The 57,671-nt window shown below is 45.5% G+C and carries 45 protein-coding genes and 1 riboswitch (2 of these 46 running past the window's edge); of the genes, 18 read left to right on the forward strand and 27 right to left on the reverse strand.

The features are described 5' to 3' along the window. From GVO63_RS03775 to phoB, 8 genes are all read right to left on the reverse strand, one after another. On the reverse strand, nucleotides 1-804 hold the 5' portion of the coding sequence (locus GVO63_RS03775) for a MotA/TolQ/ExbB proton channel family protein (protein ID WP_159490368.1). The gene continues 561 nt to the left of window position 1, outside the view; the window shows 804 of its 1,365 coding nt (coding positions 1-804); its start codon is at nucleotides 802-804; its stop codon lies beyond the left edge, outside the window. 13 nt (nucleotides 805-817) lie between these two features. Continuing rightward, nucleotides 818-1,576, reverse strand: coding sequence for a DUF3450 domain-containing protein (locus GVO63_RS03780; protein WP_159490366.1), 759 nt, complete (start codon nucleotides 1,574-1,576; stop codon nucleotides 818-820). Nucleotides 1,577-1,783: 207 nt separating this feature from the next. Continuing rightward, nucleotides 1,784-4,480 carry a TonB-dependent receptor gene (locus tag GVO63_RS03785; protein ID WP_159578173.1) on the reverse strand — a complete coding sequence of 899 codons (2,697 nt, stop codon included), beginning with the start codon at nucleotides 4,478-4,480 and terminating at the stop codon, nucleotides 1,784-1,786. A gap of 96 nt (nucleotides 4,481-4,576) precedes the next feature. Continuing rightward, a complete protein-coding gene (locus GVO63_RS03790; protein ID WP_159578174.1) occupies nucleotides 4,577-8,653 on the reverse strand; it encodes a hypothetical protein in 4,077 nt (1,358 codons plus the stop codon). Nucleotides 8,654-8,859: 206 nt separating this feature from the next. Further along, on the reverse strand, nucleotides 8,860-9,651 hold the full coding sequence (locus tag GVO63_RS03795; RefSeq protein WP_159578204.1) for a 2OG-Fe(II) oxygenase: 792 nt from the start codon (nucleotides 9,649-9,651) through the stop codon (nucleotides 8,860-8,862). Between the two features lie 62 nt (nucleotides 9,652-9,713). Beyond that, nucleotides 9,714-10,736 (reverse strand): PstS family phosphate ABC transporter substrate-binding protein, encoded by a 1,023-nt coding sequence (locus GVO63_RS03800; RefSeq protein WP_159578175.1) that lies wholly within the window; start codon nucleotides 10,734-10,736, stop codon nucleotides 9,714-9,716. A gap of 22 nt (nucleotides 10,737-10,758) precedes the next feature. Further along, complete coding sequence (gene phoR, locus GVO63_RS03805; RefSeq protein ID WP_159490358.1) at nucleotides 10,759-12,060, reverse strand: phosphate regulon sensor histidine kinase PhoR; 1,302 nt, start codon at nucleotides 12,058-12,060, stop codon at nucleotides 10,759-10,761. A 99-nt stretch (nucleotides 12,061-12,159) separates the two neighbouring features. After that, nucleotides 12,160-12,849 (reverse strand): phosphate regulon transcriptional regulator PhoB, encoded by a 690-nt coding sequence (phoB, locus tag GVO63_RS03810; RefSeq protein ID WP_014997327.1) that lies wholly within the window; start codon nucleotides 12,847-12,849, stop codon nucleotides 12,160-12,162. 266 nt (nucleotides 12,850-13,115) lie between these two features. Between phoB and GVO63_RS03815 the strand changes: the two genes are divergently transcribed. Together GVO63_RS03815 and rdgC are read left to right on the forward strand one after the other, a co-directional pair. Next, nucleotides 13,116-14,840, forward strand: a complete 1,725-nt coding sequence (locus GVO63_RS03815; protein ID WP_159578176.1) for a HAMP domain-containing sensor histidine kinase — start codon at nucleotides 13,116-13,118, stop codon at nucleotides 14,838-14,840. 141 nt (nucleotides 14,841-14,981) lie between these two features. Further along, nucleotides 14,982-15,893, forward strand: a complete 912-nt coding sequence (rdgC, locus tag GVO63_RS03820) for a recombination-associated protein RdgC (protein WP_159490354.1) — start codon at nucleotides 14,982-14,984, stop codon at nucleotides 15,891-15,893. Between the two features lie 152 nt (nucleotides 15,894-16,045). On the opposite strand, the gene GVO63_RS03825 is transcribed toward rdgC, so the two are convergent. Continuing rightward, complete coding sequence (locus tag GVO63_RS03825) at nucleotides 16,046-16,609, reverse strand: helix-turn-helix domain-containing protein (protein WP_159578177.1); 564 nt, start codon at nucleotides 16,607-16,609, stop codon at nucleotides 16,046-16,048. A gap of 203 nt (nucleotides 16,610-16,812) precedes the next feature. Between GVO63_RS03825 and GVO63_RS03830 the strand changes: the two genes are divergently transcribed. Further along, complete coding sequence (locus GVO63_RS03830; RefSeq protein WP_159578178.1) at nucleotides 16,813-18,024, forward strand: benzoate/H(+) symporter BenE family transporter; 1,212 nt, start codon at nucleotides 16,813-16,815, stop codon at nucleotides 18,022-18,024. A 170-nt stretch (nucleotides 18,025-18,194) separates the two neighbouring features. Here the strand turns inward: GVO63_RS03830 and GVO63_RS03835 are convergent, their stop codons facing one another. Beyond that, nucleotides 18,195-19,031, reverse strand: coding sequence for an HDOD domain-containing protein (locus GVO63_RS03835; protein ID WP_159578179.1), 837 nt, complete (start codon nucleotides 19,029-19,031; stop codon nucleotides 18,195-18,197). 406 nt (nucleotides 19,032-19,437) lie between these two features. On the opposite strand from GVO63_RS03835, the gene GVO63_RS03840 reads away from it, so the two are divergent. Further along, nucleotides 19,438-21,126 carry a Zn-dependent hydrolase gene (locus GVO63_RS03840; RefSeq protein ID WP_159578180.1) on the forward strand — a complete coding sequence of 563 codons (1,689 nt, stop codon included), beginning with the start codon at nucleotides 19,438-19,440 and terminating at the stop codon, nucleotides 21,124-21,126. Nucleotides 21,127-21,215: 89 nt separating this feature from the next. Here GVO63_RS03840 and GVO63_RS03845 read toward each other — a convergent pair whose 3' ends face one another. From GVO63_RS03845 to folB, 4 genes are all read right to left on the reverse strand, one after another. After that, nucleotides 21,216-21,587, reverse strand: a complete 372-nt coding sequence (locus GVO63_RS03845; protein ID WP_159578181.1) for a histidine triad nucleotide-binding protein — start codon at nucleotides 21,585-21,587, stop codon at nucleotides 21,216-21,218. A gap of 141 nt (nucleotides 21,588-21,728) precedes the next feature. Next, the gene (locus GVO63_RS03850) at nucleotides 21,729-22,529 is read right to left on the reverse strand and encodes an undecaprenyl-diphosphate phosphatase (RefSeq protein ID WP_159490342.1); all 801 of its coding nucleotides are present in this window, start codon (nucleotides 22,527-22,529) and stop codon (nucleotides 21,729-21,731) included. 8 nt (nucleotides 22,530-22,537) lie between these two features. Further along, the gene (gene folK, locus GVO63_RS03855; RefSeq protein WP_159578182.1) at nucleotides 22,538-23,032 is read right to left on the reverse strand and encodes a 2-amino-4-hydroxy-6-hydroxymethyldihydropteridine diphosphokinase; all 495 of its coding nucleotides are present in this window, start codon (nucleotides 23,030-23,032) and stop codon (nucleotides 22,538-22,540) included. Then, entirely contained in the window at nucleotides 23,032-23,385 is a 354-nt protein-coding gene (gene folB / locus GVO63_RS03860; RefSeq protein WP_159578183.1) for a dihydroneopterin aldolase, read from the reverse strand. The genes folK and folB overlap by 1 nt, the downstream gene beginning before the upstream one ends. Before the next feature lie 316 nt (nucleotides 23,386-23,701). On the opposite strand from folB, the gene plsY reads away from it, so the two are divergent. Further along, nucleotides 23,702-24,304, forward strand: a complete 603-nt coding sequence (gene plsY / locus GVO63_RS03865; RefSeq protein WP_159490338.1) for a glycerol-3-phosphate 1-O-acyltransferase PlsY — start codon at nucleotides 23,702-23,704, stop codon at nucleotides 24,302-24,304. Here plsY and GVO63_RS03870 read toward each other — a convergent pair. Beyond that, complete coding sequence (locus GVO63_RS03870) at nucleotides 24,294-25,610, reverse strand: ectonucleotide pyrophosphatase/phosphodiesterase (RefSeq protein ID WP_159578184.1); 1,317 nt, start codon at nucleotides 25,608-25,610, stop codon at nucleotides 24,294-24,296. The two genes, plsY and GVO63_RS03870, sit on opposite strands and share 11 nt — an antisense overlap. 196 nt (nucleotides 25,611-25,806) lie before the next feature. Next, nucleotides 25,807-26,850, reverse strand: a complete 1,044-nt coding sequence (gene tsaD, locus GVO63_RS03875) for a tRNA (adenosine(37)-N6)-threonylcarbamoyltransferase complex transferase subunit TsaD (RefSeq protein WP_159490334.1) — start codon at nucleotides 26,848-26,850, stop codon at nucleotides 25,807-25,809. A gap of 498 nt (nucleotides 26,851-27,348) precedes the next feature. Between tsaD and rpsU the strand changes: the two genes are divergently transcribed. The 4 genes from rpsU to rpoD all read left to right on the forward strand — a co-directional run bounded on the left by rpsU (nucleotide 27,349) and on the right by rpoD (nucleotide 32,477). Next, nucleotides 27,349-27,564, forward strand: a complete 216-nt coding sequence (gene rpsU / locus GVO63_RS03880; RefSeq protein WP_012517258.1) for a 30S ribosomal protein S21 — start codon at nucleotides 27,349-27,351, stop codon at nucleotides 27,562-27,564. 246 nt (nucleotides 27,565-27,810) lie between these two features. Next, on the forward strand, nucleotides 27,811-28,257 hold the full coding sequence (locus GVO63_RS03885) for a GatB/YqeY domain-containing protein (RefSeq protein WP_120960891.1): 447 nt from the start codon (nucleotides 27,811-27,813) through the stop codon (nucleotides 28,255-28,257). 173 nt (nucleotides 28,258-28,430) lie between these two features. Then, nucleotides 28,431-30,209, forward strand: a complete 1,779-nt coding sequence (gene dnaG, locus GVO63_RS03890) for a DNA primase (protein WP_159490332.1) — start codon at nucleotides 28,431-28,433, stop codon at nucleotides 30,207-30,209. A gap of 432 nt (nucleotides 30,210-30,641) precedes the next feature. After that, complete coding sequence (rpoD, locus tag GVO63_RS03895; RefSeq protein ID WP_159578185.1) at nucleotides 30,642-32,477, forward strand: RNA polymerase sigma factor RpoD; 1,836 nt, start codon at nucleotides 30,642-30,644, stop codon at nucleotides 32,475-32,477. A 148-nt stretch (nucleotides 32,478-32,625) separates the two neighbouring features. Here rpoD and GVO63_RS03900 read toward each other — a convergent pair whose 3' ends face one another. The 5 genes from GVO63_RS03900 to GVO63_RS03920 all read right to left on the reverse strand — a co-directional run bounded on the left by GVO63_RS03900 (nucleotide 32,626) and on the right by GVO63_RS03920 (nucleotide 40,672). Then, nucleotides 32,626-34,245 (reverse strand): methyl-accepting chemotaxis protein, encoded by a 1,620-nt coding sequence (locus GVO63_RS03900; RefSeq protein WP_159578186.1) that lies wholly within the window; start codon nucleotides 34,243-34,245, stop codon nucleotides 32,626-32,628. Between the two features lie 145 nt (nucleotides 34,246-34,390). Next, nucleotides 34,391-35,572, reverse strand: coding sequence for a topoisomerase IV (locus GVO63_RS03905; RefSeq protein ID WP_159578187.1), 1,182 nt, complete (start codon nucleotides 35,570-35,572; stop codon nucleotides 34,391-34,393). Nucleotides 35,573-35,605: 33 nt separating this feature from the next. Continuing rightward, nucleotides 35,606-36,010, reverse strand: coding sequence for a phosphate ABC transporter substrate-binding protein (locus GVO63_RS03910; RefSeq protein ID WP_159578188.1), 405 nt, complete (start codon nucleotides 36,008-36,010; stop codon nucleotides 35,606-35,608). Nucleotides 36,011-36,501: 491 nt separating this feature from the next. Further along, entirely contained in the window at nucleotides 36,502-39,609 is a 3,108-nt protein-coding gene (locus GVO63_RS03915; RefSeq protein WP_159578189.1) for an efflux RND transporter permease subunit, read from the reverse strand. Between the two features lie 13 nt (nucleotides 39,610-39,622). After that, a complete protein-coding gene (locus tag GVO63_RS03920) occupies nucleotides 39,623-40,672 on the reverse strand; it encodes an efflux RND transporter periplasmic adaptor subunit (RefSeq protein WP_159578190.1) in 1,050 nt (349 codons plus the stop codon). A gap of 314 nt (nucleotides 40,673-40,986) precedes the next feature. Here GVO63_RS03920 and GVO63_RS03925 point away from each other — a divergent pair, with 314 nt between their 5' ends. The 3 genes from GVO63_RS03925 to GVO63_RS03935 all read left to right on the forward strand — a co-directional run bounded on the left by GVO63_RS03925 (nucleotide 40,987) and on the right by GVO63_RS03935 (nucleotide 43,590). Beyond that, complete coding sequence (locus tag GVO63_RS03925) at nucleotides 40,987-41,451, forward strand: NUDIX hydrolase (protein ID WP_236552049.1); 465 nt, start codon at nucleotides 40,987-40,989, stop codon at nucleotides 41,449-41,451. A 65-nt stretch (nucleotides 41,452-41,516) separates the two neighbouring features. Beyond that, nucleotides 41,517-42,284, forward strand: a complete 768-nt coding sequence (locus tag GVO63_RS03930) for a class II aldolase/adducin family protein (RefSeq protein ID WP_159490316.1) — start codon at nucleotides 41,517-41,519, stop codon at nucleotides 42,282-42,284. Between the two features lie 121 nt (nucleotides 42,285-42,405). Then, nucleotides 42,406-43,590 carry a mandelate racemase/muconate lactonizing enzyme family protein gene (locus GVO63_RS03935; protein WP_014975676.1) on the forward strand — a complete coding sequence of 395 codons (1,185 nt, stop codon included), beginning with the start codon at nucleotides 42,406-42,408 and terminating at the stop codon, nucleotides 43,588-43,590. A gap of 72 nt (nucleotides 43,591-43,662) precedes the next feature. Here GVO63_RS03935 and GVO63_RS03940 read toward each other — a convergent pair whose 3' ends face one another. Further along, nucleotides 43,663-44,538 (reverse strand): amidohydrolase, encoded by an 876-nt coding sequence (locus GVO63_RS03940; RefSeq protein WP_159578192.1) that lies wholly within the window; start codon nucleotides 44,536-44,538, stop codon nucleotides 43,663-43,665. 85 nt (nucleotides 44,539-44,623) lie between these two features. Further along, a complete protein-coding gene (locus tag GVO63_RS03945; protein ID WP_236552050.1) occupies nucleotides 44,624-45,445 on the reverse strand; it encodes an SDR family NAD(P)-dependent oxidoreductase in 822 nt (273 codons plus the stop codon). 243 nt (nucleotides 45,446-45,688) lie between these two features. Here GVO63_RS03945 and GVO63_RS03950 point away from each other — a divergent pair, with 243 nt between their 5' ends. After that, nucleotides 45,689-47,449: an acyl-CoA dehydrogenase family protein gene (locus tag GVO63_RS03950; RefSeq protein ID WP_159578193.1), complete on the forward strand. Its 1,761-nt coding sequence runs from the start codon at nucleotides 45,689-45,691 to the stop codon at nucleotides 47,447-47,449. A 114-nt stretch (nucleotides 47,450-47,563) separates the two neighbouring features. Here GVO63_RS03950 and GVO63_RS03955 read toward each other — a convergent pair whose 3' ends face one another. Together GVO63_RS03955 and GVO63_RS03960 are read right to left on the reverse strand one after the other, a co-directional pair. Continuing rightward, on the reverse strand, nucleotides 47,564-48,106 hold the full coding sequence (locus GVO63_RS03955) for a DUF3016 domain-containing protein (protein ID WP_159578194.1): 543 nt from the start codon (nucleotides 48,104-48,106) through the stop codon (nucleotides 47,564-47,566). A 100-nt stretch (nucleotides 48,107-48,206) separates the two neighbouring features. Next, nucleotides 48,207-48,578: a hypothetical protein gene (locus tag GVO63_RS03960; RefSeq protein ID WP_159578195.1), complete on the reverse strand. Its 372-nt coding sequence runs from the start codon at nucleotides 48,576-48,578 to the stop codon at nucleotides 48,207-48,209. A gap of 404 nt (nucleotides 48,579-48,982) precedes the next feature. On the opposite strand from GVO63_RS03960, the gene ccoG reads away from it, so the two are divergent. From ccoG to GVO63_RS03985, 5 genes are all read left to right on the forward strand, one after another. Beyond that, the gene (ccoG, locus tag GVO63_RS03965) at nucleotides 48,983-50,413 is read left to right on the forward strand and encodes a cytochrome c oxidase accessory protein CcoG (protein WP_159578196.1); all 1,431 of its coding nucleotides are present in this window, start codon (nucleotides 48,983-48,985) and stop codon (nucleotides 50,411-50,413) included. Then, nucleotides 50,410-51,393, forward strand: coding sequence for a serine/threonine protein kinase (locus tag GVO63_RS03970; protein ID WP_159578197.1), 984 nt, complete (start codon nucleotides 50,410-50,412; stop codon nucleotides 51,391-51,393). Before ccoG ends, GVO63_RS03970 begins: the two co-directional genes overlap by 4 nt. Nucleotides 51,394-51,588: 195 nt before the next feature. Further along, nucleotides 51,589-51,853, forward strand: a riboswitch (cobalamin riboswitch). 87 nt (nucleotides 51,854-51,940) lie between these two features. Beyond that, the gene (locus tag GVO63_RS03975) at nucleotides 51,941-53,866 is read left to right on the forward strand and encodes a TonB-dependent siderophore receptor (protein ID WP_159578198.1); all 1,926 of its coding nucleotides are present in this window, start codon (nucleotides 51,941-51,943) and stop codon (nucleotides 53,864-53,866) included. 332 nt (nucleotides 53,867-54,198) lie between these two features. After that, a complete protein-coding gene (locus tag GVO63_RS03980; RefSeq protein WP_159490300.1) occupies nucleotides 54,199-54,831 on the forward strand; it encodes a thiol:disulfide interchange protein DsbA/DsbL in 633 nt (210 codons plus the stop codon). A gap of 86 nt (nucleotides 54,832-54,917) precedes the next feature. After that, nucleotides 54,918-55,508 carry an HD family hydrolase gene (locus tag GVO63_RS03985; protein ID WP_159578199.1) on the forward strand — a complete coding sequence of 197 codons (591 nt, stop codon included), beginning with the start codon at nucleotides 54,918-54,920 and terminating at the stop codon, nucleotides 55,506-55,508. Between the two features lie 70 nt (nucleotides 55,509-55,578). On the opposite strand, the gene GVO63_RS03990 is transcribed toward GVO63_RS03985, so the two are convergent. Both GVO63_RS03990 and GVO63_RS03995 read right to left on the reverse strand, forming a co-directional pair. Then, entirely contained in the window at nucleotides 55,579-56,799 is a 1,221-nt protein-coding gene (locus GVO63_RS03990) for an alginate export family protein (protein ID WP_159578200.1), read from the reverse strand. Between the two features lie 130 nt (nucleotides 56,800-56,929). Continuing rightward, nucleotides 56,930-57,671 carry the 3' portion of an ABC transporter ATP-binding protein gene (locus GVO63_RS03995; protein WP_159490294.1) on the reverse strand. Its footprint extends 134 nt past the window's final position, so only the last 742 of its 876 coding nucleotides appear in the window; the start codon falls outside the window, past its right edge; its stop codon occupies nucleotides 56,930-56,932.

Consider the following 57,671-nt stretch of genomic DNA (forward strand, 5'->3'; position numbering starts at 1 on the left):
GTTAGGCGCTTGAACAAGAAGACCTAGGATTGAACCACCCGTTGGGTCGATACCAAACTGAACTAATTCACCGCTTGATGCTTGTAGTTCAGCAGCAGAGTTCATGTAACGGTCAGCAGGCTGACGTACAAGTTCAGACACTGTGCCTGTTACGCCGTTGTACTCTAGGTATTTACCATCAGCAACAAGTGCAAAAGGACCTACGCGAACAACAGACTTATTCACTTTTTCACCGCCCGCTTCAACAACATCTGTCTTGAACGTAGTTACTTTGCCGGCTTCAGTCATTTCACGCTGCATTTCAAACCACACGCGCTCAATTTCTTCAATTGACGCTAGCTTTGAACTTGAACCCATGTCTTGTGCCATCTTATCAAGGAAGTCAGCACGGCCAGGGATTTGTGCAGAAACCACTGAGTTATAGAATTTGTTTTTAGTGTCGCCAGCGATTTGCTGAAGCACACCGAATAGCTCTTTAAGTGAACCAAGACGTGTGTCTAGTGCACCGTTTAAGTCAGCCAGTTTGAATTCGTTTTCTTCAAACTGAGTTTCAAGCTGCTCTGATTGTGCAAGCATTTGGTCGCGCTTTTCGCGCGTTTCGCGAAGAATGCGATCTTGCTCTGCACGTTGCGCTTGGAAATCACGCTCGCGCTGTTTGTTTTGCTGAGACTGTGCGAACTGACCTTCTTCTAGTTGCTTAAGAAGTGCGTCTAAGTCCATGGCACGGTCGCTTTGTGCGAAAGCACCAACGCTGATGCTCAGGGCTGCTAGACCAACAGCGATACGTTTTACTGTGTTAAACATTCTCATCAACCTCTTAGTCTGTAATTGCCACTGGCAGCATTAGCAAGTCTGGTGCAAGTTGCTTCTTCGCCATGCGCAGACCTTTTGTGATTTGTGTACGGTAGCTGCTATCAAGCTCTTCCCACTGACGGGTTTGCTTGTTCCAAACACCCTGCATGCTTGCATCACGTGTTTGATAAATTAGCGCTGTACGACCAAGGCGTAGGAATTCAACGTCACGCTCTTGACCGTTAATTGAATGAATACCGCTGTACGCTTCCATAGTGCGGCCGTAGTCCATCTCTACTTGGTACGCTTCCATTACGCGACGGAATTTTTCAGACGCAGCAACATCAGCTCTGTCCATCATGGCGCGAAGGTCAGCGACGCGATTAGCTCGCTCTTCAGGAAGGAAAGGTACGTCTAGCGCGACGAACTGCTCCAAGCCGTCAATCATTCGCATCATAAGTGGCGTGATTTGACGTTCAACAACAGAGACTTCATCGATAGCAGCATTTAGGTCTACCATCTCCTGTTCTTGGTTATTGATTTGCTTACGAAGCTGAGTGTTATAAACCTCAAGGCCTTCGATTTCTTTCATCAATGTTTTGAACTGTTGAAGTTTGCTGTCGATTTGATCGGTAATACCGTTAATCTTTTCTTGCGATTTCGCCGCTGACTCGTTTATTTTCGCTGCCTCATCGACAACGGGTTTTAAGACTTCATCGTCTTGTGCAAGCACGGGTGTCGCTGCTAGCGCACCTGCTACAAGCAAGGCATTGATAAGCTTCATACATTCAAACCTTTAAAGTTAAAAGAAATCGGTTTTGTCCGACTATAAATTTCTGCGCGTAGGATAGGAGTTTTCTGTGACAGTTTTATTACGAAACTGTCATAAATCGAAGACTATTGTCACAAATAGAAAAGCCCGGCAGAAAAACCGGGCTTTGGACGACTCTCGCAGTTCCCTTTTTAGGGAAGATAAACGATGTGCACTTTCTTAGAAGTTATAAGTAATTGAAGCGTTTATACCTGTACCAACAGTTAGCTTACGCAGTGTAAGACCTTCTTGCTCGATTTCTTTTTCGTCGTTGAGAAGGTTTTGTACACGGAATTTAATCGTCGTGTTGAAATCCGGGTAGTAGGTATAAACCGCGTCCAACGAGTGGAAAGGCTTTTCAATACCATCTTCAAAACCACGCACACCCGGTGCAATAATGCGCTCGCCAAATGAGTTATAAACCAATGACGCAGAGTGCTCACCGTTATCAGAATCCCAACCTAACTGAAAGTTAGCTACCCACTCTGAGTGACCGACTAAACGACGTTTGTCGTTAGTAATGGTCGCCGTGATAGTACCGCCGTAAGCTTCACGCGCTTGCTGAGAGAACAGTGATTCTTGATCGCCACTGCCAATGGTAACTTCTGAGTCAGAAAGCGTCATGTTTCCTGAGAAGAAGAAGTTACTGAAGTTATCGCCAATAAAACCTAGGTCGTGTAGGAATTCGAACTCAATACCATACAACTCGCCCTCTTGTCCGTTAGCCGTTAATAGCTGAGGTACACCCTCACCGCCGTCAAACTGAACCATCTCTATAGGATTTTCCATATCTTTATAGAAAAGTGCGATAGACAAGTTGTTACCCTGTGACATATACCACTCCCAGCGGAAGTCGATATTGGTCAGTTCTGTTTCAACCAATGAAGGCGAACCACGTACCAAGAATTCAGTTAACGGATCGATAAAGAACGTTGAGCTGATATCACGTAAATCAGGACGGATTAGCGTTTGGCTAATGTTAAAGCGATACTGCATCTCTTCACTTGGGATATACGTAAAAGCCAATGAAGGTAACACTTCAGATTCATTGTAAATACTATCAATGATGGCATCAGTGTCATCGGCAAACCTATCCGAGTGCTCGATAAATGGAATCGATACTTGTTGGAAGTCTTCATAACGTGCACCACCACTTACGCGGAACTTCTGGTTAAAGAATGCATCAACCATGAAATAGCCTGCGGTCAGCTTGGTTGCCGCTAAATACTTATCACCTGCACCTGTATTGTCCTGAAACACAGAACGTCCTGTTGAGCTGGTGTAAAAGTCGTCATTGTAGATATTTTCTTGTGAGAAAATTTCGTTTAGACGGCTACCGGCTTTAAAGTCAGAAGAAATACCGAAGTGGCGTATTGCTAAGTCAATATTGTTACCGTCACGGGTTTTATCGTAGTAATCCATACCCGCTTTAAGTTCAACGTCGTAACCATCGCCAAAGAACGCGGTAGACACGTTGAAACCATAGGTATCAGACTCATCATAAAGCACCTGATACTGACGGTTAAGGTTAGTTCCTGGGGTATCATCAAGGCGCTCAAGCTCTAGCGCACCTGACTCATCGTAAAACTGCTGGAATGTCACTTCCATGATGTCTGGTGCTTCACGAGACGCCCGGCTTGTACCTACGTACCAGTCAAAGAATACACCGTCTAACAAGTTAAGGAAGTTGTGCGTGCCTTTAAGCTGTGAAGAAACCATTTCACGCTCTTCGAAAATGATATCCATGCGGCGGAATTCTTCCACGCCAGGGTTAGATTCACTTTCGTCGAAGTAGTATCCATCGCGAACGCGGTCACGCATATCGTGAAGGATCATGTTCACAAGCTCAACTTTGTGGTTGCTATTGTATTCAAAACCAACGTTGAACATTCCGCTCCAACGCACGTTTTGCTCTGTTGAAATCATGTCTCGGAACTTGGTAAAGCGCGGGTTTTCTTGACCGCCACCAATATCGTTTCCAAGCATCTCTTCGGCAACTGTCCATTGATTGCTATATGAGACTGTTGCAAGAAAACCAAGTACGGAGTCATTGTCAAATACGTAGTTATTACCAATGGTCGTACCTAGGCTAAAATTTGGATCCACAGACTTTTCGTCCGGGCCAATATCCCAGTTAAACGAGCTTAGGATATCCTGCGTTTCAGCCAGTGTTCTCGTGCGGTCGCCTTCAAACCCTGCAGAACCATTTGCAGCAAGACCCGAGCTGATTATATCGGGCAGTGCACGGGTGCCGTCATCACGTCCTGTCCAATCGTCTCCACCACCAGAGTAGAAAACGCCGTCGTCGCTGTTTTGCGTGTTCCAACCGCCACCAGCACTTACGTTGAATACAAATTCAGACGGAATTGATTTAGTGCGAATGTTTACGTTACCACCACCAAAATGCCCAGGCATATTGGGTGAGTAAGATTTCTGAACGTTAAGGCTCTCAATAATGCTTGAAGGGAATAAATCAAGCGGTACAACCGAGCGCGTAGGATCCGGGCTTGGTACCGTCATGCCGTTGAGCTGTGTACTTGAGTAACGCTCACCCAAACCACGAACGTAGATAAATTTACCGTCAACAAGCGTAAGACCCGTTACACGTCGAAGTGCAGCAGCGGCGTCGCCGTCACCGGTACGTGAAATTTGTTCGGCGCCGAGAATATCAGCAACGAAGGCCTGATTCTGACGCTCTTGTAATACTGCTGTGGCAGTACCTTTAAGTCGCGTGCCCGTAGCAACGACCTCTTCGATAGCTTCGTCTTCTGATTGCTGTGCTACTGCTGATAACGGTAACGCACTTGCGCCAAGAATGGACGCGATAGCCAGCGAAAGTCCACCGACTTTAAATGCTGACGTTTGATTGTTTTTCATTGTGTAACTCCTAAGAAACTGTAATCAGGTAGCTGCGCTTACACAAAAGCTAAGGCGTAAAAACGCCTTAGCTTTACTGTGTTTCGCATTCTTTAATTAGTCTTGAAGACCAACCGTTACCCAACCCAGTGTCCAGTCAGACTCACCGTCGAATGCACCTTGGAAGTCTGTACTATCAAAGAAAGCGTCCAAAGTAGAAGCGTCGAAGCCTGAACCTAATAAAACTGAATTGCTTGCAGGTACGAAACCTGTTGAATCAAAGCCAAGTGCTGCCGTGTCAGCAAGTACACTGTTGCCGTCTTGACCTTCAAACCATGCTTGTGTGCTGTCTGTACCTATTGTATCTGAACCGAAAGCACTCGTAGATGAACATGCTACTGTTGAGTGTGTCACAGTGAGTGAACCTGCTGCGGCATTAGCAATTGACTCGTCACCATTCACTCGTAGGCAGTTGCTGTAGTTTGCACCACCGGTAACCACTAGGTTTTTAATTGTACCTGCAGTACCGTTACGAAGACGTACACCATTTGTACTGTCTGCGCCTAAAATTGTCACGTTAGATACGGTTGGTGTAGTCAGTGGTGTCCACGCAGGGTTATCTTCGTTGTTGTCTGCTTCAAACGCGTTGTCGCCGCCCGCTGCGTCTTGCTTGATAACTACGTACTGTGCCTTACCTGTCCAACCGAACGACCAGTCTAGAGAATCGTCACCGATAGCCGTCAGCACTAAGTGGCTTACGTTTACTGTACCGCCGAAGAACTCAACGCCATCATCTAGGTTTTGATGAACTTGAACGAAGTCAACTTCAGTGCCACGGCCAACACCGGCAAATGAGATACCGTTTAGCTCATCGCCTGCCGCAAGTGCTTTACCTGCGTGCTTAACGATTACATAGCGAAGTGTACCTGAGTTATCATCTTCGTCTGCACCACCGTAAAGGCCTGCATCACCTTCAGCTGCAACACCACAGTTAGCAAGCTCTGCTTCAGACGTGTCAGCGTCGTCGCCTGTGTTACATAGGTTTGTTGGTGCGTTACCTAGAATAACCAGACCACCCCATTGGCCTATCGCTGTCTCGCCGCCAGTCATATCTTCAGAAGATGTGAAGGTAATTGGCAATGTTGCTGTACCAGCAGCTTCAATTTTAGAGCCGCGACGAACAACTAGGAAATCATCACCGTCTTCGCCGAATACTGTCGTACCGCGCTGAATGTAAAGCGTCGCGCTGTCAGCATTGTCGTTACCTACTGCAGTACGACCTTTAATTAGCCAGTGAGCATCATTAGTTAACGATACATCAGAAGTAAATACAGTGTCCGCTGTTAACTGATACACTGGCTTATCAGTAATATCAGGGAAGCTAGCAGAAACGTCCGTCGCTAAGCCTTGCTCTAGTGCCGTTGTAACGCCCGCCGGAATGCTATCATTTACAGCAACAGTCCAACCATCCATCCAGTTGTTGTCGCCGTCAAATGCACCGATATAGTCAGTTGCTGCGAAGAAATCATTTTCTTCTGATACATCAACGCCCGCACCAAGAAGTGGTGAGCCAGAGCGAGGTGTAAAGCCATCGTTAGAAAGCATTAGCGCGTCAGCAGTAAGTACACTGTTGCCCGTTTGACCTTCAAACCATGCTTGAGTAGTGCCGCTACCAATAGTGTCTGAACCAAAGTTATTGCCTGCTTCACAAGCAACCACTGAATGTTCTACAGAAAGCTCGCCAGATACCGCGTTGGCAATTGACTCGTCGCCGTTAACACGTAGGCAGTTAGAGTAACCTTCACCAGCAGTAACAACCAGATTGCGAATGTTACCCGCAGTACCGTTGCGTAGGCGTACGCCGTTAGTTGTGTCAGCGCCAACGATAGTCACGTTAGAAATAGTAGGCTTAGTAAGTGGAAGCCACGCTGGGTTGTCTTCGTTGTTATCTGCTTCAATAGCATTGTCGCCACCCGCAGCTGATTGTTGGATATAAACGTTTTGCGCGTTACCTGTCCAACCGAAAGACCAATCTAGCGAGTCATCACCGATATCAGTAAGTACAACGTTACGTACGCTGACTGTACCACCGAAGAACTCGATACCGTCATCAAGGTTTTGGTGAACTTGGATGTACTCAACTTTAGTACCTGAACCGATACCAGCAAATGAAATACCGTTTAACTCGTCACCTGCTGCTAGTGCACGGCCAGCGTGTTTAACTACAACATAGCGTAGTGAACCAGTATTGTCTTCAGGGTTGTTGCCGCCGTAAAGACCTGCATCACCTTCTGCCGCTACACCACATGCAGCAAGTTCAGCGTCAGATGTTTGTGCATCATCACCGGTATTACATAAGTTAGTTGGTGCATTACCAAGAAGCACGATACCGCCCCATTGGCCGATACCCGTTTCGTCACCAATAAGGTCTTGAACAGAGGTAAACGTGATAGGTGCGCTTGCTGTACCGTTAGCTTCAATTTTAGAACCACGACGTACTACTAGGAAGTCATCACCTTGCTCACCAAATACAGTTGTACCTTGCTCGATGAATAGTGTTGCGCTGTCTTCGTTATCGTTACCTACTGCAGTACGGCCTTTAATTAGCCAGTAAGCATCGTTGGTAAGCGTAACGTCAGAGGTAAATGTGGTGTCTGCAGTAATTTCATAAACCGGCTTGTCTAGGTTAAAGTCAGCCGATACGTCTGTTGCTAAACCTTGTGCAAACGCGTTTGGAACGTCAGTTGGGAAACCGCCGTTTACGCCTACCGTCCAACCGACCGTCCAGTCTGTGCCGTTAGGGTTGAATGCACCGATGTACTGACCGCCGCCAAGTGCAACAGGAGAAGAAGCTGTGGGGAAGTAACCGTTATCTTCAAGCATTAATGCAGAAGCAGCTAAAACGCTGTTGCCATCTTGACCTTCAAACCATGCTTGAGTCGTACCACCGTTAATGGTGTCCGAACCAAAGTTGTTCGCAGGCGTTTCACACGCAACAATTGAATCAGTGATAGAAAGCTCGCCAGACTCAGCGTTTGCAATCGCCTCGTCACCGTTTACACGTAGACAGTTGTTAGCCAGGGTAGAACCGGTGATAAGTACATTTGAAAGTACACCTGCCGTACCGTTGCGAAGACGTACGCCGTTAGTGCCGTCTGCACTTACGATAGTTACGTTAGAGATAGTTGGCTTAGTCAGCGGCAACCAAGACGGGTTGTCTTCGTTGTTGTCAGCCTCGATTGCGTTATCGCCACCGTCAGCTGACTGCTGGATGTAAACGTTCGTTGCGCTACCAGTCCAACCGAAAGACCAATCTAGAGAATCATCACCGATGTCAGTAAGTACAACGTTGCTCACGTTAACTGTACCACCGAAGAACTCAATACCGTCATCAAGGTTTTGGTGAACTTGGATGTGATTAACTGTAGTGCCTGAACCGATACCTGCGAAAGAAATACCGTTTAACTCGTCACCTGACGCTAGTGCTTTACCCGCATGCTTAACAACTACGTACTCTAGTGTACCTGAGTTATCTTCAGGGTTGTTGCCACCGTAAAGACCTGCATCGCCTTCAGCAGAGACGCCGCAGTTTGCTAGTTCTTCATCCGACGTATCTGCATCATCACCCGTATTACAAAGGTTAGTTGGTGCGTTACCTAGTAGAACTACACCGCCCCACTGACCGATAGAAGTTTCTTCACCCGTAACGTCCTGTACTGATGTCATTACGATAGGTGCTGAAGACGTACCCGATGCGTCAATTTGAGAGCCACGACGAACAACCAAGAAGTCATCGCCGTCCTCGCCGATTACTGTGGTACCTTCTTGAATAGTTAATACCGCTGCATCAGCGTTATCGTTACCAACTGCGGTACGACCTTTGATGATCCAGTGAGCATCGTTCGTTAAGGTCATATCTTGAGTGATCGTTAAATCAGTATTTAAACGATAGACAGGCTTGTCTGTAATCGTTCCTGAGAATTCGCTTGATACGTCGGTGGCAAAGCCTAGGGAGAAAGGCGTATCCACATCAGGAGTAGTCGGAGTAGTAGGTGTCGTTGGTGTAGTCGGAGTTGTTGGAGTAGTTGGTGCTACTACCTCGTCACCTTCATTAATATTGATGTCACCGCCACAGCCTGCGAGGACAAGCGCAGTCGTGATAGCACTTACCTTAAATATGTTACGAATTTCCATTAAATTCTCCAGATTTTTGTAATACGGATTCTGAGGTTTGCTAGAGAGTAAAGGAGATCAGTGACATTTTTGTTACAAAGTAAAAAACTTATCGAATTTATTTGAACTTTTTCAGCTTTGAACTACTGCCATTACAAAGCCATTACTTTTCATATAGATAAACCTATATTGGTTAAAAATAAAACGAGCAAAGACGTCAAATGCATTTAATTTTTTGTTCTAAACCATTTGGTTATGACAGTTTTGTGACCGCGAGTGACAGGTTCTGCGAAGTGGATGCTATTGAGATTAGGGTCGCCAGAGGGCAGTAAGTTGTTCCAAAAAAGCGCTTTTCCCTTTTTCGGGGATATCGCAATATTTAGCTTGGTAAATCGGGTGTGGCCGCCTTCACATTCATCATTCAGGTAAATCATGCATGTCCATGTTCGCTGACCGCGCGATTGACAATGCGCTTTGTATTGCGGGCTTCCTGGAGGAAAAAAGTCGTAATGCGGTTTGTAATACTCCCCGACATTGTAGTGCTGAGCCTGAATGACTTCCCCCTCCCCCACGCCTAAGCTGAGTGTTGAAACTATGCGGCTATCAACCGCCTTAACTAACCCGTTGTTGAGAAAAGCTAATTCACAGGTTGTAGACGTTCTAATGTCGTCTGCGCTTGGCGCCCCTGCCAATTTTGAGGGAGCGAGTTTATCTTTGGTCAGTGCAACCAGTTCGTCGCACTCTTGGCAGCTCAAAAAGTTGTCGTACGCATACAGCTGAATGTTGTTTTCATCAGCAACTGGCTTTGCCTTTTCCAATCGAGTGATAGCACTTTTTGCTAGCTTCTCGTAGAAACTTGAAGAGGGTGAAAACAGGTAGTCAGCGGGCAAATTGGCGCCGAGCACTTTTTTAATCGTGGCGGGAGAAAAACCGTTCTCCACTAAGGTTGTCACGATAGTCGGCACTGCCGTCCCTGATAGCAGGCATTTGACGACCCATTGTTTCCACACTGGCGGCATATACGACACTTTCTTACCCTTGACGTTTGACGGCTAATGAAGCGGTTTCTTACTTTACTTATCTATTCCAGTAATCGGCGTTGGCGTATCAATACGTCTTCACGGATGGGAAAATACCCGTCTCTTACCACCTGCTCCTGCCCTTCCTGTGACAAGATGTAGCGCAAGAACTCCCGTTCCAGCGTAGGTAATGGCTCACCGGGCTTTTTATTTATCACTAAATAAAGAAAACGGGCAAACGGATACGTTTCGTTGCGCACCGTGTCAATAGAAAGAGGGATTAAGCTGTCTAGTGACTCACCTAAAGGCAAAGCGCGAACCCCTGCTGTTTTATAACCATAAGCGGCATAGCCAATCGCGCCTGTCCCACTGGCCACAGACAACACAACAGATGCAGAGCCAGGTTGTTCGTTTACCGTATTTTTAAAGTCACCATCGCACAGCGCCATCACTTTAAATAAGCCATAAGTACCCGATACTGAATTTCGGCCATACAGTCTTATAGGAGAGCGATAGCCTATATCGTTAACGCCGAGCTGAGACCAATTGGTAATGGCTGTATTGCTGCCACAAAACTGGGTTTCAGAAAACACTGCGTCAACTTGCTCAAGGGTCATACCCGGCAACGGATTGCGTCTATCCACAAAAATAGCGATGGCATCCATTGCCACTTTTAATACCGTAGGTGGGTAACCGTGGGTTCGCGTGAAGTCCCGTATTTCACTGGGCTTTAACTCTCGGCTCATCGGGCCTATGGTTGCCGTGCCTTCAATAAGTGCAGGGGGGGCGGTAGATGAACCTGACGCCTGTATTTGAAAGCCGACCTGAGGATAAAGGGTTTTGAATTCCTGTGACCAAAAGGTCATTAAGTTTGCCAGCGTGTCAGAGCCAACTGACGTAATTTTTCCTGCTACACCCGGCTTGCGCTCGTAGGCCGGCACGGGGTAAGTGGTAGAATTAGATGGTAAGTTTTGTTCATATTGAGGGCTAGCGAGTGCGACAAGCGGTAACAACAAGCTTATTACTAAAAGTAACTTTGAAAGACACGGGGTTGGCCCCTCTACCTTGTCATGCTTTTTGCTCACCGACGTTTCTCGCCTCTTTGCATTAAAGTTGCTCTGCAATCAATTCATTATCCAGCACAAACGAAAAATGACTTCCCTCGCCTAATGTACTGGTTATATCTAAACGGGAATTATGATGACTTAATACATGTTTTACAATGGAAAGACCTAAGCCTGAACCGCCGGTCTTGCGTGAACGAGCTTTATCCACGCGATAAAAGCGCTCGGTTAGTCGGTTTAGATGATTTGGCTCAATACCATCACCGTTATCAACCACAGAAAATTTAGCGCCGTTCAGTTTACGTCGCCAATACACGTTAATTTCACCGCCAGCTGGTGTGTAGTGCACCGCATTAAACACCAAGTTTGAGCAAGCACTGCGCAGCTCGGTCTCTACACCAAAAACATAGAGTTCTTTGTCGATGTGGAAGTTTATTGTGTGGTTTTTCTCTTTATTAAGGGCCTGCGCCTCTCTCTCTATTTGCGCAAGGACCACAGGAATATTCACAACATTTTCGTAGATGCGCTCCGAACTCGCTTCAATGCGCGACAACACCAGCAAGTCTTCTATCAAATTTTGCATGCGGTGGGTTTGCGATGTCATTTCTTTCATCGCTTTTTGCATAAAAGGATCGGAGTCTTCATCGATAGGAAGAATTTCAAGATACCCGTTAATGACCGTTAGCGGCGTGCGTAGTTCATGAGACACGTTTGCCACAAAGTCTTTACGCATTTCTTCAAGTTGAGACACTCGGGTAATATCACGAGCTATCAGTAACAGATGCTCATCGCCATAAGGCATAATCCGATATTCGAAGGTTTTATTAGGGTTCGTGGGCGACGGTACTTCAATGGGATATTTATAGTTACCGGCATGAAAATACTGAATGAATTCAGGGTGGCGCAACAGGTTATCGATTCTACGCCCAGAGTCTTGAGGCCATTTAAGCCCTAAATCCAACCGCGCAAGGCGGTTACACCAAATAATACAAGCCTTTGCATCGACCACGACTGCTGCATCTGGCAAGGCTTCAGAGCCCTCTCTAAAGCGCTTTACCAATTCGCCAAGCTCTTTACGCTTATTGCGGTTACGACGCTGAAGATAATAAATACCCTCATAAATATGTTCCCATACGCCGCGCACAGTGGGTGGAGACATTTTACGACTGTGCCATAACCAACGATTTAGCTTGTAGAGATGCCAATAGTTAAACAGTAAAAGTAGCGTTGCACCAATGGCCACGGCGAATAACATATCATCCAAATACCACCCGACCAGCGCAAAAACCACAAGGAATAGCACTAAGCGCAATGTACTTCTCAACCAAGAGAACGGGTAATACATGAAATAACTCGCGTTGTTAAGGTAAAAATAAGCGCACGCCTAAGTTGGCGCAGAGATGTAAAGGGAATAACGTCGTGCTACTCCCTTTACTATTAATTATTACAGCTTGGTAGAAAAACGGTAGCCCGCGCCACGCACTGTTTGGATCATAGCATCATGTCCGTGGCGAGAGATAGCCTTACGCAAACGTCGAATATGTACGTCTACGGTTCGGTCTTCTACGTAAACGTTGGTTCCCCAAACATTGTCTAATAGTAGCTCTCGGCTGTAGACACGCTCTGGATGGGTCATAAAGAAGTGCAACAACTTGAATTCAGTCGGGCCCATGTCTAACGGTTCATCATTCGCCATAACGCGATGTGATACCGGCTCAAGCTTAAGGCCATTAAATTCGATAGGCTCTTCACTTGATGTCGGCGTTACTCGTCGCATAACCGCTTTGATTCTTGCCACAAGCTCTTTCGGAGAGAAAGGTTTAGTGACGTAGTCATCAGCACCTGCATCTAGTCCTCGAATTTTGTCTTCTTCTTCGCCGCGGGCTGTAAGCATAATGACGGGAATGTCACGAGTGAACTCGTGCTGTTTTAAACTTTTAGCTAGCTGTACACCGCTTCCGCCCGGTAACATCCAATCCAATAGGATCAAGTCCGGGTAAGGTTCGCAAATTTTTTCTTGCGCGATGTCGAAATCTTCGGCTTCAATAATGTTAAAACCTGATTGCTCAAGCACAAACTTAAGCATTTCACGGATAGGCGCTTCGTCCTCAACCACCAACACTGTACGAGACATCGTAATATTCCTGCTCATTTTTAAACGCCGTTATTATTAATGTGGTCTGTGACAGTTTTATTAAAACGATTACATTTATGTGTCAAGTTTAATACGGTTATAAAACATGCTTTGGCCAAAGTTTAAACATAGAATCTTGTTTATTCATACAATTACGCATATTCTTGAATGGTCATAATTACCGATATACAGGTAATGTAACATGACGGTTTCGCCATTGGGGTGGGCATCATAATAAGTCTGAAGTAACAGGGGTATGTTTTTCTATGGCTGCGGTCAAGACAGGGTTATCAAGGAAACTCCTAGCGAGAGTATTGTCGGTGTACTTTGCTCTTACGCTGCTTGTTACACTAGGCCAAATCTTCACAGAATACCTAAGTACAAAAAACCACGTAGAGAGCGAACTACAAACGCTAAAAAATACGTTTTCCTCTAGTCTCACTCGCGCGCTGTGGGAACTCAACCATGACCAAGTTCGCGCTATCTCAGAAGGCTTAATGTCGCTTCCTATTGTTGAAGGCCTTCAGGTTCGGGGAGAAAACGGAAATTATATTGCAGAATATGGTATCAGAGTACAACGGTCACCTAATCCTATCGATAGAGAAATCATCGAAGACCATTCAAGCGGCATATTCAGCTACAGCTTCCCCCTCGTTTTCAAATTTTCTGGAAGGGAATCAACGGTAGGCGACGTTACGTTATATTCCAGTTTTGATACTATTTTCAGTCGAATTGAAGTCGGCGTGTTTTTTCTAATTGGAAACGCCATAGTAAAAACCACATTTCTAGTATTTCTGTTCATGACAGCGTTTCGAACCATGCTTTCTGAGCCGCTGCAAGCTATTACAGAGCAAATGGGGAACTTCGACCCCCAGCACCCAGAAGAGAGCAAACTCAGTATTAAGTTAGAAGATGACAATGAGTTACTTCAGCTTAAAGAATCGTACAACGGTGTGATAGACGATCTTATTACTTCAAATAGCAAGTTAAACCAAGCGCAAAACGAGTTAACCCTTGCGAACAAAAAGCTGGATGATCAAAACCTGATATTGGAACAAGAGGTCGCGAAGAAAACTGCATCGCTATCTCAAATCATGCTTGACCTTGAACAACAAAAAGATGAGCTGATAGCCCATCAGCGTGAGCTTCGCCAAGAAAACGAAAACCGCCAATACATTGAAGCAGAGCTTCGACAGCGCAATCAAGAGTTGGCGAGTTCAATGAATACGCTCAAACAAGCACAAGAGCAGTTATTAGAGTCAGAGCGCATGGCATCACTTGGTGGTCTGGTTGCTGGCATTGCGCATGACGTGAACACGCCGTTAGGTGTGAGTGTAACCGCAGCCAGTTTTCTTCAAGAGCGGCTTAATAATTTAAAGACTGATTTTGAAGACAAAAGCCTGACCAGTAAGAACATGGCAAGCTTTATTGACGAAGCAGAACAAACAGCCCTGCTTTTACTGAATAATTTAGAGCGCGCTTCTGACCTTATCGCTAGCTTCAAGCAGGTCGCGGTGGACCAAACGAGCGAGACTGAACGAGAAATTGTATTGAATGACTATATCAATGAAATCATTCAATCGTTAAAACCGAGCTTCAAACAAAAAGAATATCAAATCAACGTTTCCTGCCCTGCCGACTTAGTGGTGACTTGTCCGCCAGGCGCTATCGCGCAAATCGTAACTAATATGATTGTCAATTCTATAACCCATGGTTTTGAAGGGCGTATCACAGGCACAATAACCTTAGAGGTCAAAGAAGAAGGAAATATGGTAAGCCTCTATTATAGCGATAATGGCAAAGGGCTTAGTGAAGAAGAACTCAGTAAACTTTTTGATGCTTTCTACACCACTAAGCGCGGTAAAGGTGGGAGTGGTTTAGGGACGCACATCATGTATAACCTCGTAACCCAGTCGCTCAATGGGCAGATAGAAGCGCAAAGCGCGATAGATAAAGGCTTAGAATACTTTATTCGCTTTCCTAAAAATTAATAGCAACCCGTTGTTTTATTCTCTTTAAATCAGCGCCTACTCTTCGCACTTTAATTGTTGCCACTGCCTTTTAATCAATTGCGCAGTGGGCCCTACATTGGTACGCTTGCGCCCTATTTTTATTAAGAGAATGCTTACACTATGTGGTTTAAAAATGTAAAAGCCTATCAAATTACACAGCCGCTATCGCTAGACGAGGGTGATTTAGAGCGCGCGCTAAACGAGCATGCTTTCCGCCCATGTGGCAGCCAAGACTTAGCAACCATGGGATTCGCCTCTCCCTTTTCTCAGGCCGGCAAGCAAGGCACCATGTTTCATGTCGTTCAACAGCGTTTTTGGATAACGTTAAAGAAACAAGAAAAGCTTCTTCCCGCTGCTGTGGTCAATGCCGAGCTTGATGAAATGGCGGCTAAAATTGAAATGGAAACGGGCTCACCGGTAGGTAAGAAAGCCAAAGCCGACCTTAAACAAGAAATTCAAACTCGATTACTCCCTCAGGCCTTTACAAAAAATACCTATACTCACGGTTTTATTTCACTTGCTGACAATTTAGTGGTGATTGACGCATCATCTGACGGCAAAGCCGAGGCCTTCTTAGCCATGGTAAGAAAAGCCATTGGTTCACTGCCTGTTGTGCCATTTACACGCAGAAGCCTTCAAAGCGAACTTACCCACTGGGTAACGGAATCAACGCCAGAAGGCGTAGGACTGCTTGAAGAAGCAGAACTAAAATCAACCGACGATACAGGCAGCGTTATCCGCTGTAAAAACCAACCGCTAGATAGCGAAGAAATCAGTATTCACTTAGATGCAGGTAAGCTGGTTCAAAAAGTTGCGTTCGAATATGCAGAAACGTTGACTGCTGTTATCTGTGAAGATGGCGCCATCAAGCGTATTAAATTCACTGACCGCATCAAAGAAGAAACCGACGATGTGCCAAAAGATCAAGTAGAGGCACGTCTAGACGCAGAGTTTGCGCTTATGTCAGCCGAAATTTGTACACTACTTAACTTTCTTCGTGGTGCACTTAATCTTAACGACGATAGTTTGTAAGCGAACGAAAAGTAGATATCAGGTAATAGCCTAGCGTTATCTCAAAGCCTAATTACCAAGGGGTGATTAGGCTTTTCGTCATTAGCACCAACGCACTACTTTTTTACTGGCAACCTTCTGGAAATTTTTGCATAAAAGGCTGTCAGACCGTTTTAGGTGGGATAGTGAATCACCACAATAAAACGGGTTTCCCCTACTTCGTCTCGATACCCGTGGGGCTGATCTGCACGCAGTACACATTGCTCTTGCGCCTGATAGGTTTGCCACTGACCGTCTTGCAATACACTTAACGTGCCTTGCGTTACATGGATATGCTCAGTCACGCCTATTAGGTGTGGCGAAGAGTGCTGTTCATGAAAGTCTGTTAAGCAAAGCTCAAACATTTCAAACTGCGTCGTTTGATTAAATGGAAATAGGGTTCTAATTGTTACGTTGGTATCGTTAGTGAACTTGTTATCGGCGTGGTGAGACGTAGGTTGAATGTCGTCATCGGATAAAAAAGATGAAAACGAGCATTCTAAGCCTGTGGCTATTTTCCACAGCGTCGCTATGGTAGGGCTCGACTCACCCCGCTCTATTTGCCCCAGCATAGCTTTTGATACCCCAGTCAGTGTTGCTGTTTTATCAAGGGAAAGCCCCCGCGCTTTACGAACAGACTTCAGATGTTTTGCAATACTTTTTGAAAAAGCAGAAGGCTGCGCATTCGCTTTTGTCATTGGTTCAGAGCCCTTTTATTTTTTCAAAGATGCGACCAAAACGCTTGTGCGCTATAACGCACGAGTGTTATCTTAGACAGTATGCGTTATAACGCACATTAGGCAAGGATAGCATAGGTTACCGATAAACATTCGATAAACGTAGTCAGCGTGTTGTTATCGCTTAATTAGTTTCAAACCGACGTTCAAGCACGGGTATTTTCATGAGTAAATGGAAGTTAAGCCATATCAGCGCAGGGTTAACCGCCGTCACGGTAGGTTACAGCAGCTCTGTTGTCATCATCATTGATGTGGCGCGCAAAGCCGGCGCCAGCGACGATATGGTAGTAAGCTGGTTGTTCGCACTTGGGCTAGGTATGGGCATTACCTGCATTCTGTTTTCGTGGCTTTCCAAACTGCCCGTTGTTACCGCATGGTCTACGCCCGGAGCGGCTTTTTTGTTAACGAGTATTGGGGACTACCGTTTAAGTGAAGCCATTGGAGCATTTATAGTATGCGCTTTACTTTCTCTCATAACAGCGCAAAGCCGCAGTTTACTTAGGCAAATTAGTCGGATCCCTCCGGCAATCTCATCGGCGCTATTGGCCGGGATTCTCTTACCCATATGCCTTGCTATATTTAGTGATGTTAATGAAGCGCCGTATTTAGTCGCGTTTTTTATTGCGGCTTATCTAGTGGGAAGCAGGTTATTTCCCCGCTACCTTATGCTGTTACTACTGGTAATGTCGGTTGGCATTAGTTTAGTGATAGGCAGTTCAAACGAGTTTGTCTCTTTGCCAAACGATTCATCAATGATGGCTACTGATGTAGTACTAGATGCGTCATCAGTTTTTGCACTTCCAGCGCCTATTTGGGTTACGCCCACTTTTTCTCTAAGTGCCGCCGTGGGCCTAGCATTTCCCCTTTTTCTTATCACAACGCTTTCGCAAAACTTACCTGGCATAGCTATTCATCACGCCCATGGCTATACACCCGATCACAAGCCTATTTTATCTGGGATTGCCATTGTACAAGCCGTTTTAGCACCGTTTGGTGGTTTTACCTTTAATTTAGCGGCAATTACGGCAGCCTTGTGCATGGGAGAGCAAGCAGACAGTGATAAATCACAACGCTATCGTGCTGCAATAGCCGCGGGCCTAGCTTATTTGCTTATGGGATTCATGGCATCAGTGGTCGTTGCGCTGTTTGTCAGCATGCCGAGCATCATAATTCACCTTCTTGCTGGGCTCGCACTGTTAGCCACGCTACAGGGAGCTGTAGTGCGCGCTATGGAGGTTGAATCCCACAGAGCCCCTGCTTTGCTCACTATGCTGTGTACGGCGTCAGGGTTTAGTCTGTTTTCCATGACCTCTGCGGTATGGGGGTTGGGATTAGGTTTGTTGCTGCTTTACATTCAGAAAAAACCAGCGCCTTAGGGCAGTCATAGGCACTGGCCAAAACGTTAAGTCGTCGAAAGACAAGATGTGGGTAATTGTCTATGCGGACTGGTATAAGAGAGCAATTCATAAAAAAAGCCGGTATAAATATACCGGCTTTGTGTTAATTATCTAAACAACGATTAACAGTGATTTTATTCCAGCTTATGTTAGAGGAATATTTGCTTGGCAGCGCTCGTCAGTTCTTCAAACTCATCTGAATGTAGCTCGCCCATGTCTTCAACGACGCCGCGCTGAATGGCTAAATTCAAAATAGCGTCCTTTTGACTACCCGCAGAGCCTGATACAGCAGCTCCGACGCGAACAAAGTCGATATAACCTAACTCGTCAGGAATGTAGCTCAAGTCTTTCCAATTTTTGGCAATATTAACGAAGTTTTCACCAAAGCCCCATTTTTCCATAATATTGGCACCGATTCTGCCAGCTAATTTGTCAATGGCTACTTCGAGAAATGAGGGGTTTGCAAAGACTTCTGGGTGACGTTCGGCCTCTGTCAGAATAGGAAGCACCCCTATATTGTGCACAAGCGCGGCCAATGTCATTGTATCTAGGCTCATTTCACGCTTTTTCGTACGCGTGATGTAAAGCTGCAACACTGCCATGGCAGTTGCGACGATATTGACGGTACTTGCCCACTCTTTTTGGAGATAGCGCGCCACTACATCATTTTTAGAAACGAACAACTGTTCCATCGCAAGCGCAGTGGAGATGTTTTTAATCTGACGAAGCCCAATTCGCGTTACCGCCTGGCCAACGGAGTTCACTTTTACACTGCGCCCCATATAAGCACTGTTTGCAATTTTAATCATTCTTGCACTAAGTGATGGGTCTTGACCAATAACATCCCCCATCGCATTGAGGTTTATATCCGGGTCGTCGGCTGCTTTACGAATTTTAAGTGCAATAGCAGGAAGTGTAGGAAGGACAAGCGTATCATTATTTATTTTTTCAACCAAAATGGTTGAGAGCGCGTTCTGTGTAGACATATTTCTACCCTTAGAAAGTTCCAAATAGCCGTATAAAGACAATAAGTTACATTACTGATCAATCAATAACAGCAACATTGCGCGGCGATACCGATTAATTGTTGAACGTTGCATTCCCTGCGTCTACTCGTGAAAACCAAAATGTGACACGCGAAAATACAAGCTGTTATCGTTTTTAAGATATTTCTAACACCATACTATAGTAGCTTTACGGTTTCGACCATCTAAAAATAGAAAGGGGAAAAGCGAAATACCCACTAATATCGAAAACCTCAATAAAGTATAGTTAACGTGTAGCAGACCACGATAAAGAATGCTCAATTATATTTTCATACTTTTGTATTAAATCAAAAGCATAGCTATAGTGAACAACCTACATAATGACAGAAAACACGGTAACCGTATTATGAAAAAAACACTTTCACGCTACTCTCCTGTTGCAGCTGCAATAGCCGGGTTATTCCTACTCACCGCATGCAGCAAAAATACCGATACACCACAAACAACCAAACAAGGTACGGAAGCTCAGCAGTCGCTATTGATTGACGAGGCTCGTCTATCGATCTATCACGGTGTCGACCTAACCAGCGACCTCTCTCACCTTAGTGATAATCAACATCAAATGCTTTCGCTGTTAATTGATGCATCGAAAATCATGGACGACTTATTTTGGAAACAAGCGTTTTTTGAAGATAAAGATGCCTTTCTTTCGTCTATCAGTGACGAGAAGGTACGTCATTTTGCCGCCATCAACTACGGCCCATGGGACCGGTTGAACGGTGACACGCCTTTTATTAGCGGATACGACGATAAAGCGTTGGGCGCCGAATTTTATCCCCATGATATGGATAAAGCCGAGTTCGCGACAGCTAACTTTGATGACAAACAAGGTCTCTACTCGTTGGTAAAACGCGACGAAGCAGGCAACCTTTATTCAGTCCCTTACTCAGACGCCTTTAAAAGCGAATTGATGAAAGCATCTGACCTACTTAAGAAAGCATCTGAACTAGCTGAAGACGAAAGCTTCAAACAATACTTGCAGCTTCGTTCTGAAGCCCTGCTATCAAACGATTACCTCGCCTCTGACATGGCATGGATGGACATGAAAACTAACCCCGTTGAGTTAGTGATCGGCCCCATTGAAAGCTATGAAGACCAGCTATTCGGTTATCGTGCAGCATTTGAAGCCTACGTGCTTATTAAAGATTTAGCGTGGAGTGAAAAGCTTGCTAAATATGCGGCCTTCTTGCCTGAATTGCAGCAAGGTCTACCGGTTGCGGATGCGTACAAAGCCGAGATGCCCGGTTCTGACGCTGATCTTAACGCTTATGACGTCATTTACTACGCTGGGCACTCTAACGCTGGCAGTAAAACCATTGCGATAAACTTGCCAAACGACGAACGTGTCCAGCTAGAAAAAGGCACACGTCGCCTTCAGCTTAAAAACGCCATGCGCGCTAAATTTGATACTATTTTAGTGCCAATTGCAGATACGCTTATTGTACCTGAGCAGCGCAGTCATATTACCTTCGACGCCTTTTTCGCAAACACCATGTTTCACGAAGTGGCCCATGGCCTTGGCATTAAAAACACCTTAGATGGTTCAGGTACTGTGCGCGGCGCACTTAAAGAGCACGCGTCTGCCCTTGAAGAAGGTAAAGCAGACATTCTGGGTTTGTATATGGTGCAAAGTCTGCTTGAAAAAGGTGAAATTACTGAAGGTTCTTTAGAAGATTATTATGTCACCTTCATGGCAGGCATTTTTCGTTCAGTTCGTTTTGGTGCCAGCTCTGCTCACGGTAAAGCAAACATGATTCGCTTTAACTTCTTTGCCCAGCAAGGCGCGTTTGAAAAGACAGAAGACGGTCAATATCGCGTTAACATGGAAAAGATGGGCGCTGCAGTCGAGGCACTGTCTGAGCTTATTCTGACGTTACAAGGTGACGGTGACTACGATAGTGTGGCTAAGCTGGTCGAAACCATGGGTGTGATCAAGCCTGATCTCGCGTCAGATTTAGCACGTTTAGAAGCCGCAAGTATCCCTGTTGATATTCACTTCAACCAAGGTAAAAAAATACTAGGGCTTTCTGATTAAGCGAGGCGATGCCAATAGCCTATTTGAGCAGGATATAGGCCACGCTTGAATTTCAAGCGTGGCCTTGTATAAAAATCATGAAACGCGGGTTACTCGACGTGCTTTTTCATGTCTTCAGTATAGGGTGGCCAGCCTAGAGGTTTACTGGCTAACACGTGTAAATGAATGTGATAAACAGTTTGTCCACCGTATTCGTTACAGTTCATAACAGTTCGATACCCTTGGTCAGCAAATCCCTGCTCCTTAGCTATTTTCGCTGCCACATATGATAAGTGGCCTACAACAACACGATCTTCCTCGGCGATATCATTCACCGTTGCAATTTGCTTTTTCGGAATAACAAGAAAATGAGTAGGCGCTTGCGGATTAATATCTTTAAACGCCAGCGCTAAATCGTCCTCATATAAAATATCCGCTGGAATTTCTTTATTGATAATTTTATCGAAAATAGTTTCTGCCATATCTCGCTTCCTTAATGCACTTTAAATTATCGCGCGCTTCAGGCACGCGTGTCACCGTTCAAATGAATGTATACCAGCGATAACCGATAACGTACCGCACTTATCCTAGCCCCTTTGTAGCGAGCTCACTGCTAATCACCACTAAGCGAAAACGAACCACAATAAAACTGCGCCTAACGCTAAACGATAGATAACAAATGGCAGCATGCCAATGCGGGATATCCAACTTAAGAACAGATAAATACATAAATAAGCGCTGACAAATGAAAACGCCGCCCCATAAAGTAGGGCATACCAATCGACGGCTTCGTTGGCGTTAAGCAAATCCAGCGTTGCCAGTAGCCCAGCGCCTAAAATAACCGGGATAGAGAGTAAAAAGGAAAAGCGCGCACAGGCCTCCCGTTTTAGCCCTAACATTAAGCCGGCGGTCATGGTAATACCTGAACGCGATGTACCGGGAATTAACGCCAACACCTGTGCTAGGCCAACGTAGACAGCTTGCTTCAAGGTTAACCCTTCAAGCTCTTGCTCTCGCTTAGCCGTCGCATCGGCGTACCATAGCAGCAAGCCAAAGATGATGGTAGTACCCGCAATTACCAGCGCCGTGCGTGCGTTTTCTTCAATCCAGCCTTTCATCAAAAAGCCAATAATCACCGCGGGAATAGTCGCTACAATCACGTACCACGCTAATTTACTGTCAGTAGACTGTTGTTTGCTAAACCCTTGGGTTACCCATGCCACGGTCATCTGCCCTATTTCTTGACGAAAATAGATCATAACCGCAAGAAGACTTCCCACATGCACGGCAACGTCAAAAGCCAAACCTTGACTCACCCACCCAAAAAGTTCAGCGGGTAGCAGCAAATGCCCGGAGCTACTTATCGGGAGAAACTCAGTCACCCCCTGGATAATTGCTAAAATAATAATTTCAAAAAGTGTCATTCCTTTGCTTAACTCCAAGTAAAGTCAATCGGCCATAGTTGCTGTTTTTGTTTATCAAATTTTTGCCACATGTTGGCGTAGGTTTCTTGCGTTTCAGGATGGATGTCGTCGGGAACAAGTTCCGCTAACGGCCAAAGAACAAACGCGTTGTAGCAAATCTCTTCGCGAGGCAAAACCACGGGGGTTGTGGTTATCTTACTATCATAGGTAAGCAAATCGAGATCAAGGGTTCGGGCGCAGAATTTTTTGTCGGTATGCACCCTGCCGTTCTCTTTCTCAATTGCCTTGAGTATTGCGCACACTTCTTCAATACTTTTTGACGTCGTCGCCCGGGCAACAGCATTATAAAAAGGGTTGCCATTGAAGCCCACCGCTTCGCTCTCGTAAACCGAGGAGACCGAAACATCTGAAAAGTGTTCCCTTAGCGCCACTAAAGATTGCTTGGTGTAATGCTCGCGCTCAATATTAGAGCCAATACTAATTAAAATGGTGTGTTGGGACATTAATTGCGCTCTTTACGCATTTCAACGGCAACGGTTTGCGCATTGGGAAGGATATTAGGCTTCACAATTTTAAGGGTTATTGACGCGACGGAGAAGTTATCAAGTATTGTGTCCATGACTTTGTTCCCTAAGGCTTCAAGCAGCTCAAATGTGCTTTCTTTACCCACATCTACAATACATTCGGCCACCTTGGCATAGTCTACCGTGTCGGCTACATCGTCACTAAGCATCGCCGCGCTTAAGTCTACATCAAGTGTTACATCTAAGAGCAGCTGAGTCGTTCTTACTCGCTCCCAATCATAAACACCAATCAGGGTGTCTACTTCAAGCCCTGTTATATAAATTTTTCCCATGGAATTTTTCATCTTGTACTGTTGTTAACCAGTTTATAGCCGTTTTTACTGGTCTTACTACTGCGCTTTCACCCACATATTGTTGTTAAACGGTGGTATATCGCGTTTGGATGGAGTAGCTTTACGCTTGCGTGGCACAACTATACCGCTGTATGACAACTGTGAGCAACCAAGGTTTTATAATTTTAATAAGACTGCGTAGCGTAATGATCCTCAGCGCACACAAATGTTCGAAAAACATAGCATTTAAAGAGGTTCTCCTCATGGAGTTAACTGCCACATGCCTGAACACATTTTTACAAATTAGAATGACCAAATGATCTCGTTAACCCTATTAATGATTGCTGTCGCCTACCTCTTCGGCTCACTTTCAAGTGCCGTTGTCATAAGCCGATTATTTGGCCTGCCGGACCCGAGAACGGCGGGTTCTAAAAACCCCGGCGCAACAAATGTCTACCGACTAGGTGGACGTGTTCCGGCGTTACTGGTTCTTGTTATGGACATTTTAAAAGGCACTATCCCCGTCTATGGAAGCTATTTTTTAGGCATAGAGCCTATCACATTAGGCTTAATCGCAATATGTGCCTGCTTAGGACATATTTTTCCGCTCTACTTTGGTTTCAAAGGTGGCAAGGCAGTCGCAACCGCATTCGGCGCAATGCTGCCCATAGGGCTTGATTTAGCAGGCCTGCTGATTCTCAGTTGGGTCATTGTGGTTTTTCTTACTGGCTATTCTTCACTAGGTGCGCTTATCGCGGTGTCTCTGGCGCCGCTATTCACATATTTAATCAAGCCGTTGTACACCATTCCAGTGGCAATGCTGTCGCTACTTATCATTTTGCGCCATAAAGACAATATCGCCCGCCTTTTAGCGGGCAATGAAAGTAAAGTGTGGGATAAAGGAAAAGTTAAAGAGTAAGCGCATGTTCCAGCACTTCTATCTTACCGTCTATAGACGTAACAGGCATGATACCCAGTATTTTTGCAAGCGCCGGATACACTTCTAAGTTACTAAACGCAGGTAAGGTCACATTCCTTTTAAACGCAGGCCCCACTGCGACAAACGTCGCTCCCATATCGGGTAATGTATTAATATAGCCATGGCCACCTTTGCTGACGTGTTTGCTGTTAGCATTTTTAAACCGTGCTGGCGGCGCCATTTCAATAAGAATATCGCCCGTTCTGTTTCCCACTTCCATATGACGCTCACTGCGCTGCTTGCGATTCAACACAGTGTAACGGTTTTCAGCAATGTTATTTAGGCGAGCAATCTCGTTGGCAATGTCGTTATCAGACACATTTTTTCTGGCATATAAATGAATTTGCGCCCCTTCATTTTCAATAATGAAGCTTTCCGGTATAGCCAAAGATTCTACCTCAATCGTCTGACTTTCATCGATAGCCGTCATACCATGATCTGAAACCACCACCAAATTCACTTGTATTTCTAGTGCTTTAATTCGTTCATAAAGCTGACCGATAAGAGCATCAACTTCCTGTACGGCATACTTGGTTTTTTTAGATAACGGCCCTTCGTCGTGCCCCACAGTGTCGGTTAGAGAGAAATATCCCGCAATGAAACGAGGGCGCGACGCATCAGGTAGCTCTAGCCAATCTATGATTTGGTCGACGCGCTGCTGGTAATCGGCATATTTTGAATAGTGATAGAAGTAACTCGGTGACGCGCCTGATATACGTGCGTCAGATTCTGGCCAAAAAAAGGTTGCTGCCTTCATGCCGTGGTATTCGACTAAGTTCCACAAAGGCGTTGCCTTTATCCACGTACTGTCCATTTTGCCATAACCTAATTTGTACTGCGCGTAACCTTCCTTGGTTGGGCGTGACTTATCGTAAAAGCGATTGTTGACGATACCGTGGTGTTTCGGAAGTAGTCCGGTGATTAATGAAATATGGTTGGGAAAGGTATTCGACGGATATACAGGCGTCATGGACGACGCTCTTACCCCTTGCTTTGCAATGGCACTTAGGTGTTTGGCGTTATGTAACTCAATATAGTCGTGGCGGAATCCATCAAGAGAAATCAGCACAACGTACTGTTCTTGCTGTTTCTGATCTGCCTTATCTAATGGTTGCTTTGAGAGCGCGTTGTTAGAAGCAAATGCATGATTTGTGGTGAGCACTGAAAGTAAAAGCGAAATAAATAACAACAACGCCAGATACACTTGCGATACAGAATATTTTTTTCCGTCTGTTTCTAAACCCATGCGGCTTTACGTCCTTATTCAATGTTCATTTTAGTAAAACAAAAGGCAATGGAATGTGCACCCATTGCCTTTTCATTCTATTTTGACAAAAGCATGTTGATCTTTGCTCAATATCGCTCTGATTCACACACTGAAAAGCGCTATCGCTGTGACGAGTTTCAGTTAGCCACGTTCGCTTTTATCATTCTCTCGCGTTCTAAATCGCAGATAGTGTATCAAGAGGCCAGCGCGGTTTGGCCTGCGAGGACAAGGCCAAGGTTTCCCCGGCTTTCAAGCGCTGCATTCCAGCGTAGGCAATCATGGCGCCATTATCGGTACAATACGCTAGGCTGGGATAAAACACCTCACCTTTTAGCTGTTGCATAAGTGCTTTCATCTCACTACGTAGCATGGTGTTCGCACTTACACCGCCGGCTATAACTAAGCGCTTCATCCCCGTTTGTTTTAACGCCCGCTTACATTTGATAATAAGCGTATCGACGACAGCCTCTTGGAATGCGTAAGCAATATTGGCTTTAATTTGTTCAGCTTTATCTGGGGTCAAGTCAGGGTTTCCGGTTAGATTTGCATCGCGAATGGTATTCGCTGCAAACGTTTTTAACCCGCTGAAACTAAAATCAAGCCCTGGCCTGTCAGTCATAGGTCGAGGAAATTTGTAGTGACCTGCTTCGCCTTTCTCTGCCAACTTAGCCAAAAGCGGCCCCCCTGGATAATCAAGACCAAGCAGTTTAGCTGTTTTATCAAAGGCTTCGCCGGCCGCGTCGTCAATAGACTCACCAAGTACTTCGTATTGACCAATGCCCTCTACTTTAACCAGCATTGAATGGCCGCCAGAGACTAAAAGGGCGACGAAAGGAAAAGCAGGTGCGTTTTCTTCAAGCATAGGGGCTAGCAAGTGCCCTTCCATATGATGCACACCTACTGCGGGTACGTTCCACGCATAAGCGAGCGACCGACCCACCGATGAACCTACCAACAATGCCCCCACTAAGCCAGGTCCCTGAGTAAATGCAACACCGTCTATTTCAGAAGGCGCGGTGTTCGCATCTTCCATGGCCTTTTCAATTAAAGGAATGATTTTTCTCACGTGGTCTCGTGAGGCAAGCTCAGGGACTACGCCACCATAATCAGCATGGAGTTTCACTTGGCTGTAAAGCTCATGTGACAGCAAACCCTTTTCATCGTCGTAAACCGCGATGCCGGTTTCGTCACAAGATGTCTCAATTCCTAAAATACGCATGGGGAGTAAGCCTTTTTACTTCTAACTTCAATGCTTTGCTGTGGAAACGCAAATAAATTCATACTATTAACACACAGTACTACTCGAGCAATACCAAAAACAAAGTAAATAATACTGGCGATCTGTAGCGATCATCTTTATGATCCGCCCGCGATCATAACACTACCCTCTTCAGAACATCCGGTTTCACGCTTTTGACCTCTCTTTAGTCAAAAAAGAAATCACCGAGACACGTTCTGATAAGGGCGCTTAAGTGGGCCGAGTTAAGGAACACGGTGCTTAACAAGCGCAGAGTTTACCTTTAATCCTGCATTCATGGAATGCCAGTTATCAGGTAAATGGACGGTAAATGCACAATATTGGCTATTTTTTAGCAATTCATCCTTTACTTTCTCTGTAGATATGATTAGAATTTCGCACCATTTTTAACCCGGGTGGCCTTTTTAGCGCACAATTTTACCCGGATTTACACAGTAAAAGTTTTGAGGTGAGTGTTTAATGCCTATCGTTAAAGTTAGAGAAAACGAGCCGTTTGATGTGGCGCTGCGTCGTTTTAAGCGTTCTTGTGAAAAAGCAGGTGTTCTTTCTGAAGTTCGTCGTCGTGAATTCTTCGAAAAGCCAACTTGGGAACGCAAGCGCAAGAAAGCTGCCGCTAAAAAGCGTCATCTTAAGAAGCTAGCTCGTGAAAACGCACGTCGCGTAAAACTCTACTAATATAGGGTTAGCCAACGAGTCTGAAAGGTGTTGCAATTGCAGCACCTTTCGCGTTTCTGGGCCTTTATTTTTTAATATAGTCCTTCATTCCTATTCAAAGCGTTATGTTATTTCAAGTCTGGGAGTTCAATTCTGGGGTTTTAATTTCGGGATACCAGTTCTGGGGTGTAAGGAATAGTGATCTATGCTGTAAATTTTTGCAGCGCCTGATAAGCTAAATCTATTCATAAAAAAACAGGAAGCATCATGGCACTAATTGATGATTTAAAAGCAGCGCAGAAAGATGCGATGCGCGCAAAAGAAAAGGTACGTCTTGGTACTATTCGTATGGCGATGGCCGCCATCAAGCAAAAAGAAATTGATGAACAAATTACGCTTGATGACAGCCAAATTTTAGCGGTACTGACTAAGATGGTTAAGCAGCGCCAAGACGCAGCTGCTCAATACGACGCAGCAAATCGCGACGACCTAGCCAGTAAAGAACGCGAAGAAATTACCTACATTGAAGACTTTCTTCCGCAACCTTTGAGTGACGATGAGTTAAATGCCCTTATTGATGAAACCATGGCGGCCACAGGGGCGTCGGGTATGCAGGATATGGGTAAAGTTATGGGCGCTTTAAAACCGAAGGTTCAAGGCCGAACTGACATGGGCGCACTGAGTGCGAAAATTAAGGCGCGCTTGAACGCTTAAGCGTAAAATTGAAACTTTAGTGATTTAGCCCGAAGGTGTGCATTGCCACGCCTTCGTTATTCTCATTCTTAGACTTCCCTGTTAAAGTAGCTAACTATCTTATTCATTTGTAACTTGTCGTCTTGGGCGTCGTTGCATGTTATGCATTACTGGTCCTTTTTAAAAATACCCTCATGGCTGGAAAAATACCTCGCGATTTTATAGATGATCTTCTGTCACGTACTGATGTGGTAGACGTGGTCGATAGCCGAGTAAAGCTTAAAAAAGCCGGCAAAAATTACCAAGCGTGCTGTCCTTTTCACAACGAAAAATCCCCGTCTTTCACCGTTAGTCAAGATAAACAGTTTTATCACTGTTTTGGCTGTGGTGCGCATGGCAATGCTATCTCGTTTATCATGGAATTCGACCGTCTTGAGTTTGTTGAGGCGATAGAGGAGCTGGCGCGTTATCACGGGCTTGAAGTGCCCCGTGAAAAAGGCAGTCGACCCGCTATGAGCGAAGAGAAAAAGCAGCAGCAACAAGACGATTACGCGGTCATGGAACAAGTTGCGCGATTTTTCCAGCATCAGTTGCGACAAAACGGCAACAGCAAAAAGGCTATCGAATATTTAAAGAACCGTGGTCTGAGCGGCGATATCGTTAAGCAGTGGGAAATTGGCTATGCTCCAGACAGTTGGGACGCCTTGCTTAATACCTTCGGCAAAGATCCCCAACGCATTAAGCAACTCGTTGACTTGAAACTTGTTAACCGCAATGATCAAGGTCGTACCTACGACTTTTTTCGCGATCGCATTATGTTTCCAATTCGAGACAAACGTGGTCGCGTGGTTGGCTTTGGTGGACGGGTATTAGATGATGGCGGTCCCAAATATCTAAACTCTCCAGAAACCCGAATTTTTCATAAGGGTAGCGAGCTATTTGGCTTCTATTCCGCCCGTCAAAATAATCGCAACCTAGATACCGTCGTTATCGTTGAAGGCTATATGGATGTAGTGGCACTAAGCCAGTTTGACATTAATATTGCCACAGCCGCATTGGGCACTGCGACGACGCCTGAACACATTCAAATGCTGGTTCGCGCCACTTCGCATATTGTGTGCTGTTACGATGGCGATCGCGCCGGCAGAGAAGCTGCTTGGCGTGCACTAGAAAACGCATTGCCTGCGTTAAAAGATGGTGTACGTCTTTCGTTTCTATTTTTGCCTGATGGCGAAGACCCTGACACGATGGTTCGCCAAATTGGCAAAGACGCGTTTATGAACATGCTTGATGAAGCGAAGCCACTTTCCCGCTTTTTCTTTGAAAGCTTGTTAAAAACCCACAACGTTGGCTCGCCCGAAGGCAAGATTGCGCTCAAAAAAGCGGCGATGCCGCTCATTGAAAGCACGTTAGGCGAGGATCAAAAGCAAATGCTTTTAGAAGAGCTCGCCAAACATACTGGTGAGTTTGATCGTTTTAAACTTCAGCAAGATATTACAAAGGCAAATCAAGGGGCCAAACAAGCGTATTCTCCGAACAGAAACCAAGTGAATAAACCTAAGCTTTCGCCGCTTCGCATGCTTATCCGACTACTGATAGATAAACCTGCGCTCGCTTCTCTATGTGAAGACGTGCAAATTGATATTTTCGCCGGCAGTAATGCGGCAGGTATGGATTTGTTACGCGATATACATCGGTATTGTTTAGCACATCCTCAGGCTAAAACTGCACAGCTTGTTGAAAACTTCCGCGACCATCCCCATTCTTCTACTATCGCGAAATTATTGTTACAAGAACATTTAGTTAAAGACGAGGATGCTGAGCGAGTATTTAACGACAGCTTTGCTCGCTTACTTGACGGTCATTTTGATGCCCGAATTGAAACCTTAATTTCACGCTCGCGGGTTCAGCCGCTTACCCAAGCGGAAAAACAGGAATTGAACCTGCTTATGAGGGAAAGACAGAAAAGTTAGCCGCGAGTCTTTATACATAGATTTTTGACCCGCTGGCCAACCTGACCTAACGTAGCACGTGCTTTTTAACACAACCTGTTCCAAAGGGCGGCTGTGTTAAAATTACTGGCTAAAAAATCGGCCATCAATCTGGTAAAACCACCGCATATTCTGCTATACTGGCTAATTCGCTGCAAACCTCTTTATATGAGCTAAACGCTTAAGGAGTGAACAAAAAAGCAGCAATACAAGTAGCAAAGATACAGCCGAACATAAACGGGCAAAACCAAACCCGAGCAGATGTGCATCGCAAAAGTAATGGTATAGACCAGCGTGGCATCGAGCATTAACGGCCTTGATACAAATGCAGTACTACAGCAGATCAGGGAACATACCTCTATGTATGTTGTCTTTTCTATTGCAAACTAATTGAATGTGAGAAGTGTAGGTTATATGGCGCAAAGCAAGCAGTCTCAGATTAAACTCCTGATTGCAAAAGGTAAAGAGCAAGGTTACTTAACCTTTGCAGAAGTTAACGACCACCTGCCGCAAGATATTGTCGATTCTGATCAAATCGAAGACATAATCCGCATGATTAACGACATGGGAATTCAAGTATCTGAATCAGCTCCTGATGCAGATGAACTTCTCATGCAAGAAGCAAATGCTGACGAAGATGCTGCAGAAGCAGCTGCGCAAGCACTTGCTACTGTAGAAAGTGAAATTGGCCGCACAACTGACCCCGTTCGCATGTACATGCGTGAAATGGGCACCGTTGAGCTTCTTACTCGTGAAGGCGAAATCGAAATCGCAAAACGAATCGAGGACGGCATCAACCAGGTGCAGTGCTCGGTTGCAGAGTATCCAGAAGCAATCACATACTTGTTGGATCAGTGGGATTTATACGAAGCAGAAGAAATTCGTCTGAGCGATATTATTTCTGGCTTCGTTGACCCTAATGACGATCAAGATCTTGCGCCAACAGCAACGCACGTTGGTTCTGAGTTATCTGAAGAAGAATTAGATGATGAAGACGGCGATGACGATGAAGACGATGAAGAAGAGGAAGACGATAGCGGTGTTGATCCAGAGCTAGCCCGCGAGCGCTTCACTGAGCTTCGCGAACAGTATGTTAAGACCCGTGAAGTTATTGAGAAAAAAGGCCGTTCTCACGCTGATGCGCGTAAGCAAATTAATGCACTAAGCGACGTATTCAAAGAATTCCGTCTGGTTCCTAAGCAGTTCGATCGCATGGTTAAAAACATGCGCGAAATGATGGATAAAGTACGTATACAAGAACGTTTAGTGATGAAGTTCTGCGTTGTTAACGCCAAGATGCCTAAAAAAGACTTCATCAAAGCATTTGCTGGCAATGAAACATCAACAGCTTGGTTACATGAGGCAATCAAGTCAGGTGCACCGTACGCATCAGACCTTGTTGTTAACCAAGAAGAGATCGAGCGCTGCATCAGCAAGATGAATCAAGTCGAGCAAGAAACCGGCTTGGTTATCGCAGACATCAAAGATATTAACCGTCGTATGTCAATCGGTGAAGCGAAAGCACGCCGTGCGAAGAAAGAAATGGTTGAAGCTAACCTACGTCTTGTTATCTCAATTGCTAAGAAGTACACCAACCGTGGTCTTCAATTCCTTGACCTTATTCAAGAAGGTAACATTGGTCTAATGAAGGCGGTGGATAAGTTCGAATACCGTCGTGGTTATAAGTTCTCGACTTATGCAACGTGGTGGATTCGTCAGGCAATTACTCGCTCAATTGCAGACCAGGCGCGTACTATCCGTATCCCGGTTCACATGATTGAGACGATCAACAAGCTTAACCGTATCTCTCGTCAAATGCTTCAGGAAATGGGTCGTGAGCCTACACCTGAAGAGTTGTCAGAGCGCATGTTAATGCCTGAAGACAAAATTCGTAAGGTACTTAAAATCGCTAAAGAGCCAATTTCGATGGAAACGCCCATCGGTGATGATGAAGATTCACATCTTGGCGACTTTATCGAGGACAGCACCATTATTCAGCCCCTCGATTCAGCGACAGGCGGAAGCTTGAAAGGCGCGACACAAGAGGTACTTGCAGGACTTACAGCGAGAGAAGCTAAAGTACTGCGTATGCGTTTCGGTATTGATATGAACACCGACCATACCCTTGAAGAGGTGGGTAAGCAGTTTGACGTAACCCGTGAGCGTATTCGTCAGATTGAAGCCAAAGCACTTCGTAAGCTTCGCCACCCTAGTCGTTCTGAGCAGCTACGTAGCTTCTTGGACGAGTAGTCTAGCGGTAACAGCACAAATAAAAATCCCCAGCTTGTCTGGGGATTTTTTTATGCGGTATCGTGAAACCCATCTGTAAAAAAGCCCCTGACGGGGCTTTTTAATAGCATAATTTACCAGCCTTAAGCGGCGTCGTACGTCTTTGCGCTTACACCCTAAACTGCTTAGCAATAGACTCAAGGTGTTGTGCAAGGTCTGCAAGTTCGTTACACATCGAGCCGAGCTCACCCGAGCGGCTAGCCGTTTGCTCGGTACGCTGATGAATTTCATCAACGTGGCGAACAATGTCTACCGCCACCGTGCGCTGATCTTCCGTATTATGTGCTATTTGCTCGTTCATCTTGTTGATGCGGCCAATTGTGCTTGTTATTGTTTCCAAGCTGCTGCCTGCTTTGTTAGCGGTCTCTACACTACTCGACGCTTGCTCGGTACCACGCGCCATTACTTCTACCGCAGAATGGGCCGCGCTTTGTAATTGCTCTATGGTGCTTTGAATCTCTTCTGTAGATTGTTGAGTGCGCGATGCTAACGTCCGCACTTCATCAGCAACCACGGCAAAGCCTCTTCCCTGCTCACCTGCTCTCGCGGCTTCAATAGCAGCGTTCAAGGCAAGTAAGTTAGTTTGCTCAGCAATACCTTTAATAACATCAAGTACAGAACCCACCTTGTTTGAATCAGACTCAAGTCGGGCAATCACATCAGCGGTTTCACGCACGTTATCGGCTAGCTGCTGAATGCTAGTCACTGTCTGCTGTACGATTTGACGCCCCTCGCTTGCCGCGTTGGTTGCCTCATTTGCGTCATTTGCTGCCTGTGCGGCACTGTGCGCAACGCCATCTACCGACCCGCTCATCGTGTCCACTGCCCGTTTGGCATTCGTGGCCGAGCGCTGTTGAACATCGATGGTACGCTGGGTTTCTTCGGTAACACCACGTAGATTTTGTGCGAGATTAGATAGCGGTAAACTTGCTTCAACAACATCACGAACCACACCCTGAAGCTTGTCCATGAATTGATTAAACCAATAAACTAAATCACCAATTTCGTCTTCGCTTTTGGTTTCAATACGAACCGTAAGATCGCCATTTTCTTGAGCTATATCTTTTAGCGAGCGAACAACATCATCAATACTCTGCTTTATACCTCGAACAATCGGCACCGCTGTTCCAAACAGTAATATCGTTACAACAATAGCTAAAATAACACCTGTGCTGATTAATGATGTATTGGCACTGTCTGTATTTTTAAAAGCCTCTTCAAACGCTGCCTGCTGTGCATCTCTAAATCGAGACATAGATGCAATCACACCGTCATAAGATTTGTTCATCTTTGACGAAAGCTCACCGAGGCGACTGAAGTCAGCTGTACCATTTACCATGGATTTAGACACATCAAAAGCCACACTAAAGTAATCATCAAACCCAGATGAAATTTGAGAAATATCGCTGCGGAAATCAGGGCTAATAGACGCTATCTGTTTGAGTCCATTTTTAGCCTCGTCGGCGAGGTCTTGCGCCATAACAAGAGTGTCTTGGTCGCCTGTAGTAACAGCACTTGAGAGAGTGTCACGTACTTTTTGCATGTCGACCAAGGTGGATGCAGATAGTTGCAAGGCAGGAAATTGAACTTTCTGAACTTTTTCCAGCGTGGCGCCATTATTGAGCGCTGTATAAACAGTGATAAGCAAGTAAATGATAAAACTTAGCGCCGCGATTCCTGGAATAAGGAAAATCTTAGTCGCAATGGGCATTTTTTTTAGAAAGTTCATTCGCTGTTCCACTGTTTTTTATAATTTGCTCAACAATTTTTCAGGTTTACCTGAAAAAACACCTCGTTCTAATTTATCTACATAATAGCGAAAATCTTTAATTTTAATTATGGCCTCACACCCTTGCGTGAGGCCATGCAGAGTACTAGAACGTGTAGTTTACACCGACTTTAAGAAGTGTAGCATCGTTCAGATCATTTAGGTCGTCCGAATACCAGGTAACATCGGTTTTCAATGCAAAACCTGGCTCAACATCGTAACGCAGGCCTACGGTAACTGCCGATACATCAAGTTTCTGCTGAGCAGCAATACCTGCTGCCCCCTGATAAATCGCAGACCAAGTCGCATCAGTTACCGCATCTCCTGAAGAAATTGAAGAAGGTAATGCTGCTATTAGCCCCAACTGATCACCATTATCTGCTTCTTCAACTTCGTAAGTAATGTGTGGAGTAAACTTACCAAAGCGCATTCCCGCTGTTACATACCACGCTTTGTTATCGGCAATAACAGAGCCATCTACTTCGGTTTGCGTAAATTCTGCGCCTACAAACCAGTCGTATTTATCAATATCAACGGCAACTTCAAAGAACGTCCCCGTATCATCGTTAACGCTTAGACCTTCAGCGGCATCAGAGGCAGATGGAACGAATGCGCCGAACTGACCCAGACCGCCAATAAAATTATCGAAGTCAGCGTTTGCAGCACTCGTTTTACCACGTGCTAACAACGTACGCGCACTAAACCAATCGCGCGTTGCTTCGAATGAAACAGCAACAACACCCTGTAGCTCTAGCGCCGCAGGTGTGCCCGAAATAGTTGTGTCGGCTTCAACACGTCCGACGGTAAATTGTGCACCGTATTCCCAGTCGCCCGAGTAGTTCATGTAGTCGACACGAATACCATCGATATTATTAAAATCAATACCGTAAACAGCATCAGGTGGTGTTAACCAGTGGTAAGAATAACCGATATCAAGTGACGCTGAATATTTGAAGAGCGGCATACGCAAGCGACCAGCACTGATATTGACATTGTTGTTCAATACATAAGTCATGTACGCCCATTCGAAGTCTGCATCGTAATCATCTCGACCACGACCAACTAACTGTGCCGTTGCAGATAATTTATCGCTAACTTCTCCGCGGACTTGAAGACCGAATACACTGGCTGGGTCAAAGCTGAAGTCGCTGTCGTAATCGTACACTGACTCATCGTCATCAAGCGTCATACCAGCAATCAAGTTTGCGAAGCCATTGATTTGAATGTCAGCCATAGCTGGCGCAGCTAATAGACCAGCCACAGATAATAAAGCAAGTTTGGTTTTCATGCGTGTTCCTTAATTCTTTACGTAAACGGTAGGTTAGAAGGTTGCAACAACGCGCACGCTGTCGTTCACTGCGCTGGCATCGACATAGCCGATTGCGCTAGCGTTACCCGCTACCGCAGAGACAACCTCTGCGTCGCTACCTAATGCTTTTGGTGGTTGACCTTTACCTGTAAACACAAGCTTTGACCAAAACGCAGTAAGCTGAGCTGCAGTTTTATTCAACACTTTGCCATTAAATTCGTCAGTCGCTGCTTGTCCTTCGGCAAGCGCGATGGGCTCTGCTTGTGCACCGCCAGGAAAAGCTTTCGCTTTGTTTAAGAAAATTCGGCTTATACTGTCTTTGTCAAGTGAGTCACCATTGCTGGGATGTACAATAACCGCTACGTCGGCAACTGCAACGTTACAGCAAAGTCCTGCTGCTATTATCCATTTCTTCATGATGTGTCCTCTTAAGGGTGTTGAGTTATATGCTCACCGTCTCTTACTCTCTTGAACTGCGATGGTTCGAGTATTGTTTATGCGGCTGGGCAGTGATGAGTCTTTTTACTCATACAAATACAACGTGGTAAGTATTAGTCACAAACGCCGTAATCGCCAATTTGAGCATTAAAAATTTAATGCCTATAAATGAGTCACTTATATAAGCATCTAAAATTGCGGCGAAGTGTAGTGGAAGAAAAAAGTTAAGCAACTATACCTACGTCTAATTAACATAATTGATACTAATCACCATAAATAAGACGTGATTATAACGGCATTCTTTTGGCATTAATCATTTAATTTTCAAAACCTTACAAAAGCAACAAGCCTTTAACAAAGTAATGAAAAGCCATGTTATCGTATAGAATGAGATACCTTTAAAAGCATGCCGTGCTAAGGAATAAGCAGGATCCAAGATGAAAAATGCAGGGCAAACGCCCTGCACATGATTATGACTCGCCTTTTTTATAAGGAATTTCTTTTTCTAGCCGCGCAATTTCTTTAGTCCGTTTGAGAGGCGAACCCGTGTTACGAGCAAGCCAGCTATATGCAGTTGGCACAACATAAAGTGTCATAAAGGCTGAAACCAGGACACCTGAGAAGATGACCATTCCAATCACCATCCGACTTTCAGCGCCGGGGCCTGAAGCAAGCACTAAAGGAAGGGAGCTAAATACGGTGGTAAACCCCGTCATGACGATAGGCCGTAAACGCTGAGCCGCGGCTCGTTTTAATGCGTACTCAAATTCCATGCCCGCATCTCGCAGCTGATTAGCAAATTCAACAATGAGTATGCCATTTTTGGCCGCGAGCCCAATGAGCATAACAAGACCAATTTGACTGTAAATATTGATTGTCATTGAGCTGAAAAACAGCCCGATATAAGCGCCTACCAGCGCTAAGGGCACAGTGAGCATGATAACAAGTGGATGTACCCAGCTTTCAAACTGTGCCGCTAAAATAAGATAAGTGACGGCAAGAGCAAGCATGAATACATAAACAAAGGAGTTTCCAGCTTCTTGATAAAGCTGCGACTCGCCTTTGTAATCAATCGAGACGTTATCAGGAAGTTCCGTTTCTACAATATTTTCCAAGTAGGCTAGCGCTTCACCCAACGTATAGTCATCCGCTAAGTTGGCAGAAATCGTTACCGCTCGCATTCTATTATAGCGGTTCAGTTGCGCTGACGTTGCCTGCTCTTCAAACGTAAGAAGATTGTCCATTGGAATAAGTTCACCGGTTCTCGCAGAACGTACATAGAGGTTTTCGATGCTATTGGGACTTCTGAAGTCCTCTTCTATGCCTTCCAAAATGACATCATACTCCTCGCCTCTATCGAGGAACGTAGAGACACGGCGCTGACCCAACATCACTTCTAATGTGCCCCCTATGTCGCTAATAGAGACGCCAAGATCCGCTGCTCTGTCACGATTAATATTGACTAAAAGTTGAGGAGAGGTCTCTTTGTAGTCAGAATCAATACGAATGAGACCTGGGTTTTTGGCGGCTTTTTCAAGCACAATATCTCGCCATTCAACTAGGTTTTCATAGGTATCCCCCTGCAATACAAACTGCACAGGGCGACCCAATCCGCCCCCGGATATTCCGCTGCGCATAATGGAGAAGGCACGCACATCAGGAACAGAATTAAGTTTTGCGCTAATTTCATCCATAAGGGAAAACGTACTAAAGTCGCGCTCGTCCCAATCAGCAGAACCGACGATTGCGATGCCCGCATTACCACCAAATCCAGGGGTACGTAATAGCAAACGATTTATTTTCCCGTTTTCACGATAGGGCATTAAGATGCTTTCAATTTTCGCAAGGTTTCTCGCATTACTTTCAAAGCTCGCCCCTTCCTGCGCGTTCATCAAAATAAAGAAATTGCCTCTATCCTCTTTAGGGACAAACTCGCTGGGCACTTTCTCAGACAACTGAACAAGCGCGACTACCGCAATAACAAGCATTAGTACCATTGGAATGGGTTGGTGAAGGGTTTTTCCCAGCGTATTAAAATAGCCATTTTCAAGTTGTGAAAATCGCTTATCCATCCAGCTTCCAAACCCAGATGAGCGTGTGCGCTTTTTGAGAATTTTAGACGCCATCATTGGCGAGAGGGTAAGTGCTGTAAAACTTGAAAACGCAACGGCGGCGGCAATAGCCAATGCAAACTCTGTGAACAGCCTTCCAATATTACCCTCAAGAAATACCAAAGGTACGAACACCGAAATAAGAACAAGCGTTGTAGCAATAACAGCAAAACCGACTTCTTTTGCACCGCGATAAGCCGCCAATATCGGAGGCTCGCCCATTTCAATGCGACGGTAGATGTTTTCAAGTACCACAATGGCGTCGTCAACCACTAAACCAATAGCGAGTACCATCGCAAGCAGAGTCAGTAAGTTGATGGAGAAACCCAGCGCATACATCACAATGAACGCACCAATAATTGAAACAGGCACAGTCACGGCAGGAATCAAGGTAGCGCGAATATTTCCCAGAAACAGGTAGATAACAATGACAACCATTAACATGGCAATGCCCAGTGTTTCGTACACCTCATCGATAGACGCTTCGATAAATACCGATGAGTCGTAACTTGGAACAATGAAAATGTTGTCGGGAAGCGTGGCTTCTATTTTTTCTATTTGTGCTTTTGCTGCCCTCGCTACGTCAAGAGTATTGGCTTTGGACTGTTTTATAATACCCAGTCCAATCATATTGACGCCGTCGCCACGAAACTCGGTCTCGTCATCCTCTGCGGTCAATTCTACGTGAGCGATTTCCCCTAAGCGAACAAGGTAACCATTATCCCCTACAGCCACAGTAAGCGCAGCAAAATCGTCAGGCGAAAGAAAAGTTCTAGCCACTCGAACTTCAAAGTCCCTGTCGCTACTTTCCACTTCACCGGCGGGTAATTCGACGTTTTCTGAACGAATGACTTGCTCAACATCGCTCACCGTAATGCCTCTTGCTGCCATGGCATTGCGGTCTAAAAACACTTTCATGGCATAGCGTTTACCACCGCCTAACTGTACACGCGCTACGCCATCTACAATTGATAACCTGTCGACCAACACACGCTCGGCGTAATCCGTTAGCTCCATTGTATTGAGATTCGTGCTTCGCAAGTTGTACCAAACGACCGCACTTTCATCTGAGTTTGCCTTTGATACTTCAGGTGGATCGGCCTGATCAGGCAGATTATTTAACGCGCGGCTTACACGTTCGCGCACATCATTTGCTGCAGCGTCTATATCCCGAGATAATTTAAATTCAATCGTAATGTCAGAGCGACCGTTTCGAGAGGTAGAGGTAACATTTTTAATACCTTCAATGCCTGAGATCCTATCCTCTAAAAGCTGGGTGATGCGAGTTTCAACAATATTTGCTGATGCACCTGTGTAGGTTGTGCTCACGGACACTATTGGTGGATCAATATCTGGGTATTCGCGCAAGCTCAGCATCGTAAATGCAACAATACCAAAGATAATCAACAGAAGATTAATTACGGTAGCAAAAACCGGGCGCTTAACGGAAACGTCTGATAGTAACATGGCACTAAGCTCCCTAGCGGTTAAGTACGTTGACCGGAGATTGGTCTCGCACGCGAAGTGTTCCCTCGGTGATGACTTCATCCCCTTCGCTTAAACCACTGACTATTTGAACCAAACCAGGACGGCGCTCACCGATTTCAACTTCCGTTTGATGGGCTACATTGTCTTTAATAACGTAAACGAACTGTTTGTCTTGTACCGGTACCAATGCTTTTTCGGGTAGCACTAGCGTATTTAAGACCCGTTTTTCAACCACGACGGTCAGCAACATCCCCGGCCGTAAGCGCTTGTCTTTATTGTCTAATGTCGCTCTTACTCGGATAGAGCGGCTAATTGGGTCAAGACGAGTATCGATATTTGTAATTGTTCCGTTGAACGTTTTATCTGGGTAGGCCACTGAAGACGCGGTAAGTGTCTGCCCTTTCGCAACGCTCGCCAGGTGATTCTCAGCGATATTAAAGTCAACCTTGATGACGCTGATATCATCCAGTGATGTAATGGTATCGCCAGGCTGAACCAGTGAGCCTATGCTGATTTCTCGATTACCTAAAAGCCCACTGAAAGGCGCACGAATTTGCATGTCATCAAGCTGGGCTAACGCAATGTCTAACTGCGCCTCAAGGGCTTTTACACGCGCCTGTTGCTCATCGAGAAGCTGTTCGGAAGTGGCGTTTGACTGGCGTAAGTCGGCAATCCGTGTAAATTGGCGCTTGGCCTCGTCTATATTTGCCCGTAATTCTTCGACTCGCGCGCGCTCTTCTGTGTCATTGAGCTGTATAAGCACCTCGCCTTTTTTCACCTCATCGCCATCTTCAAAATTGATAACTTTTACCGTGTCGGTAACTTGAGCAGTGATATTGACTGATTCGTTGGCAATCGCAGTCCCAAGAGACTCTATCGTGATAGGAAACGCTTGCGAGGAAATAAGCGCGCTATTAACCGGCGTTGCTCGCGGACCGCTCTGATTAACGCTTTGTTCTTCTGAAATATTTAAGTACACCACAACACCAGCGAACAACACCACACCGATAAGTAGTGGCGATAAAGAAAATCGTGAAGACATAACCTTTCCTATAGGTAAAAGCGTCCCATCGAACAGACTATTGATCATTAATTTCGGTCAATGGGTACTCAAGCACACAAAAATCGCTTACACGTGCAGTAAGCGCCGCTTTACGTTAATTCGTGTACCGCGTTATTGTTGTTTTATTTTATTTTTTGCGTAGAGTTTGTGGCTTTATTGACGTTGATATTTCAACAACCTTTAACAAACATTACCGTATTCTACCCAAATCAATGTGCAACTTTTTTCACTTATCAGCTTTATTCGCTGTTTTAACGCTTTTCTCCTGCTCTGGATCAGTACCTAGCGCACCGGTGTGTCGTGTTTCTGATGAACTTTCAGCCAAATTGGACGTTTTACTACAAAATAATCCATCCGTGTCCACCGCCGCTGCGTGTTTAATCAAAGTAAATGGGAAAGTGCTACTGATAAAACACCGCTTATCGAATAAGCTTGATTTTCCTGGTGGCGGGCAAGGAGATAATGAAACGCTGGCCTGCACAGCGCACAGGGAAACCTGGGAAGAGACCGGTTTTAATGTAGAGGTATCGCAATACTTAACAACGACAAAAAGTGGCTTAGCCTTATTCGGCTGCGCGCTTGAAGCGGGCATAGATCAACTCCCTGACGCCTTTGATGCACCACCTTGGGCGAAGGTAGAAGTAAAAAGGCTCGTTAAGGTCGATCCTTTTTCTATTGATGAAAAATCAATGCGTTTTGCCGACGAGCTTATTCCGTTACGCGATGGCTATACCCAATTCGTTATAAACCCGAACTGACAAAGCATTGTTCATTATTGAAGGTATTGATAAATTGATGACACTTTTGACAAAGGAGAATTGGCTTGTTTTCACTGCCGACCTTGAGCCTTAAAGGCAAAGTATCTGACCAGGAGTGGAATACGCGTGTGGATTTGGCCGCTTGCTATCGCCTAGTGGCTGACATGCGATGGGGAGACCTCATATACACACATATTTCTGCAAAAGTCCCAGGAACAGACCATTATTTAGTGAATGCATTTGGCCTTGGGTTTGATGAAGTCACAGCCTCTAATTTGGTCAAAGTAGACCTTGAAGGAAATATTTTAGATGACACGCCGTACGGTATAAACCCGGCCGGTTTTACAATTCACAGCGCGATACATGAAGTGCGACACGATGCGCAGTGTGTGATCCACCTTCATACGCTGGCTACAATTTCAGTAGCTTCTGTAAAAGGTGGACTCAAGCCATGGAGTCAGTATTCCATGTTCTCTTTACCTTCATTGTCTTATCACGACTATGAAGGTTTAGCGGTTGATGAGAACGAGAAAAAACGGCTACAGGACGACCTTGGCGATACTAATCACATGCTTTTACCCAATCACGGGGGGCTAACGCTCGGTCCAACCGTTGGTGATGCCTTTATGCGCTTTTACGATTTACAGCGAGCCTGCGAAATTCAACTTGCCTTGATGCAGTCTAATGAGGAAGTCATAGAGATACCTCAAACTATTATCGACGGTATTTATGCACAGGCAAAGATCGTACATAGCGGTGAAACCGGTGGACAAAAAGCGTGGCCTGCGATGTTAAGAAAAGCGTATAGGTTAGACCCAAGCTTCTGCGAATAAAATAAACCGATTCGCCTCTCAACGCGATAATGACCTTGTAGCGCGTTAGACTGGAGTGAGACAGTAGAAAAGCATCATCCGTCGTGCGCCCTCTAATTTTAAACAGGAATTGTTTAACACTATGAAAGTTACCAAAGTAGAAATATTTGATATTGAATGCCCTAAGCGCCCTCAGTGGAACCCTGTTTTTGTGCGTGTCTATACCGATGAGGGCATCACAGGGGTGGGAGAAGCCGGTCTCGCATACGACTGGGGTCATAGCGCCGCCGCTCACATGATTAAAGAAATTGCTGAAGCTATGCTAATTGGCTTTAATCCTTTCCATACCGAGCTACTCTGGTCGAGAATGTTACGCGAAGGCTTCTGGGGTCTTGGCGGCGGCCCAGTTATCTATGCGGCAATGAGCGCTATCGACACAGCGCTTTGGGACATTAAGGGCAAAGCACTTGGTCTGCCAGTTTACGAGTTACTCGGCGGTAAAACCAATGGCAAACTTCGCAGCTATGCCAGTCAGCTTCAGTTTGACTGGGATAAAGAAGTCACTAAGCTTAATGACCCAGCTGATTATGCCCGAGCAACCGAAAAAGCCCTTAAAGATGGTTATGACGCGGTAAAAGTTGATCCCATCGTTTATGACAAAGACGGGAATACCCACTTTGACAGAACCAAGCTATTTACTAAACCAGAGCTGAAACTTTTCAAAGCCCGCCTTCAGGCCATTAGAGACACGATGGGTGAAGATGGTGATATTATCTTTGAATGCCATAGCTTATTAGGGGCATCCACTGCTATTCAACTCGGTGATATTGTGGAAGAAATCGGCTGTTTATATTATGAAGAACCGGTAAATTATCTCAATTCAAAATTGCACGACAAGGTCGCTAAAAACGTAAATGTGCCCATTGCTGGCGGCGAGCGTTTGTATCACCGTTGGGATGTTCGCCCCTACCTTGAAGACCAATCGATTGATGTGCTTCAACCTGACGTGGGTCTTTGTGGTGGCTTCACGGAAGCGAAAAAGGTGTGTGACTATGCTGACATTTACGATGTACGCATTCAGGCTCACGTTTGCGGCGGCCCAGTTGCTACAGCGGCAAGCCTACATTTAGAAACGGCCATTCCAAACTTCTTGATTCACGAACATCATACGTACGCAATTAAAGACTGGAACCGTGAACTTTGTATTCAAGACCCTCAGCCTGTAAACGGCTTTATTGAAGCGCCTGACACGCCGGGAATTGGTATTGATCTAAACGATGAAGTGGTTTATCGCTCGCCGCACATGACGGTGACTGCACTTAAATAATGTAGAAGCTTAACGGGTTTATTGTAAGACAATAAACCCGAGGCGAGCTCCGCGCCCTATTCCACGCTCGCTTTATGCGATGTCGTACCATCGCTTAGCATTGACAGACAGCAGCGCCGCTTTTTGAGTTTCAGAAAGCGACGTTGTCATAGCAACGAACCCCCGCCAGAGCACAGCATACGGCATTCGCCACTTGCACAGTGGGAAGTTGCTGGCAAACATCATTCGATCGGCGCCAACGGTGTGCAATAAGCGTTCAAAAATAGCAGACGCACGCTGCCACTGCCAACAGCGTTCTTGCATCTCTAAACCCGAAAACTTAAACGCAACTTGCTCTGTTTCACTCAGATAACGGATATTCTGCTGCCATGTTTTAAACCCAAGGCTATTTGCATCCATCGGCGCTATTGCGGCATGATTGATCGCCACTTTTAACGAAGGCGTTTGTTCTAACACGTTAAGCAGCGCGCGAACGGCATTGCTATCTGCAAGGTTCAACTGCGCATCAAAAGAAAAGTCTTGCGACGCCATATGACGAAGCCCCCATTTAACCTTAGGGGTACGTAAAAGCGCTTCAGCTTCGTCATCTAATATATGACGAAGCCCACGTACTGAGTTGTACTTATTTAGCTTATCGATATGACTGCCGACTTTATTTCCCGTTAAATCGATGCACCCAACCGAACGAAATGGCAGCGTACAATGTCGCTCCAAGAAAGCGATTTCACGCCACGGCCTTTCGTTATCGTAACCCGCTTCAATGTGAACAAAACCTTCTAGTTGTCCTAATGAAGCGCAGTAGAGCGTGTGCTCTGTGGTGTGTTTTGCAATCGCTTTTTTGTCCGGCCAAAAAGGGGCATTGGCAGGTTTTAGCCAATTGTAGTCACCTTCATCTAAGGCAAAAAAGTGTATATGAGGGTCTATCCAAGAGACTGAATGCTCGCTCATTTTTTTATCAAACCTTATTTTATGCGATTGCTGATAGCCCATTCAGCGTGACTTTTTTATTGAGCCCTTTCTATATGCGCTCTTTCTACTGTGTTGTATAGCCCCCATCCACCGCATACAGGCTGCCCGTGATGAACGACGCTTTGCTGCTGCATAGAAAATAAGTCAGTTCGGCTACGTCTTCTGGCTGGCCCAAGCGGCCAATAGGTTGCGCGGCGGCTTCTTCTGCGACGACCTCGTCCTTATTAGCGCCAGAGCGCGCGACATAATTGTCGATAGCGTTGTGGAAAAGTGGCGTTTCAATGGTACCAGGGCACACAGCGTTTACACGAATATTGTAACTCGCGTAATCAAGTGCAGTGGTTTTAGCCACAGATGCTAGCGCGCCTTTACTCAGACCATACGCGAAAGAGTTTCGTTTACCCACAAAAGACTGATCTGACCCCATCACAACAATAGCACCACTGCCTTGTGCTTTCATGGTAGGCAAACAAGATTTTATGGCACCGTATGCCCCTTTAATATTGAGGTTAATGACTTTATCAAGCAACACTTCGTCAGTCTCTTCAATGGTGGCTGAAACATGTATTCCTGCGTTACAAACCAGCGCATCGATACGGCCATACATAGCAAGCACTTCGCGAATTGATAATTCAATATTACTGACTACACTGACATCACAAGGCTTCCAAAGGGAATTTAATAATGGTTGCTCGAAGTCTCTGATGTCTAAATTAACTACGTCGTAGCCGTTTTGACTAAACACTTTGCACACCGCATAGCCAATGCCAAGACTGCCCCCAGTGACGATACACACCGGACGTTTTTCACGCTCACCTGTTTTTTTAGCGCCGTGAGTTGGTTGAGAACTATCCAAATCTTCTAATGCCATATTGTTGCGAACCACATTTAATCTTGCTTTGATTTCTATGACGTCAAGCATGCCAGTGAGCACAAGAAAAGCAAGTAAACTGAACCATCTTGATTCGTGATTGTGTATTGCTTTTACCAAAAGCAATACACAATCGCCTAAAGCGCATGTTTATCACTCAAATTTATTATTAACTTTCCTTTATCGGGCTATTACGACTAGGCTTTTTGTGACTATAATAGGCAAAATTAAAACACCTGTTTGAAAAAGGAGTCATCCATGCCTCTGTACCATGCCCCTACAACTGATTTTCAGTTTTTACTCAAAGACTGGCTTGGACTCGATGCTCATTACGAAAAGCTTGGGATCAGCGACTTTGATTGCGAACTCGCCAACGAAATTATCGCTCAAGGTGCTAAGTTTGCATTAGACGTTGTTGCTCCTCTTAACCGCGAAGGCGACGAAGAGGGTTGTAAATTAGAAAACGGCAAAGTGACAACCCCTAAAGGCTTTGCTGATGCCTACCAAGAGTATGTCGCTAATGGCTGGAACGCTATGTTGGGTTCTGCGGAATACGATGGTCAAGACCTACCTTACACCATGGCTGTGCCGGTGCACGAAATGCTTAATGCGGCAAACTTAAGCTGGCGTTTAACGACCATGCTTACGGAGAGTGCAACCCTTGCAGTAACCAAGCACGCCAGTAAAGACCTGAAAGATATCTATCTTGCTAAGCTTATCAGCGGAGAGTGGACAGGCACGATGAACCTGACTGAACCACACGCTGGAACAGACTTAAGTTTGCTTAGCACAAAAGCCGAGCCACAAAGCGACGGCAGCTATAAAGTCACTGGCAACAAGATATTTATTACCGCAGGCGATCACGATTGGAGTTCGAACGTTATTCACCTTGTGCTAGCGCGCTTACCTGACGCTCCAAAAGGTGTAAAAGGAATTAGTTTGTTCTTGGTACCTAAGTTTTTACCTGATGCAAACCATGAACCTGGTGAAGCAAACAGCCTGTCTGTGGGAAGCATTGAGCATAAAATGGGGATCAAGGCGAGCCCAACGTGCGTGATGAATTTCGATGGTGCGACTGGCTATCTAGTCGGCGAAGAGAACCAGGGCTTAGCTTGCATGTTTACGATGATGAATGATGCACGCTTCCAAGTGGGTTTACAAGGTTTAGGCGCCGCAGAGGCCTCCTATCAAGGTGCCCTGACTTATGCCCGTGAGCGCGTTCAGTCTCGCGCGCCGCAAGGCATTCAAAACCCAGAAGGAAAAGCCGACCCTATCGTATTCCAGCCCGATGTCGCACGCATGCTACTCACTCAGAAATCATTGATTGAAGGCTGCCGCGCCTTGTCACTTTTCTACGCCAAATTTATGGACGTTGAAAAACACGCCGAAGGCCAAGAAAAAGAAGACGCTGAAAAAATACTTCAGTTCCTAACGCCAATTTGTAAAGCGTTTATGACTGACATGGGACTTGAAACCACAAGCCTTGGCGTTCAGGTGTTCGGTGGCCATGGTTTCATTCGCGAATGGGGCATGGAGCAGTTAATGCGCGATGTACGTATTGCTATGCTGTACGAAGGCACTAACGGCATTCAGGCTCTAGATCTTATAGGACGTAAACTGACCCGTGATGGCGGCCAAATGATGGAAGCAACCTATCAAGCATTTAATGCCTTGGTAGACGACATCCAAGACAGTGAATCAAAACAGTTAGCTCAGGGAATTTTAGATGACTGGCGCGCCTCTTCGGCTGATTGCCTAGGTATGGATGCAACCACTGCGGCGTCTGCAGCCTGTGATTATCTTGCTTACAGCGCATACTCACTCATTGGGGTGCTTTGGTACAGCATGGCCGATAAAGCACAGCAGTGCGAAAACGCCGTGCTTGCAGCATCGAAAATGAAAACACGGGACTTCTACATGGAACGCATACTTGTTCGTCGCGATGCACACAAAGCCGCATATAAGGCAGGTCCAGAAAGCACCCTTGCCATTTCTGGCAATGAGTTCGACTATCTGTAAAACGATGCGGTAACGGATTTTTGGCCCACAGTGGATAGGCCTCACAAACAAAAAAGGTCACATTTTGAATGTGACCTTTTTATTTTAAGACTGTGCATCTTTGTTTCATTTATATCATTGCGTAGCGGCGACTTCGGTAGTGAAAGTCTCTGAAAACCATTCGTCTAGCATCGCCTTTTCATACGTTAGCGCATCTGTGCGATTGCGACGAATATTCGACTCCATGAAATCCATGTCTTTCAGTTTCACCTCTTCGCCGCTGACGACCACTTGGCCTTCTGCGTTTGAGAGCGTGAAGCTGAACGTCATACGCGGGATATCAACTCGCTGTATGAGACGAACATCATTTCCAGCCCCTGCCCCAAAGCCAACAAACTGACTTGGCCACACTTGCCCAGCCAAGTCGACATTCGTTACGGTCATGGAGAGCACCTGCGATTCAGGCAACGCTTCTGCGAGTTTTACAATGTGCTTTTCTAGCTCTTCGAGTGTGCGCTCTCGAAAGCGTTTGCGTGACTCATTGGTGGGCCTAATATCACTGTAAGATTCTGGTTCTTCCCATGTGATGTTAACCTCTGCTGCTTGTGTGGGAGCTAAAACAGCAAGTAGTCCGACTGCGACGCAGCTCAAACAGGAAAAAGTACGTAGTTTATTCACTTTTGTGCTCCTAAAGTCAGTCTTTAAAACCGTAATTTAGCAAGCTTAACGAAATAGTTTAGTCATTAACGATTCGAGCGGACTCATGTGCTTGCAAAGACTAGTCTCGTTCTGCGACCTGCATAACTGGCGACTGTTTGATGATTAGGCAAAGTTGAGCGCGTTTAGTTCCCGCAAAATTAGGGTTGATGTCATCTTTTTCACAGTAGTCACTGTAAAACCGTTTAACGCTTGCTGTATCAGCGGTTATTTGCTGAATGTAACTTTGCTGATAAGGCTTGAGAGGGCTAAGTTGCTCGTCAATTTTTTCTCGTAGATTCGCCAACTCTTTACGCTCGGCAACGGTGGTAATAGAAATGAGCCAGTCAGATACTGTATTTTGGATATCTGCAAAAAGATACTGAACAAAAGGAGATCGCAAGACGATGACAAGAACAATGATCTCAGCGGCAATTATAAAGAACCTTAACATGACTTCTCAGCTAACTTCGATGAACGTTTACGACAAATAGCGCCGACTTTCTGTAAGATATTATCAACTTCTATTTTAATAAGCCCCACTGTACACGATACGCTCAGTCATTGACCATATCAATGTTGAAGATATTAGTGTGATAACCATTTAATTGTAAATACTGAGAACTATACTCAAGTATGCTATGCGACAAAAAACACGCAGTATCATAGTGTGTATTTACCAGTCCGCATAAAACACAGAGATATTGCACCCCGCCAAATTAATTTTCTGAAGTTTCAGTATTGACTGAAACCTCAGAAAGATACACCATACGTCGTATTGTTGATCTATATTAAAGATGATGGTGTGAACGCAGTTATACTGCGCAGGCAGTTCGCTACATCATATAAGGTTAAGCTATGAATGAACAAATACCGGTAAAGACCGTTACGCCGGTAAAGGTACATAAACCCAAAGGGGGCACTGAAGGCAAACGCTACGACTCCCGTAGTCGCATCTATGTACGTGCAGTGCAAGGCCCGCTTGAGACGTTCAGACGATTCTTCGGACTCTTCTTTTTAGCCCTGTTCGCCGTAATTCCGTGGATTCAGTACAACGATCATCAAGCGGTTCTGCTCGATATTGGTGAACAGCGGTTTACCATTTTCTCGCTTACCTTGTGGCCTCAAGATCTCACGCTTTTGGCTTACATATTCATTGTTTCTGCCTTCGCCCTTTTCTTTGTGACAACTTTCGCTGGACGAGTTTGGTGTGGTTTTATGTGCCCTCAAACAACGTGGGTTTATATCTACACTTGGTTTGAAGAAAAGTTTGAGGGGCCCCGTAACAAGCGCATTGCCCTTGATGCACGTAAAATGGACATGGATAAGTTTTTACGAAAAACCGCCAAGCATACCGCATGGGTATTGGTCGCGCTTTTAACAGCGTTGACCTTCGTGGGCTACTTTACTCCAATTGGTGCGCTTTTTATTGACTTCGCAACATTTAACACCAGCTTCTGGGCTGGTTTTTCCGTTATCTTTTTCGCAGTGTGTACATATGGAAACGCAGGGTACATGAGGGAAATTATGTGTACACATATTTGCCCTTACGCACGTTTTCAATCTGCTATGTTCGATAAAGACACCTTCACGGTTTCTTACAATGCGAAGCGAGGGGAGCGTCGCGGCCCTCGTCCACGTAAACTTAGTCACGAGCAGGTCCAGGAAAAAGGTTTGGGCGATTGTATTGACTGCAACTTGTGCGTCCAGGTGTGTCCAACCGGCATTGATATTCGCAATGGCCTACAATATGAGTGTATTAACTGTGGCGCATGCGTTGATGCCTGTAACGGCGTTATGGATAAAATGGGGTATCCTAAGGGGCTTATCAGTTTCACTTCTGAAGAAGAACTGGCGGGGGGGAAGACCCACATCATTCGTCCAAAATTGATGGGGTATCTCGTGGTACTTCTGGTTATGACAGGGCTGCTCGTTGCCAACATCTGGACGCGAAGCCCCACTGAGGTCGACATTATTCGGGACAGAAACTCGCTGTATCGTGAGACTAATGAAGGCCTTATAGAAAATGTATATACCATTAAGGTTTTGAATAAAACGCAGCAAACCCAAACCTATACGATTTCGGTAAAAGGGTTACCTGATTATGAATACATTGGCGAGCAAACGGTAACGGTTGTCGGAGGCGCGGTTTACAGCACGCCGATTTCAGTTGCAACAGACGCCTATAATCTGGAAGATACGGTTACCGATATTTTTATCAGTGTAACCACCACAATTGATGGAGAAACGGTTACGGTTGATGAACCAACGAAGTTCCTTTATCAATGACAGACTTTTCTTTCTCTGGGCTTAGTCCAGATACCATACTCGATGCCCTGGAAAGTCAGGGCATTTTTCTTCAAAGTGGCTTGTTAGCACTCAATAGTTATGAAAACCGCGTTTACCAATTCCTTGCAGAAGATGGCATGCGTTACGTCGCCAAATTCTATCGTCCCGGTCGCTGGAGCGATGCTCAAATTAATGAAGAGCATGAGTTTGCTCAAGAGCTCATAGACAATGAAATCCCGTTAGCTGCACCTATCAACCTAAACGGCCGTACGTTGCATCACCACAAGGTGGGTGAGACTGACTATCGCTTTGCATTATTTCCTTCCGTAGGTGGTAGACAGTTTGAAAACGACAACCTTGATCAGCTTGAGTGGATGGGACGTTTCATAGGTCGCATTCATCGTGTAGCCCATGCTAAGACATTCACTTCTCGCCCATCTATTGACATAGAGAGCTACCTTGACGAGCCAAGACAAGTGCTTGAGCAAAGTACCTTATTACCTGATCACTTAAAAACCGCATTTTTTGCCATTTTAAATCCTGTTATTTCCGCTACCAAAGACGCCTATAAGCCAACATCATCGATTCGTCTGCACGGCGATTGTCATCCGGGAAATATTTTGTGGCGAGATGGGCCTACCTTTGTAGACCTTGATGATTGCCGTATGGGGCCAGCCGTGCAAGATTTGTGGATGATGCTAAGTGGCGACCGTCAACAGCAGCTCTTACAGCTCGATACCTTAGTTGAAGCCTACGAGGAATTTCATTCGTTCGATACCTCACAACTTGTGCTTATCGAGCCCCTTCGCGCCATGCGAATGGTCCATTACATGGCGTGGCTGTCAAGACGTTGGAAAGACCCAGCGTTTCCTCGCGCTTTTCCATGGTTTGCTGAAGACAAGTACTGGGAAGGTCAAATTCTTGCGTTAAAAGAACAAATGTCAGCCCTACAGGAACCCCCATTAAAGCTAGGCTATTAGAAAAAGATGAGACGTCTTCGTCTCATTTTTTTATTCATTGTCGTTCAATAGGCATTCTTACAACACCCACACCGCTTTGCTGCTCAATGAGGCTTTTTTACCAATCTCAATTATTCGTTACAAAACATTGATTAATACCAGTTAACAGACGGAAAGACGTGATAAATCATATTCGCTATCCCTTTGTAGTTTCTTTATAATCAGCGCCGCTTAGGTGCCCTTTCTCCCTCAGTTTAACGACGGCGACAAGGGTTAAACGGGAAATCAGTGAAACGCTGATGCTGCCCCCGCAACGGTAAACTCAACGCAATGTCGTTTTCTTTTCATACGCCACTGTCTTTTAAAAACGCAAGCGCATTATTGCGCCAACACGCGCTAAATGATGGGAAGGCAAAAGAGCTGGCACTTTCAACGTGCCGGTGAGTGAGCCCGGATACCGGCCTGTGCTTCATGGTGTCGTTTACGTTTTTAATCTTAAAAGCAGTAGATAGAACACTTCCCTTAAACATGTGCTCGGGCGGAGTACATCAAAGATAATATAAAAACCATGCGTACATATTTTAATAAAGCCGCGATTAGTGCTGCTGTTCTCTCGTGCTTAAGCACGTCTGCTTTTACCCAAACCTTAGACCAAGATATTGAAACATTAACGGTTACAGGCACACGATTGCCCATATCGCTAACCAAGCTTCCTGGCTCCGTTTCAGTGCTTACCGAACGTGATATTAAAGCGTCAGGAGCACTGCAGCTTACTGATCTTATCCGCGGTTTGCCGGGCGTCAGCTTAGCGCAGTCAGGCAGTCCGGGCGGCTTAACTGAGTTGCGGGTTCGTGGAAGCGAAACCAATCACCTGCTTATCCTAATTGATGGGGTTGTTTCTAATGATATAGGTCAAGGCAGTCTTGTTGACCTAGCCCACCTAACTAGCGCTAATGTGGTGCGCATTGAACTGCTTCGCGGCCCTCAAAGTGCACGTTGGGGCAGTGGTGCTATAGGTGGTGTGCTTAGTATCACAACTAAGTCTGGCCAATTTAGTACGAACGAGTCTCACGTCGATTTTACTGCGGCAACTGGAAACCAAGGTACTTTGCACGGCGGGATGAATGCCCGTTCGCAAAGTGAAAATGTAGGTGTGTCAGCGTACGCTAGCTACATCAAAACCGATGGCGACAACGTGTCTCGCGTTGGCAGTGAAGATGACGGCTACGATAATATGACGGCGGGTCTCAATCTCAATTACGCGGTTTCTTCTGAGCATACGTTAATAACAAACCTACGCTCGGTTTTTTACGAAAACGACTATGACGGCACTGATTTTGTCACTACAGGACTACCAACGGACACCGATAATGTCACCGATGGCTCTCAGCTTAGTGCGAAGTTACGCTGGGATTTTACCCCTCAAAATTCTTACTACCGTTCAACTTTAAGTGCACATTACCGAAAAGACGAAAACGACAATTCCGAGTCAGGCGCTGACGCAGGCGGTACAACGGGAGAGCGTATTGAGTTAAATTGGACAAGTTTTTACACCATTGAAAACTGGAATTTTGCTGGAGGTGTTGAGTACCTTCAACGACTGTTTAACCAGCGCGGTCCTATTAACTTTGGCGATCCCAATCAAAAGCAGCACGATAATACCTACAGCGTTTTTGCAGAGTCTAGCGGTCAATTAACGAAATCGTTAACTACCACGTTAAGCGCCAGATATGATAACAACAGCGAGTTTGATAATGCCGTTAGCTATCGCGCTGGACTAAACTGGCAGGTCAATAACTACTACGCTTTATTTACAAGCTATGGAAGAGCGGTTAAAACGCCTACCTTTACAGAACGCTTTGGCTTTTTCCCTGCCAGTTTTATTGGTAATCCAAACTTAGTGCCTGAAAAAAGTGAAGAATGGGAAGTGGGTGTTAAAGCAAACTGGAAAACGATAACTGGGCAGATCAGTGCCTATCGCGCAGACTTAGAAGATGAGATCAACGGTTTCATTTTCGTTTCAGACCTCGGTGCATTCAGTGCTGATAATATAAATGGCGAAAGCATCCGTGAAGGTGTAGACGTAGAGGTAAACTGGAGCAGTGACTATGGTGACATTACTGCGGCTTACAGCTACTTAGACGCAGAACAAACTGACAATGGCATTACCACGACAGAGCTTCGCCGTGCACGCCATCAAGGTTCACTGACTTATGCGACAGACTTTGGCACTGAGAAGTTTAGCTTATATACGAAGCTTGCCTATACAGGCACGCATTTCGATACCTTCTTCCCACCGTTTCCTGCTCCATCACAAACGCTAGCGCTCTCTGCCTATACGCTCGCGACTGTCAATCTTGGCTATCAGCTTGATGCCAAGTGGCGGGTTTCGCTGAAAGTCGATAATGTTTTTGATACCGACTATGAAGATATCGTGGGCTATGCAGGGCAAGAACGACGAGCGCTATTGTCTGTTAACTATACCATGCAGTAAACGCCATATTTACGCAAAGTACACAGGCTATATCGCAAGATATGGCCTTTTTATGGTCTATTCACTTTGCTCATAGCATGAACTGCTCAGAAATCTGGTTCATCTTTGATTCAGCCTAATTCTCATAGACTTAGTATGGGTAACCACAGCTTATCGCCTTGAATCTGGACTCAGTGTAATCTCATCACTTTGACACTGACGGGGTTTTGAATCCCGTTTTTCGGTGAGCTTATCGCGTATAGCGGTTTGAAGAACAACAGAGCCTAGTTAAGCGACCAATGCTGTGATAATCTCAACACCGAATAACCGTTTTAAACATAGGATCATATTCCATGAAAAAGTTTGCAGTAATGTTTGTCATGGCAATGCTTTTGCCATTAACGGCCTGTGCCCAAGAGCCAGCGTCCAAATGGAAAGAAGGGACGCACTATAAAGTACTTGATAAAGAAGCTACAGAGAAACCAGTCATTACTGAGTACTTCTCTTTTTGGTGCCCGCACTGCTTCCAGTTTGAACCTATCGTTGCGCAAATCAAAGAAAAGAAAAGCGACGGCACTAAGTTTAATAAAGTTCACGTAAACTTCATGCGTTTTACCGGCCCAGAAGTTCAAGACGATGCCACTAAGGCCATGCTTATCGCTCGTGCGATGAAGCAAGAAGATGCAATGAACGGTGCTATTTTTAACTATATCCACAAGCAGCGCGCATCAATAACCAGTCTGAAAGACCTTCGTAACATCTTCGTTGTAAACGGCGTAGACGGTGAAGAGTTCGATAAAATGGCCAATAGCTTTGGCGTAAACAGCATGCTGCGCAAGAACCAACAGCAAATTGATGAGTACCGTGAACACCTAACGGGTGTGCCAAGCTTCATCATCAATGGTAAATATCAGCCAACATTTACTGCCGATATGTCATTTGACGACATTGCTGATTTAATTGTGTGGTTGTCTGAACAGAAGTAATAGCCTCTAGACAGTGGTTTTTACGTTATACCTTACATTATAAAATGGGCGCTCAGGCGCCCATTTTCACGCCTAGGAGCCCCCGAATGTATGCAGTAAGCGACCTTGCTGATTTCATCTGTGAACTTGACCAATTAAAAGCGGTAAAGCGCCAGATCACCCTTTCCTGCGATAATTATCGTCAAGAAAACTCTGCTGAGCACAGCTGGCACGTTGCATTGATGGCAAATCTGTTAAGTGAATATGCGGTCAAACCTATTGATGTTGCTCGGGTCATTCGCATGATCCTGATTCACGATATTGTAGAAATCGACGCTGGCGATATGTTTGCTTTCAATCACCAAGCCGACCATAACGTACAAGCAGAGAAAGAGCTTGCTGCCGCCAAGCGGATTTTTGGTTTGCTACCTACTCCACTCGGAAATGAAATGCTCGAGTTGTGGCTTGAGTTTGAAGCAGCGGAAAGTGCAGATGCGGAATTTGCCAAAGCCATGGACCGAGTGCTCCCTGTTTTCCAAAACATGAAAGACAATGGAGGAAGCTGGAAACGCCATTCAATCGCGAGAGAGAAAATTGAAAAGCGTAATGCCCATTTGAAATCTTGCGCACCAGCCCTATGGGACTACGTTATGCTGCAGCTAGATATAGCCGTTGAAAAAGGTTGGCTAAGTCAATAACGACTCAGCCACCCCATGTTTGGTGTAGCTAGTAGGCTAAACGGTATCTATAAATCGACACGCCCAGCGATTAAAAGCGCGTGCCAACCCACATCCAGAAACTGTTGGTATCCACTTTTATATCACCCGCATCGTAAGTACCGTACTTAATACCGAAATCGTATTTACCTGCAAATTTCTTGGTATATTGCACATTAATCTCACTACCTAAATCGCTGACGCCATTGCTGCTATCGTCAGCCGTAAAGTCATGGTAGGCCAATAACCATTTACCACCGGCTAACGCACCAGACAGTGAAAACTTGAGGTCCTTTAAGCCCTGCGCTGGCGTACCCAAAAACTGATCGGTCCAACCGTTGAATTTGTGCAGGGTAGCGAGGGGCGTTGCAAAACCGTACTGCCCATCGTCAGAGCCCAATATTTCGTAATCAACTTTCGCCGTTACGCCAGAGAACGTGGCTGCTAGGTATGCATTTACATAAGATGCATCGAAGTCAATAGCAGTTTCTCCCACGCCAGTTTCGCTGGATTGAGTAGCCAATTCACCACCATAAGCCCAGCTAACGCTATCGCCGTTCATCTTCCCATCATAACTCACACCATAAGTATCGAGCGCATTGTCTGTATCGTTATCGACTTCTAACAAATAGGCATAGGCGACAAATTTACCCATCTTAGATGTATAGGTTGCGTGAAGGATATGGTCTTTTGAATCTAAATCGGCAGCTTCTGCAAAAATACGGTTGCGCTTGTACAGATAGCTGTAGAAAAGCGCTAGATTGTCCGTTGCCGCATATTTAGCACTGACAGCGTCGAAGGTCTGACGGTCTTGCCTCCAGCCAACGTGACCTACAAATCGGTGGTCATCTAGCGCAATAACTTGGCGTCCTACTCTAGCCGTGAAATCATCCGTTTTATATTGAATAAATGCTTGGTCAACTTCGGTGGTTTCAGGGTCCGCGATCACGGAATATTCACCTACATTAAAGCCTGTAGGCCCAACGGTAAATTCATCCTGCCCGAGTACAATGCGGCTATCTTCAACCTCGGCGGTAAATGAGAACCCATTTACACTACCCGAGCTAAACCCTAAACGCGTACGTAGGGTCAGTGCGCTTGCATCTTTTAATGCATTGTCTTGCTCTACCGACTCATAGCGCAAATTCAGGTCAGCCCATGCTTTTGAGTCGCTCAGGGCGGCGTGAATGTCAGCCGCCATTGCGTTGCCGCCTAACACTGTCATAACAGATGCCGCCAGCATATTAATGCTTAGTTTTTGTAACGTGTTCATGTGTATTCCCTATCGATTTTGATTTTTAATTAGTCAACACTTACCCAGCCAGCATTAAAATGCCGGTTGAAAAGTAAAAGTTATGGGCTGTGGGCGGTGAAGCTACCGCCCTTCTCAGATGCCGATAGTGTTAGGCAGCATCTGATTTCTTAGCGTCTTTTTTTTCAGATGACACCCCGCTGGATTTTGAAGACGCGCTATTAGCGCGAGAAGTAACGGTTTCAACCTTCTTCTGCTTGTCGTATAAGAAAGTTAATACCTCATGTCGGTAGTGGTTGTAGTGTTTATTGTCCGCAAGTGCCAACCTGTCTCGCGGGCGAGGTAATTCAATATCTAAAATTTCGCCAATGGTGGCTGCAGGGCCATTGTTCATCATAACAATGCGATCAGATAGCAAGACTGCCTCATCCACGTCGTGGGTAATCATTATGACGGTGTTACCTAAATCAGCATGAATTTCCATAAGCGAGTCTTGAAGGTGAGCACGCGTCAATGCGTCTAGCGCACCGAACGGTTCATCCATCAATAACACTTTAGGCTCCATAGCCAGCGCACGGGCAATGCCCACTCGCTGTTTCATCCCCCCAGAGATCTCACTGGGCAGTTTGTCGAGGGCGTGGGTCATGTGCACAAGTTCTAAGTTATGCATAATCCAATCGCGCATTTCACTTTTGCTCTTGCCCCGCATGGTCGATTTAACGGCCAGCTCAACATTTTTATAAACAGTAAGCCAAGGCAGTAATGAGTGATTTTGAAATACTACGGCGCGCTCAGGCCCCGGTTGCTTTACTTCAGCACCGTCTAAGATTACGCCACCAGAAGTAGCCTGATGCAAACCCGCGATAATATTTAATACCGTCGATTTGCCGCAG

Origin of the sequence: Alteromonas sp. KUL106 (assembly GCF_009811415.1) — a bacterium.
Taxonomy (GTDB): Bacteria; Pseudomonadota; Gammaproteobacteria; order Enterobacterales; family Alteromonadaceae; genus Alteromonas.

What these genes read in the sequence shown, in the direction of transcription:
- GVO63_RS03780 (WP_159490366.1), bottom strand. Translation starts at nt 1,576, where the DNA reads ATGAAGCTTATCAATGCCTTGCTTGTAGCAGGTGCGCTAGCAGCGACA.
- GVO63_RS03785 (WP_159578173.1), bottom strand. Translation starts at nt 4,480, where the DNA reads ATGAAAAACAATCAAACGTCAGCATTTAAAGTCGGTGGACTTTCGCTG.
- GVO63_RS03790 (WP_159578174.1), bottom strand. Translation starts at nt 8,653, where the DNA reads ATGGAAATTCGTAACATATTTAAGGTAAGTGCTATCACGACTGCGCTT.
- GVO63_RS03795 (WP_159578204.1), bottom strand. Translation starts at nt 9,651, where the DNA reads ATGCCGCCAGTGTGGAAACAATGGGTCGTCAAATGCCTGCTATCAGGG.
- phoR (WP_159490358.1), bottom strand. Translation starts at nt 12,060, where the DNA reads ATGTATTACCCGTTCTCTTGGTTGAGAAGTACATTGCGCTTAGTGCTA.
- phoB (WP_014997327.1), bottom strand. Translation starts at nt 12,849, where the DNA reads ATGTCTCGTACAGTGTTGGTGGTTGAGGACGAAGCGCCTATCCGTGAA.
- GVO63_RS03815 (WP_159578176.1), top strand. Translation starts at nt 13,116, where the DNA reads ATGGCTGCGGTCAAGACAGGGTTATCAAGGAAACTCCTAGCGAGAGTA.
- rdgC (WP_159490354.1), top strand. Translation starts at nt 14,982, where the DNA reads ATGTGGTTTAAAAATGTAAAAGCCTATCAAATTACACAGCCGCTATCG.
- GVO63_RS03825 (WP_159578177.1), bottom strand. Translation starts at nt 16,609, where the DNA reads ATGACAAAAGCGAATGCGCAGCCTTCTGCTTTTTCAAAAAGTATTGCA.
- GVO63_RS03830 (WP_159578178.1), top strand. Translation starts at nt 16,813, where the DNA reads ATGAGTAAATGGAAGTTAAGCCATATCAGCGCAGGGTTAACCGCCGTC.
- GVO63_RS03835 (WP_159578179.1), bottom strand. Translation starts at nt 19,031, where the DNA reads ATGTCTACACAGAACGCGCTCTCAACCATTTTGGTTGAAAAAATAAAT.
- GVO63_RS03840 (WP_159578180.1), top strand. Translation starts at nt 19,438, where the DNA reads ATGAAAAAAACACTTTCACGCTACTCTCCTGTTGCAGCTGCAATAGCC.
- GVO63_RS03845 (WP_159578181.1), bottom strand. Translation starts at nt 21,587, where the DNA reads ATGGCAGAAACTATTTTCGATAAAATTATCAATAAAGAAATTCCAGCG.
- GVO63_RS03850 (WP_159490342.1), bottom strand. Translation starts at nt 22,529, where the DNA reads ATGACACTTTTTGAAATTATTATTTTAGCAATTATCCAGGGGGTGACT.
- folK (WP_159578182.1), bottom strand. Translation starts at nt 23,032, where the DNA reads ATGTCCCAACACACCATTTTAATTAGTATTGGCTCTAATATTGAGCGC.
- folB (WP_159578183.1), bottom strand. Translation starts at nt 23,385, where the DNA reads ATGGGAAAAATTTATATAACAGGGCTTGAAGTAGACACCCTGATTGGT.
- plsY (WP_159490338.1), top strand. Translation starts at nt 23,702, where the DNA reads ATGATCTCGTTAACCCTATTAATGATTGCTGTCGCCTACCTCTTCGGC.
- GVO63_RS03870 (WP_159578184.1), bottom strand. Translation starts at nt 25,610, where the DNA reads ATGGGTTTAGAAACAGACGGAAAAAAATATTCTGTATCGCAAGTGTAT.
- tsaD (WP_159490334.1), bottom strand. Translation starts at nt 26,850, where the DNA reads ATGCGTATTTTAGGAATTGAGACATCTTGTGACGAAACCGGCATCGCG.
- rpsU (WP_012517258.1), top strand. Translation starts at nt 27,349, where the DNA reads ATGCCTATCGTTAAAGTTAGAGAAAACGAGCCGTTTGATGTGGCGCTG.
- GVO63_RS03885 (WP_120960891.1), top strand. Translation starts at nt 27,811, where the DNA reads ATGGCACTAATTGATGATTTAAAAGCAGCGCAGAAAGATGCGATGCGC.
- dnaG (WP_159490332.1), top strand. Translation starts at nt 28,431, where the DNA reads ATGGCTGGAAAAATACCTCGCGATTTTATAGATGATCTTCTGTCACGT.
- rpoD (WP_159578185.1), top strand. Translation starts at nt 30,642, where the DNA reads ATGGCGCAAAGCAAGCAGTCTCAGATTAAACTCCTGATTGCAAAAGGT.
- GVO63_RS03900 (WP_159578186.1), bottom strand. Translation starts at nt 34,245, where the DNA reads ATGAACTTTCTAAAAAAAATGCCCATTGCGACTAAGATTTTCCTTATT.
- GVO63_RS03905 (WP_159578187.1), bottom strand. Translation starts at nt 35,572, where the DNA reads ATGAAAACCAAACTTGCTTTATTATCTGTGGCTGGTCTATTAGCTGCG.
- GVO63_RS03910 (WP_159578188.1), bottom strand. Translation starts at nt 36,010, where the DNA reads ATGAAGAAATGGATAATAGCAGCAGGACTTTGCTGTAACGTTGCAGTT.
- GVO63_RS03915 (WP_159578189.1), bottom strand. Translation starts at nt 39,609, where the DNA reads ATGTTACTATCAGACGTTTCCGTTAAGCGCCCGGTTTTTGCTACCGTA.
- GVO63_RS03920 (WP_159578190.1), bottom strand. Translation starts at nt 40,672, where the DNA reads ATGTCTTCACGATTTTCTTTATCGCCACTACTTATCGGTGTGGTGTTG.
- GVO63_RS03935 (WP_014975676.1), top strand. Translation starts at nt 42,406, where the DNA reads ATGAAAGTTACCAAAGTAGAAATATTTGATATTGAATGCCCTAAGCGC.
- GVO63_RS03940 (WP_159578192.1), bottom strand. Translation starts at nt 44,538, where the DNA reads ATGAGCGAGCATTCAGTCTCTTGGATAGACCCTCATATACACTTTTTT.
- GVO63_RS03950 (WP_159578193.1), top strand. Translation starts at nt 45,689, where the DNA reads ATGCCTCTGTACCATGCCCCTACAACTGATTTTCAGTTTTTACTCAAA.
- GVO63_RS03960 (WP_159578195.1), bottom strand. Translation starts at nt 48,578, where the DNA reads ATGTTAAGGTTCTTTATAATTGCCGCTGAGATCATTGTTCTTGTCATC.
- ccoG (WP_159578196.1), top strand. Translation starts at nt 48,983, where the DNA reads ATGAATGAACAAATACCGGTAAAGACCGTTACGCCGGTAAAGGTACAT.
- GVO63_RS03970 (WP_159578197.1), top strand. Translation starts at nt 50,410, where the DNA reads ATGACAGACTTTTCTTTCTCTGGGCTTAGTCCAGATACCATACTCGAT.
- GVO63_RS03975 (WP_159578198.1), top strand. Translation starts at nt 51,941, where the DNA reads ATGCGTACATATTTTAATAAAGCCGCGATTAGTGCTGCTGTTCTCTCG.
- GVO63_RS03980 (WP_159490300.1), top strand. Translation starts at nt 54,199, where the DNA reads ATGAAAAAGTTTGCAGTAATGTTTGTCATGGCAATGCTTTTGCCATTA.
- GVO63_RS03985 (WP_159578199.1), top strand. Translation starts at nt 54,918, where the DNA reads ATGTATGCAGTAAGCGACCTTGCTGATTTCATCTGTGAACTTGACCAA.
- GVO63_RS03990 (WP_159578200.1), bottom strand. Translation starts at nt 56,799, where the DNA reads ATGAACACGTTACAAAAACTAAGCATTAATATGCTGGCGGCATCTGTT.